This window comes from Streptomyces sp. NPDC005492, from assembly GCF_040605995.1.
GTDB lineage: Bacteria > Actinomycetota > Actinomycetes > Streptomycetales > Streptomycetaceae > Streptomyces.
Genome location: NZ_JBEXDX010000058.1, coordinates 1 through 49140 on the forward strand (window position 1 = coordinate 1; position 49140 = coordinate 49140).

The 49140-nt window shown below is 68.8% G+C and carries 36 protein-coding genes; 13 read left to right on the forward strand and 23 right to left on the reverse strand.

Going from position 1 to position 49140, the window contains the following annotated elements:
- Positions 1-123: 123 nt before the first annotated feature.
- The 3 genes from ABZT04_RS41025 to thyX all read right to left on the reverse strand — a co-directional run bounded on the left by ABZT04_RS41025 (position 124) and on the right by thyX (position 3788).
- A complete protein-coding gene (locus tag ABZT04_RS41025; protein WP_356064427.1) occupies positions 124-1809 on the reverse strand; it encodes a ribonuclease J in 1686 nt (561 codons plus the stop codon).
- A 127-nt stretch (positions 1810-1936) separates the two neighbouring features.
- On the reverse strand, positions 1937-2836 hold the full coding sequence (gene dapA, locus ABZT04_RS41030; protein WP_356064429.1) for a 4-hydroxy-tetrahydrodipicolinate synthase: 900 nt from the start codon (positions 2834-2836) through the stop codon (positions 1937-1939).
- A 211-nt stretch (positions 2837-3047) separates the two neighbouring features.
- Entirely contained in the window at positions 3048-3788 is a 741-nt protein-coding gene (gene thyX / locus ABZT04_RS41035; protein ID WP_356064432.1) for an FAD-dependent thymidylate synthase, read from the reverse strand.
- A gap of 177 nt (positions 3789-3965) precedes the next feature.
- On the opposite strand from thyX, the gene ABZT04_RS41040 reads away from it, so the two are divergent.
- The gene (locus tag ABZT04_RS41040; RefSeq protein ID WP_356064435.1) at positions 3966-4205 is read left to right on the forward strand and encodes a hypothetical protein; all 240 of its coding nucleotides are present in this window, start codon (positions 3966-3968) and stop codon (positions 4203-4205) included.
- A gap of 115 nt (positions 4206-4320) precedes the next feature.
- Positions 4321-4875: a hypothetical protein gene (locus ABZT04_RS41045; protein WP_356064437.1), complete on the forward strand. Its 555-nt coding sequence runs from the start codon at positions 4321-4323 to the stop codon at positions 4873-4875.
- 75 nt (positions 4876-4950) lie between these two features.
- On the opposite strand, the gene ABZT04_RS41050 is transcribed toward ABZT04_RS41045, so the two are convergent.
- The 5 genes from ABZT04_RS41050 to rpsO all read right to left on the reverse strand — a co-directional run bounded on the left by ABZT04_RS41050 (position 4951) and on the right by rpsO (position 10388).
- Positions 4951-5403, reverse strand: coding sequence for a tetratricopeptide repeat protein (locus ABZT04_RS41050; protein WP_356064440.1), 453 nt, complete (start codon positions 5401-5403; stop codon positions 4951-4953).
- Position 5404: 1 nt separating this feature from the next.
- Positions 5405-6157 carry a 4-hydroxy-tetrahydrodipicolinate reductase gene (gene dapB, locus ABZT04_RS41055; protein ID WP_356064442.1) on the reverse strand — a complete coding sequence of 251 codons (753 nt, stop codon included), beginning with the start codon at positions 6155-6157 and terminating at the stop codon, positions 5405-5407.
- Between the two features lie 25 nt (positions 6158-6182).
- Complete coding sequence (locus ABZT04_RS41060) at positions 6183-7562, reverse strand: pitrilysin family protein (RefSeq protein ID WP_356064444.1); 1380 nt, start codon at positions 7560-7562, stop codon at positions 6183-6185.
- Positions 7559-9781, reverse strand: a complete 2223-nt coding sequence (locus ABZT04_RS41065) for a polyribonucleotide nucleotidyltransferase (protein WP_356064447.1) — start codon at positions 9779-9781, stop codon at positions 7559-7561. The genes ABZT04_RS41060 and ABZT04_RS41065 overlap by 4 nt, the downstream gene beginning before the upstream one ends.
- A gap of 319 nt (positions 9782-10100) precedes the next feature.
- Positions 10101-10388: a 30S ribosomal protein S15 gene (rpsO, locus tag ABZT04_RS41070; protein ID WP_019064787.1), complete on the reverse strand. Its 288-nt coding sequence runs from the start codon at positions 10386-10388 to the stop codon at positions 10101-10103.
- A gap of 303 nt (positions 10389-10691) precedes the next feature.
- Here rpsO and ABZT04_RS41075 point away from each other — a divergent pair, with 303 nt between their 5' ends.
- Positions 10692-10970, forward strand: a complete 279-nt coding sequence (locus tag ABZT04_RS41075) for a DUF397 domain-containing protein (protein WP_355924180.1) — start codon at positions 10692-10694, stop codon at positions 10968-10970.
- Between the two features lie 63 nt (positions 10971-11033).
- Here the strand turns inward: ABZT04_RS41075 and eccD are convergent, their stop codons facing one another.
- On the reverse strand, positions 11034-12548 hold the full coding sequence (gene eccD / locus ABZT04_RS41080; RefSeq protein ID WP_356064451.1) for a type VII secretion integral membrane protein EccD: 1515 nt from the start codon (positions 12546-12548) through the stop codon (positions 11034-11036).
- Positions 12549-12897: 349 nt separating this feature from the next.
- Between eccD and eccCa the strand changes: the two genes are divergently transcribed.
- Positions 12898-16872: a type VII secretion protein EccCa gene (gene eccCa, locus ABZT04_RS41085; RefSeq protein WP_356064454.1), complete on the forward strand. Its 3975-nt coding sequence runs from the start codon at positions 12898-12900 to the stop codon at positions 16870-16872.
- Between the two features lie 701 nt (positions 16873-17573).
- Here eccCa and ABZT04_RS41090 read toward each other — a convergent pair.
- The 5 genes from ABZT04_RS41090 to ABZT04_RS41110 form a co-directional block, all read right to left on the reverse strand.
- A complete protein-coding gene (locus ABZT04_RS41090; RefSeq protein ID WP_356064457.1) occupies positions 17574-17873 on the reverse strand; it encodes a WXG100 family type VII secretion target in 300 nt (99 codons plus the stop codon).
- A 65-nt stretch (positions 17874-17938) separates the two neighbouring features.
- A complete protein-coding gene (locus ABZT04_RS41095; protein ID WP_355924192.1) occupies positions 17939-18280 on the reverse strand; it encodes a WXG100 family type VII secretion target in 342 nt (113 codons plus the stop codon).
- Positions 18281-18346: 66 nt separating this feature from the next.
- Positions 18347-19567, reverse strand: a complete 1221-nt coding sequence (locus ABZT04_RS41100) for a S8 family serine peptidase (RefSeq protein ID WP_356064510.1) — start codon at positions 19565-19567, stop codon at positions 18347-18349.
- Between the two features lie 90 nt (positions 19568-19657).
- Positions 19658-21430 (reverse strand): hypothetical protein, encoded by a 1773-nt coding sequence (locus tag ABZT04_RS41105; protein ID WP_356064459.1) that lies wholly within the window; start codon positions 21428-21430, stop codon positions 19658-19660.
- 2 nt (positions 21431-21432) lie between these two features.
- On the reverse strand, positions 21433-21879 hold the full coding sequence (locus ABZT04_RS41110) for a DUF2563 family protein (protein ID WP_356064462.1): 447 nt from the start codon (positions 21877-21879) through the stop codon (positions 21433-21435).
- Positions 21880-22502: 623 nt separating this feature from the next.
- Between ABZT04_RS41110 and ABZT04_RS41115 the strand changes: the two genes are divergently transcribed.
- The 6 genes from ABZT04_RS41115 to ABZT04_RS41140 all read left to right on the forward strand — a co-directional run bounded on the left by ABZT04_RS41115 (position 22503) and on the right by ABZT04_RS41140 (position 30294).
- Positions 22503-22973 carry a hypothetical protein gene (locus ABZT04_RS41115; RefSeq protein WP_356064465.1) on the forward strand — a complete coding sequence of 157 codons (471 nt, stop codon included), beginning with the start codon at positions 22503-22505 and terminating at the stop codon, positions 22971-22973.
- The gene (locus ABZT04_RS41120; RefSeq protein ID WP_356064467.1) at positions 22970-25330 is read left to right on the forward strand and encodes a hypothetical protein; all 2361 of its coding nucleotides are present in this window, start codon (positions 22970-22972) and stop codon (positions 25328-25330) included. The genes ABZT04_RS41115 and ABZT04_RS41120 overlap by 4 nt, the downstream gene beginning before the upstream one ends.
- Positions 25327-26064 carry a hypothetical protein gene (locus ABZT04_RS41125; protein WP_356064469.1) on the forward strand — a complete coding sequence of 246 codons (738 nt, stop codon included), beginning with the start codon at positions 25327-25329 and terminating at the stop codon, positions 26062-26064. Before ABZT04_RS41120 ends, ABZT04_RS41125 begins: the two co-directional genes overlap by 4 nt.
- 124 nt (positions 26065-26188) lie before the next feature.
- The gene (locus ABZT04_RS41130) at positions 26189-26698 is read left to right on the forward strand and encodes a hypothetical protein (protein WP_356064472.1); all 510 of its coding nucleotides are present in this window, start codon (positions 26189-26191) and stop codon (positions 26696-26698) included.
- A 103-nt stretch (positions 26699-26801) separates the two neighbouring features.
- Positions 26802-29114, forward strand: coding sequence for a hypothetical protein (locus ABZT04_RS41135; RefSeq protein ID WP_356064475.1), 2313 nt, complete (start codon positions 26802-26804; stop codon positions 29112-29114).
- A gap of 796 nt (positions 29115-29910) precedes the next feature.
- Positions 29911-30294, forward strand: coding sequence for a hypothetical protein (locus ABZT04_RS41140; RefSeq protein ID WP_356064478.1), 384 nt, complete (start codon positions 29911-29913; stop codon positions 30292-30294).
- A gap of 19 nt (positions 30295-30313) precedes the next feature.
- Here the strand turns inward: ABZT04_RS41140 and ABZT04_RS41145 are convergent, their stop codons facing one another.
- Genes ABZT04_RS41145 through eccB form a run of 3 tightly spaced genes read right to left on the reverse strand, consistent with a single transcriptional unit; the run spans position 30314 to position 33791 of the window.
- Positions 30314-30922, reverse strand: a complete 609-nt coding sequence (locus ABZT04_RS41145) for a hypothetical protein (protein WP_356064481.1) — start codon at positions 30920-30922, stop codon at positions 30314-30316.
- A 37-nt stretch (positions 30923-30959) separates the two neighbouring features.
- Positions 30960-32219, reverse strand: coding sequence for a type VII secretion-associated serine protease mycosin (gene mycP / locus ABZT04_RS41150; RefSeq protein ID WP_356064484.1), 1260 nt, complete (start codon positions 32217-32219; stop codon positions 30960-30962).
- 39 nt (positions 32220-32258) lie between these two features.
- The gene (gene eccB / locus ABZT04_RS41155; RefSeq protein WP_356064487.1) at positions 32259-33791 is read right to left on the reverse strand and encodes a type VII secretion protein EccB; all 1533 of its coding nucleotides are present in this window, start codon (positions 33789-33791) and stop codon (positions 32259-32261) included.
- 228 nt (positions 33792-34019) lie between these two features.
- On the opposite strand from eccB, the gene eccE reads away from it, so the two are divergent.
- The 3 genes from eccE (at position 34020) to ABZT04_RS41170 (ending at position 39137) form a co-directional block, all read left to right on the forward strand.
- Positions 34020-35333 carry a type VII secretion protein EccE gene (eccE, locus tag ABZT04_RS41160; RefSeq protein WP_356064490.1) on the forward strand — a complete coding sequence of 438 codons (1314 nt, stop codon included), beginning with the start codon at positions 34020-34022 and terminating at the stop codon, positions 35331-35333.
- Complete coding sequence (locus ABZT04_RS41165) at positions 35333-36079, forward strand: hypothetical protein (protein WP_356064493.1); 747 nt, start codon at positions 35333-35335, stop codon at positions 36077-36079. Before eccE ends, ABZT04_RS41165 begins: the two co-directional genes overlap by 1 nt.
- A gap of 283 nt (positions 36080-36362) precedes the next feature.
- Positions 36363-39137, forward strand: a complete 2775-nt coding sequence (locus tag ABZT04_RS41170; RefSeq protein ID WP_356064496.1) for an SCO5717 family growth-regulating ATPase — start codon at positions 36363-36365, stop codon at positions 39135-39137.
- 79 nt (positions 39138-39216) lie between these two features.
- Here the strand turns inward: ABZT04_RS41170 and ABZT04_RS41175 are convergent, their stop codons facing one another.
- The 6 genes from ABZT04_RS41175 to infB all read right to left on the reverse strand — a co-directional run.
- Positions 39217-40167 carry a bifunctional riboflavin kinase/FAD synthetase gene (locus tag ABZT04_RS41175; protein ID WP_356064498.1) on the reverse strand — a complete coding sequence of 317 codons (951 nt, stop codon included), beginning with the start codon at positions 40165-40167 and terminating at the stop codon, positions 39217-39219.
- A 150-nt stretch (positions 40168-40317) separates the two neighbouring features.
- Positions 40318-44361 carry a hypothetical protein gene (locus ABZT04_RS41180; protein WP_356064500.1) on the reverse strand — a complete coding sequence of 1348 codons (4044 nt, stop codon included), beginning with the start codon at positions 44359-44361 and terminating at the stop codon, positions 40318-40320.
- A gap of 258 nt (positions 44362-44619) precedes the next feature.
- Positions 44620-45525 carry a tRNA pseudouridine(55) synthase TruB gene (gene truB, locus ABZT04_RS41185; protein WP_356064502.1) on the reverse strand — a complete coding sequence of 302 codons (906 nt, stop codon included), beginning with the start codon at positions 45523-45525 and terminating at the stop codon, positions 44620-44622.
- Positions 45522-45968 carry a 30S ribosome-binding factor RbfA gene (gene rbfA, locus ABZT04_RS41190; RefSeq protein ID WP_356064505.1) on the reverse strand — a complete coding sequence of 149 codons (447 nt, stop codon included), beginning with the start codon at positions 45966-45968 and terminating at the stop codon, positions 45522-45524. Before rbfA ends, truB begins: the two co-directional genes overlap by 4 nt.
- Before the next feature lie 50 nt (positions 45969-46018).
- A complete protein-coding gene (locus tag ABZT04_RS41195) occupies positions 46019-46312 on the reverse strand; it encodes a DUF503 domain-containing protein (RefSeq protein ID WP_019074817.1) in 294 nt (97 codons plus the stop codon).
- 137 nt (positions 46313-46449) lie between these two features.
- On the reverse strand, positions 46450-49140 hold a 2691-nt coding region (infB, locus tag ABZT04_RS41200), incomplete at its 5' end, for a translation initiation factor IF-2 (RefSeq protein WP_356064507.1).

Sequence of the window (49140 nt, forward strand, 5' to 3'; positions counted from 1 at the left end):
CACGGCCACGACGCCGGCCCGCACACCACCGGCGCATACGACTCCTCGGCCTGGTCCTCGGCGTACGCGGCGGCCTGGAAGCCGAAGGGCCAGGTTCACGCGTACGAGGGGGCCGTACGACGGTCAGACCTCCACGACGACCGGGAGGATCATCGGCCTGCGGCGGTAGTTGTCCGAGACCCACTTGCCCAGCGTGCGGCGGATCAGTTGCTGCAGTTGGTGGGGCTCCACCACGCCGTCCTGGGCCGAGCGCTCCAGGACCTCCGTGATCCTCGGGACCACCTCCACGAAGGCGGAGTCCTCGATGCCGGAGCCCCGGGCCTGGATGTGCGGGCCGCCCGTGATCTTGCCGGTGGACGCGTCCACCACGACGAAGACCGAGATGATGCCCTCGTCGCCCAGGATCCTGCGGTCCTTCAGCGCGGGTTCGCCGACATCGCCGACCGACAGGCCGTCGACGTAGACGTAACCCGCCTGGACCTTGCCCGAGATCTTGGCCTTGCCTCCGACGAGGTCGACGACCACGCCGTCCTCGGCGATGACGATCCGGTCGTGCGGGACGCCGGTCATGGCGCCCAGTTCGGCGTTGGCCCGTAGGTGGCGCCATTCGCCGTGGACCGGCATCAGATTCTTCGGGCGGCAGATGTTGTAGAAGTACAGCAGCTCGCCGGCCGAGGCGTGTCCGGAGACGTGGACCTTGGCGTTGCCCTTGTGGACCACGTTCGCGCCCCAGCGGGTGAGGCCGTTGATCACGCGGTAGACGGCGTTCTCGTTGCCAGGGATGAGTGAGGACGCCAGGATCACCGTGTCCCCGGCGACGATGCGGATCTGGTGGTCGCGGTTGGCCATCCGGGACAGGGCGGCCATCGGTTCGCCCTGCGAGCCCGTGCAGACCAGGACGACCTCGCTGTCCGGGAGGTCGTCGAGCGTCTTGACGTCGACGACCAGGCCCGGCGGAACCTTCAGGTAGCCGAGGTCACGCGCGATGCCCATGTTGCGGACCATCGAGCGGCCGACGAAGGCGACCCGGCGGCCGTACTCGTGGGCCGTGTCCAGGATCTGCTGGATGCGGTGCACGTGGCTGGCGAAGCTCGCCACGATGATGCGCTTGCGGGCGCCGGCGAAGACCTGCCGCAGGACGTTGGAGATGTCCCGCTCGGGCGGGACGAATCCAGGCACCTCGGCGTTGGTCGAGTCGGCGAGGAGCAGGTCGATGCCCTCCTCGCTCAACCGTGCGAACGCGTGTAGATCTGTCAGCCGACCGTCCAGCGGCAACTGGTCCATCTTGAAGTCGCCGGTGTGGACGACCATGCCCGCGGGTGTGCGGATGGCGACCGCGAGCGCGTCCGGGATCGAGTGGTTGACCGCGACGAACTCGCAGTCGAAGGGGCCGATGCGCTCGCGGTGCCCCTCGGCGACCTCGAGCGTGTACGGGCGGATGCGGTGCTCCTGGAGTTTCGCCTCGATGAGAGCGAGGGTCAGCTTGGAGCCGATCAGTGGGATGTCCGCCTTCTCGCGAAGGAGGAACGGGACTCCACCGATGTGGTCCTCGTGGCCGTGCGTGAGGACGATGCCGTCGATGTCGTCGAGACGGTCCCTGATGGACGTGAAGTCCGGCAGGATCAGGTCGATTCCGGGCTGCTCCTCCTCGGGGAAGAGCACGCCGCAGTCGACGATGAGTAGGCGGCCGCCGTATTCGAAGACCGTCATGTTTCGGCCGATTTCCCCGAGGCCGCCGAGTGGGGTGACCCTCAGGCCGCCCTCGGGGAGCTTGGGCGGCGGGGCGAGTTCAGGATGCGGATGACTCAAAAGACTCTCCTACCCATGCGCGCCACGTACCGGTGGGCACGTGGCGCGCATGACGTTCGTGCAAGTGCTGTTGTCTGTGTGGGGTGCAGGCGCCGAGGCCCTGCGTATTCAGTTGTGAAGTCCGTTGTCAGAGCTGTACCCCGCCGGCGGCAAGATCGATCTTGAGCTGGGCGATCTCCTCGGGCGAGCACTCGATCATGGGTGAGCGCAGCGGTCCGGCGGGCAGTCCCTGGAGGGCGAGCGCGGCCTTGGCCGTCATGACGCCCTGGGTGCGGAACATGCCGGTGTAGACGGGGAGCAGCTTCTGGTGGATCTCGGTGGCCTTCTGGACGTCGCCGGAGACGTACGCCTCCACCAGGGTGCGCAGTTCGGGGGTGACCACATGGCCGACGACCGAGACGAAGCCGACCGCGCCCACGGAGAGCAGCGGCAGGTTCAGCATGTCGTCGCCGGAGTACCAGGCCAGGCCGGTCCGGGCGATGGCCCAACTGGCGCGGCCGAGGTCGCCCTTGGCGTCCTTGTTGGCGACGATCCTCGGGTGCTCGGCGAGTCGGACCAGTGTCTCGGTGCCGACCGGGACGCCGCTGCGGCCGGGGATGTCGTAGAGCATGACCGGCAGTTCGGCGGCGTCCGCGACCGTGGTGAAGTGCCGGTACAGGCCCTCCTGCGGGGGCTTGTTGTAGTACGGCGTGACGACGAGCAGGCCGTGTGCGCCGGTGCGTTCGGCCGTACGGGCGAGTTCGACGCTGTGGTGGGTGTCGTTGGTGCCGACGCCCGCGATGACGTGGGCCCGGTCGCCGACCGCTTCCAGTACGGCTCGTACGAGATCCGCTTTCTCCGCGTCGCTGGTGGTCGGGGACTCACCGGTGGTGCCGTTGATGACCAGGCCGTCGTTGCCTGCGTCCACCAGGTGGGTAGCGAGCCGCTGGGCGCCGTCGAGGTCGAGTGCGCCGTCCGCCGTGAAGGGCGTGACCATGGCGGTGAGGACCCGCCCGAAGGGGGTCTGCGGAGTGGAGGTCGGAGCCATGGGTAACACGCTACTCGCTGCTCAATGCGGGGTCTGCCCTCGGGGCAGGCGACAAGTCGTGACAAATGTGGAGCCCGGCACTGCCTGCTCGGGGGTTCAAGCAGTGCCGGGTCCGTTTGATCAGGCTAGATGAACTTCTCCAAATGCCGCAATACGGACACTTCGCGCAGGCCGTCCGCACATGTGTGCCCGACCGGCAAACAGAGGTGCGCTACGGGGCGACACGGCCGTTTGCGTTGAACGCGGCGTAGGTGAGCGGCATGAGCTTGGCCCACTGCTCCTCCATCTTCTCGCCGACCATCTCGATCTCCCGCTGCGGGAAGGACGGGACCTTCGCCAGCTCGTGCTGGGTGCGCAGGCCGAGGAAGTGCATGAGCGAGCGTGCGTTGCACGTGGCGTACATCGAGGAGAAGAGGCCGACCGGGAGGACCGCGCGGGCGACCTCACGGGCGACGCCGACGGCGAGCATCTCCTGGTACGCCCCGTACGACTGGCGGTAGGAGTCCTCCATCGTTCGCTCCACGAACTGGTGCTGTTCCGGAGTTCCCTCGACGAACACGTACTTGCCCGGCCGCCCCTGCTGGACGAGCTTGCGCTTGGTGTCCGGCACGTAGAACACCGGCTCCAGCTCCCGGTAGCGACCCGACTCCTCGTTGTAGGACCAGCCCACCCGGTGCCGCATGAACTCACGGAACACGAAGATCGGGGCGCTGATGAAGAAGGTCATCGAGTTGTGCTCGAACGGGCTGCCGTGCCGGTCCCGCATCAGAAAGTTGATCAACCCCTTGGAGCCCTCGGGGTCCTTGCCCATCTCGTCCAGGGACTGCTCGCCGACGGTCGACACACGGGCCGCGAACAGCACGTCGGAGTCCGCCGCCTTGCTTTTGACCAGCTCAACGGTGACATCGCTGCGGAAGTCGATCTTGAAATCGTCGTCGGAGGTGGGGGTCACGGTTCGGAGGGTCCTTCCCATCTTGGGTTTTTGCGAGCGCCACTCTACGGCCCACCAAACGGGGTGTTCCCTGGCGTGACCGAGTGAAGTCGGTGAAACCTGGCACCTTTCGGGGCGTTCGCTCGTCTGTCTTGGTGAGAGCCACCCGTTCGATCCCCGAAGGGAGATGCACCACCGATGTTCCGTCGGCGCGAACCCGTCCCGTTCGCCTTCATCGCCGAGACCGACCGATTCCGCAGCAACGTCACCCCGCCACCCCATGAGCGCGCCTCCGCCAGTCAGATAGCCGGGCGCTGGCTCCTGGGTCTCACCCTCATCGCCGGAATCGTGGGTTCCCTGGTCCTCGGGATGCCGGCGCTGTCCCAGAACAACCTCGCGACACAGAACCAACAGTCGCAGGCCGCCGACAACCGCTGACCAGGCACGTAGTGGGTCTTGACTCATCCGGACCCCCAAGGGTGGTGAGCGGGAACACGGCCGGATAGCCTCACCGGGCACAGCCCACGCATGGAATTCAGTGAGGACACCAGCCGTGCCCCTGCCCTTCCTTACGGCCGACCGCGCGTTCGAGGCCGCGGACGAGCTCGCGCTGCCGTTCGACGACCGCGACCGCTGGCGCCGCCCCTACCGGCCCGGACCGTGGCGGGTGGCGGTGGCGGCGCTCGTCCTGCTGCTCGCGTCGTACGTGCTGTTCGCGGCGGTCATCATCGCCTTGACTGGCTCGCCGTCCGAGGCCGGAGTGATCCTCGGCATCGCGGCGGCCGTCATCGTCTGCTCCCTGCGGCTGCTGCGCATGGGCGTGTGGGTGAGCGCGCGCGGGCTGCGCCGGGTGCGGTTCCTCTTCACCCGTACGGTGCGGTGGGACCGGGTCGTCGCGGTGCGGACGGTGCAGCAGCCGGTGCGCTGGCTCGGGCTGCCGCGCACGGTCCAGGGGCAGGCACTGGTCCTCGTACGGAAGGACCGGGCTCCCGAGGACGTGACCGCGCTGCTGACCACGCACGAGCTCGACTTCGTGGCGCGTGCCTCCGCCTTCGACCGGGCCGCGGACTCGGTCGAGGTGTGGTCCGACGAGTACCGGCGGAGCTGACCGCCCGGCAGCAGCCGTATGCCGAAGGGGCCGGTCCGCAGCGAGTGCGGGCCGGCCCCTTCGGCATGTACGGGCTCAGACCTGGACCGGTCTGCCGTCGTGCAGGGCGATCGCGCGTTGCATCGCCTTGCGGGCGCGGGGGGTGTCGCGGGCGTCGTGGTAGGCGACGGCGAGGCGGAACCAACTGCGCCAGTCGTCCGGGGCGTCCTCCGTCTCGGCCTTGCGCCTGGCGAAGACCTCGTCGGCTGAGTCGCGGTCGATGCGGCCGCCCGGTGTACGCCTCAACTCGTCGACGGGCAGGCCGCCTTCGGCGTCGAGTTCGGCGGCGAGGCGGTTGGCCTTGCGGACGAACTGGGTGTTCTTCCAGAGGAACCACACGCCGATCACCGGCAGGATCAGGACCGCGATCCCGAAGGTGACGGTGATGACCGTGCCCGACTGTATGAGCATGACGCCGCGGCTGCCGACCAGGACGAAGTAGAAGACCAGGACGGCAGCCGTGACGCCGTAGCTGAGCTTGGCGCGCATGTCAGCCCAGGTCCAGGAAGTGCTCCAGGCCGAACGTGAGGCCCGGGGTGGTCACCACGCGGCGGGCGCCGAGCAGGATGCCCGGCATGAAGCTGCTGTGGTGCAGGGAGTCGTGCCGGACGGTCAAGGTCTCGCCCTCGCCGCCCAGCAGGACCTCCTGGTGGGCCAGCAGGCCGCGCAGCCGGACGGCGTGCACCGGGATGCCGTCGACGTCCGCACCGCGCGCCCCGTCCAGGGCCGTGGTGGTGGCGTCCGGTGCGGGGGCCGAGCCCGCCTTGGCACGGGCCTCGGCGATGAGCTGGGCCGTGCGGGTGGCGGTGCCGCTGGGGGCGTCCACCTTGTTCGGGTGGTGCAGTTCGATGACCTCGACCGACTCGAAGTAGGGCGCGGCGATCTGCGCGAACTTCATGGTCAGGACGGCCCCGATGGAGAAGTTGGGCGCGATGAGGACGCCCGTCTGCGGGGACTTGTCCAGCCAGCCGGTCAACTGCGCGAGACGCTCGTCGGTCCAGCCCGTCGTACCGACGACCGCGTGGATGCCGTGGCCCACACAGAAGTCGAGGTTGTCCATCACCGAGGCGGGGGTGGTCAGTTCGACCGCGACCTGGGCGCCGTTCGCCGTGAGCGCCTCCAGGCTGTCGCCGCGGCCCAGGGCGGCCACCAGTTCCATGTCCTCGGCGGCCTCGACGGCTCGTACGGCCTCCGAACCGATACGGCCCTGGGCACCGAGGACCGCCACGCGCAGTTGGCTCATCGTTCTTGCTTCCTTACGACTGGTGTTAGGCGACGGCGTCCTGGAGTCGGGCCGCCTGTTTGTCCTTGAGCGGGCCGATGACCGCCAGCGAGGGCCGCTGTCCCAGGATCTCGCGGGCGACCGAGCGGACCTCGTCCGGGGTGACCGACGCGATCCTGTCCAGCAGGTCGTCGACGGACATCTGTTCGCCCCAGCACAGCTCGCTCTTGCCGATGCGGTTCATCAGCGCGCCCGTGTCTTCGAGGCCCAGGACGGTGGAGCCCTGGAGCTGGCCCACGGCACGGCCGATCTCGTCGTCGGACAGGCCGTTCGCGGCGACCTGGTCGAGTTCGTCGCGGCAGATCTTCAGCACGTCGTGGACCTGCGAGGGCCGGCAGCCGGCGTAGACGCCGAAGAGGCCGCAGTCGGCGAAGCCGGACGTGTACGAGTACACGCTGTAGGCCAGGCCGCGCTTCTCCCGGACCTCCTGGAAGAGCCGGGAGGACATGCCGCCGCCGAGGGCCGTGTTGAGGACCCCCAGGGCCCAGCGGCGCTCGTCGGTGCGGGCCAGGCCCGGCATGCCGAGGACGACGTGCGCCTGCTCCGTCTTGCGGCCGATCAGCTCGACGCGGCCCGCGGTGCGCAGGGCGCGGCGGCCGTCGCGTGGGGCGATGGGCGCGGCCTGGGCGTTCTTGAAGGCACCGGCCTTCTCGAAGGCGGCACGGACCTGTCGTACGACCTTGTCGTGGTCGATGTTGCCCGCGGCCGCGACCACGAGGTGGGTCGGGTCGTAGTGCTTCTTGTAGAAGCGGCGGATGCGGTCCGCGGTGAGGGCGTTGACGGTGTCGACCGTGCCGAGGACCGGGCGGCCGAGGGGGTTGTCGCCGAACATCGTGCGCGCGAACAGGTCGTGCACGCAGTCGCCCGGGTCGTCCTCCGTCATCGCGATCTCTTCGAGGATGGCGCCGCGCTCGACGTTGACGTCCTCCTCGCGGATCAGGGAGTGCGTCAGCATGTCGCAGACCACGTCGATGGCGAGCGGCAGGTCGGTGTCGAGCACGCGCGCGTAGTAGCACGTGTACTCCTTCGCCGTGAACGCGTTCATCTCGCCGCCGACCGCGTCGATCGCGGAGGAGATGTCCAGCGCGCTGCGCGTGTGCGTGCCCTTGAAGAGCAGGTGCTCCAGGTAGTGCGTGGCGCCGTTCAGGGACGGCGTCTCGTCGCGGGAGCCGACGTGTGCCCAGATGCCGAAGGTCGCGGAGCGGACCGAGGGCAGCGTCTCGGTGACGATGCGCAGGCCGCCCGGGAGGGTGGTCTTACGGACCGTACCGATGCCGTTGGTGCCCTGGATGAGGGTTTGCGTACGGGCGACGGCCCGCACCTCCTCGGAGGTGCGGGCCGTCGTCGTGGTGCTGGTCGACGTCACTTGTCGCCGTCGTCCTTCTTGTCGTCCTCGGCGTTCTCTTCACCCTCGATGACGGGGATCAGGGAGAGCTTGCCGCGGGAGTCGATCTCGGCGATCTCGACCTGGACCTTCTGGCCCACACCGACGACGTCCTCGACGTTCTCCACGCGCTTGCCGCCGGCGAGCTTGCGGATCTGCGAGATGTGCAGCAGACCGTCCTTGCCCGGGAGCAGCGACACGAACGCGCCGAAGGTGGTGGTCTTGACGACCGTACCCAGGTAGCGCTCGCCGACCTCCGGCATGGTCGGGTTGGCGATGCCGTTGATCGTGGCGCGGGCGGCCTCGGCCTGCGAGCCGACCTGGGCACCGATGTAGATGGTGCCGTCGTCCTCGATCGTGATCTCGGCGCCGGTGTCCTCCTGGATCTGGTTGATCATCTTGCCCTTCGGGCCGATGACCTCGCCGATCTTGTCCACGGGGATCTTGACGGTGATGATCCGCGGGGCGTTCGGGGACATCTCGTCCGGCGTGTCGATCGCTTCCATCATCACGTCGAGGATGTGGAGGCGGGCGTCACGGGCCTGCTTGAGGGCGGCGGCCAGGACGGAGGCGGGGATGCCGTCCAGCTTGGTGTCGAGCTGGAGGGCGGTGACGAACTCCTTGGTGCCGGCGACCTTGAAGTCCATGTCGCCGAAGGCGTCCTCCGCACCGAGGATGTCGGTGAGGGCGACGTAGTGCGTCTCGCCGTTGATCTCCTGGGAGATCAGGCCCATGGCGATACCGGCGACGGGGGCCTTGAGGGGCACACCGGCGTTCAGCAGCGACATGGTGGAGGCGCAGACCGAGCCCATGGACGTCGAGCCGTTCGAACCGAGGGCCTCGGAGACCTGACGGATCGCGTAGGGGAACTCCTCGCGCGTCGGGAGGACCGGGACCAGGGCACGCTCGGCGAGCGCACCGTGGCCGATCTCGCGGCGCTTGGGGGAACCGACGCGGCCGGTCTCGCCGACGGAGTACGGCGGGAAGTTGTAGTTGTGCATGTAGCGCTTGCGGGTCACCGGGGAGAGGGTGTCCAACTGCTGCTCCATGCGAAGCATGTTGAGGGTGGTGACGCCCAGGATCTGGGTCTCGCCACGCTCGAACAGCGCCGAGCCGTGCACGCGCGGGATGGCCTCGACCTCGGCGGCGAGCGTACGGATGTCCGTGACGCCGCGGCCGTCGATGCGCTTCTTCTCCTTGATGACGCGCTCACGGACCAGGGACTTGGTCAGCGAGCGGTACGCGGCGGAGATCTCCTTCTCGCGGCCCTCGAACTCCGGGAGGAGCTTCTCGGCGGCGAGACCCTTGACGCGGTCCAGCTCGGCCTCGCGGTCCTGCTTGCCGGCGATGGTCAGCGCGGAGGCAAGCTCCGGGCGGACGGCGGCGGTGAGGGCCTCCAGGACGTCGTCCTGGTAGTCGAGGAAGATCGGGAACTCACCGGTCGGCTTGGCGGCCTTCGCGGCGAGGTCGGCCTGCGCCTTGCAGAGCACCTTGATGAAGGGCTTCGCGGCGTCCAGACCGGAGGCGACGACCTCCTCGGTCGGCGCCTCGGCGCCGCCCTGCACGAGCTGGATGGTCTTCTCGGTGGCCTCGGCCTCGACCATCATGATCGCGACGTCGCCGTCCTCCAGGACGCGACCGGCGACGACCATGTCGAAGACGGCGTCCTCGAGCTCGGTGTGCGTCGGGAACGCGACCCACTGGCCGTTGATCAGCGCGACGCGGACGCCGCCGACCGGGCCGGAGAAGGGCAGACCGGCCAGCTGCGTGGACGCGGAGGCGGCGTTGATCGCCACGACGTCGTACAGGTGGTCGGGGTTGAGGGCCATGATCGTCGCGACGACCTGGATCTCGTTGCGTAGGCCCTTCTTGAAGGAGGGGCGCAGCGGGCGGTCGATCAGGCGGCAGGTGAGGATCGCGTCCTCGGAGGGCCGACCCTCACGGCGGAAGAAGCTGCCGGGGATCTTGCCGGCGGCGTACATCCGCTCCTCGACGTCCACCGTGAGGGGGAAGAAGTCGAGCTGGTCCTTGGGGTTCTTGGAGGCGGTGGTGGCCGACAGCACCATGGTGTCGTCGTCCAGGTACGCCACGGCGGAGCCGGCGGCCTGCTTGGCCAGGCGGCCCGTCTCGAAGCGGATGGTGCGGGTGCCGAAGGAGCCGTTGTCAATGACGGCCTCGGCGTAGTGGGTCTCGTTCTCCACTAGCGTTTTCTCCGTTACTTTTCGTCTGCGTTCGTCTTTTGTCCCGGTCCGCCCGTGTGGCGGGGGGACGTGCGCGGAGAAGCGCTCCATCTGGTGCGGGCCGGTCTTCGATCGAAGCACCCGGGTCGCATCGCCCGGGGGCCACTACCGAGGACCGGCGGCGGCGAGGTGCACTTCTCCTCGTGGTGTTGCGTTGTGCTACCACACTACAAAGCGTCAGTGACACTCCGCATGTTTCTGCACGCACGGCAGAGTTTCCGTACGTACGGCAAAGGGAGCGGCTCCCGATCGTCTCGGGACCCGCTCCCTTCACGGCGTCTTACTTAGCGCCGGCCGCACCGCGGCGGATGCCCAGGCGGTCGACCAGCGCACGGAAGCGCTGGATGTCCTTCTTGGCCAGGTACTGGAGCAGCCGGCGGCGCTGACCGACCAGGATCAGCAGACCACGACGGGAGTGGTGGTCGTGCTTGTGGGTCTTGAGGTGCTCGGTCAGGTCCGAGATACGGCGCGAGAGCATGGCGACCTGGACCTCGGGGGAGCCGGTGTCGCCCTCCTTCTGGCCGAACTCACTGATGAGCTGCTTCTTCGTAGCGGCGTCGAGCGACACGCGTACTCCTCGTAGTCTTTGATGTGCCACCGAGTGCCCCTGGTCCACTTCTCAGGGGAGCTTCCGTGACTCGGAAGGCGGGGATCCGCTGGGCGCTGCCTCCGGAGCGGTGAGCTTCGGGGGTGCGTACACAAACGGCCGCTACACAGCGTACCAGCCTGGGGGGACGCGTCGGTCCAGGTCCGGGAAGGGCCCTGGCCGGGGCGGATATGGCCACTAGGGTGCTCTACATCTACCTGTAGATCGTGATCTACAGGTAGGTCGTGGATCACGATCTATTCGTCGGGAAGGGGTCGCTTCGCCATGGCGGAGACGGAGCAGGAGATCAAGGCGCGCAAGGAGCGGGAGCGGGACGAGCTGTACGCCCTCGACATCTCGGGCGTCGAGTGGCGCAGCGCGCCGGGCACGGAGGAGCACGAGGAGCGCGTCGAGATCGCCGACCTGCCCGACGGGGCGGTGGCGATGCGTTCGTCGCTCGACCCGGACACCGTGCTGCGGTACACGGAGGCGGAGTGGCGGGCGTTCGTGCTGGGGGCCCGGGACGGGGAGTTCGATCTGGAGCCGGCTCCGGAGGAGCAGTAGTCCGAGACACACGAGGAGGGGCGGCACGCGTGCGTGCCGCCCCTCCTCGTGTGTCTACGGTCCCTAGCTGGTCATCGCCCGTGCCTGCGCGTACACGTCGAAGACGGCCAGGGCCAGCGGGATCAGCGTGAGCAGGACGAAGCTCTCGGCGATCTCCAGGAAGCGGCCCCAGAAGGGGGTGACTCCGCGCTTCGGGGTGATCAGGCCGACGGCGGTGACCAGCGCGGTGGAGGCGGCGACGGCCGCCGCGAGCCAGACGCTGCGGATGTCGAGGGAGTTCGGGTCGCCCAGGAACGCGTCCCGCACGTACGCGTGCGGCGGGTTCAGGGCGAGGCCGAGGCCCAGGAAGACGAGGGCGGCCAGGCCTGCGGCGAGGGTGGCGCCGACCTGGGCGGTGTAGCGGAACAGGTGGGCGCGCATCAGCATCGCGACGCCGGTGGCGAGGGCGAGGAGTTGGGCCCATACGTCGCTGGAGAAGCCGAGGACGATCGAGGCGCCCACGGAGACGAGGGCGCAGCCGCCGACCAGGCCGACGAGGAGTTCGTGGCCGCGGCGGGCGCGGGCCGCGATGCGCTCGGCGTCGACGGGCTCCTGGGCCACGGGTTCGCCGTCGCCGTAGCCGCCGCGGCTGGGGTTGGGCGGTTCGAAGCCGATGGGGAGGCGGGCGAAGCGCATGGACAGACCCGGCAGGAAGGCGAGCGCGCACACCGAGAGCGGGGCGCAGACGGCGGCCGTCTCGATGGGCTTCAGCTCGGCGAGCATCGCGACGAACGTCGTCAGCAGGCCGATCGCGGAGGCGAAGACGAAGGCCACGAAGGGACCGTCGCCGCCGGGCGACACCAGGGTGAGGACTACGGCGGCGACGAGGACGGCGGCACAGGCGAGCAGGAACTGGAGTCGCCCGATGCCCTGCCCTTCGGAGAAGGGCAGCAGTCCCGAGCCCGCCACGGCGATGTTCGGGAGCGCGCCCAGGCCCAGGGCGACCGCCGAGCCCCGGTCGTCGTACACGCGCGCGCGGACGCAGGCGATGGTGATGAGGAGGATGCCCGCGAGGCCGGCGACGATGCCCTGGAGGCTGTTCATGTCGTGGTGGATCTGGGAGCTCCAGGCCACGAACGCGAGCAGCGCGGGCAGGATGCCGGCGGCGACGAGACCGGCGGCGCGCGTCAACCCGCCGTTCCACAGGGCACGGTCACGGGTGACGGCGGATGCGACCGCTTCGGAGACGTCGTCGAAGACGGCGGGCGGAAGGGAGTCGGCGAAGGGGCGCAGGGTGAGCAGTTCGCCGTCGAGGATGCGCTGCGCGGCGAAGGAGCGGGCGCCGTCGAGGACGGTGCCGTCGCGGCGGACGAGGTGGTAGCCGACCGGGGCGCCCTCGGCGAGGCTCTGCTGGGAGAGCCGCAGGATCTCCGGGTACAGGTCGGCGACCGGTACGTCGTCGGGCAGGGCCACGTCGATCCGGCTGTCGGGGGCCACGATGGTGACCCGGCAGAAGCCGAAGCCCATGCCCGCCCCCGAAGAGGCTCCGGTGCCCGTTCCGCCGGTCGCGCCGGTCGGCGCGGAGGCCGTGATGCTCACCTGCTGTTCCCCCTCGTCAGTGACGGACGAGTCGCTCGCGAAGCTGCCGCTCGTTCGCGAAGCTGCGCGCGCATCCGCCGTAAAGATCCTGTGTAGGTCGTGCCGCGTCACCCGTCTCGCCGGTCAACCGCGCCGTCGTGCCCGGCTCCCAACGGGTTTCGCATGCTTCGAACGCTGTGGTTTTGCCCGGTTTTCCCGGAACGATTCGCAACTGCTCACACGTCTCACGGGCACCCTACCGCCCGCCGTTGTCAGTGGTTGTCAGTAGGATCGCGCAGTGCGGATCGACGTCCGCCCGAGACGGGGCGGCGGACGAAACAGCTCGGTCCGGCAAGGGAATTGGTGCGTAGTGAGCCAGATCGTCGTCAAGCGCCCGCCGAGGTCGCTGCCGAAGGAAGTGCCCACCGACGAGGTCCTGTTGCAGGCCCCGCCGGAGCTTCCGCGCGGCCAGCAGGAGGGCGCCCTGATGCAGCTCCTGCCCATGCTCGGCATGGGCGGGTCGGTGGTGTTCTTCTTCAACCCCAGCGCCCAGCCCTTCATGAAGATCATGGGCATGGTGATGATCGCGTCGACGCTCGCCATGGGTGTCTCGATGCTGGTCCGCTACCGCCGGGGCAACCAGGGGCAGATGGCCGACATGCGCCGCGACTATCTCCGCTATCTGTCGCAGACCCGGCGTACGGCCCTGGAGACCGCGCGCTCCCAGCGCGACGCCCAGTACTACCTGCACCCTTCGCCGGAGCAACTGTGGGCGCTGGTCGCCGAGGGCAGCCGCGTATGGGAACGCCGTACGAACGACGAGGACTTCGGACAGGTCCGGGTGGGTCTCGGCCCCCAGGGTCTCGCCACTCCCCTGATCCCGCCGCAGACCGCCCCGGTCGACGAGTTGGAACCGCTGACCGCGGGCGCCATGCAGCGTTTCCTGGCCACGCACGGCACCCTTGAGGACCTGCCGATGGCGGTCTCGCTGCGCGCCTTCTACCACGTGACGATCAGCGGCGAACCGGCCACCGTGCGCGGCGCGGCGCGCGCCGTCACCGCCTCCCTCGCCTCGCTGCACTCCCCCGAGGACCTCGTCATCGCCGTCGCCACCGGGCGCGAGTCGGTGCCCGAGTGGGAGTGGGCCAAGTGGCTGCCGCACGCGCAGTCCCCCGGTCTCGCGGACGGCGCGGGCAGCGTGCGCCTGATCACGACCGACCCGATGGAGCTGGAGGAGATGCTGGCCGACCGGCTCCAGGGCCGGCCGCGCTTCCACCCCTCCGGAGCGCCGGTGCCCGAACAGCCGCACCTGGTGGTCGTGTTGGACGGCGTCTCCCTGCCGCCGACCTCGTTCCTGGCGAGCCCCGAGGGCCTCCAGGGTGTGACGATCGTCGAGGTCGTCCCCGGCGACCTCAGCAGCGGCCGCGGTGACCTCTCCGTCGTCGTACACCCGAAGGAACTCCGCCTGGAGTCGGGCCACGGCATGGTCTACGAGGGCACGCCGGACGTGCTGTCGTACGAGGCCGCCGAGGCGCTGGCCCGTCAACTGGCGCCGCTGCGCATGGTGTCGGGCGGTGACGACGACGAACCGCTGCTCGCCAACCTGGAGTTCACGGATCTGCTGAACCTGGGCGACGCGGCCTCCGTCGACCCGAAGCGGACCTGGCGCCCGCGCTCGACGGCGGAGCGGCTGAGGGTGCCGATCGGGCTCGGCGAGGACGGCCGGCCCGTGATGCTCGACCTCAAGGAGGCGGCGCAGGAGGGCATGGGCCCGCACGGCCTGTGTGTCGGCGCCACCGGTTCCGGCAAGTCGGAGCTGCTGCGCACACTGGTCCTCGGCCTCGCGGTGACGCACTCCTCCGAGACGCTGAACTTCGTCCTCGCGGACTTCAAGGGCGGTGCGACCTTCGCCGGTATGGCGCAGATGCCCCATGTGGCGGCCGTGATCACCAACCTGGCGGACGACCTGACCCTCGTCGACCGTATGGGTGACTCGATCCGCGGCGAGTTGAACCGCCGCCAGGAGATGCTCCGCGACGCGGGCAACTACGCGAACATCCACGACTACGAGAAGGCACGCGCGGCGGGCGCCCCCCTCCAACCGGTGCCCTCCCTCGTCCTGGTGATCGACGAGTTCAGTGAACTCCTCACCGCCAAGCCGGACTTCATCGAGATGTTCGTGCAGATCGGCCGCATCGGCCGTTCGCTGGGCGTGCATCTGCTGCTCGCCTCGCAGCGCCTGGAGGAGGGCCGCCTGCGCGGCCTGGAGACCTACCTTTCCTACCGGATCGGCCTGCGCACGTTCTCGGCGGCCGAGTCGCGGGCCGCACTCGGTGTGCCGGACGCGTACGAACTGCCGAACGTGCCGGGTTCCGGCTTCCTGAAGTACGGCACCGACGAAATGGTCCGCTTCAAGGCGGCGTACGTCTCCGGGGTGTACCGGACCAGTTCGCAGCAGTCCGCCGCGCTCGGCGGCCCGCTCCCGGTCGACCGCAGGCCGGTCCTCTTCACGGCGGCGCAGGTGCCGGTGCAGTACGCGCCCGTGCCGCGCCAGCGCCAGGCGGAGACGGTGCAGGAGAAGGACGACGCGCTCGCCGACACCGTGCTCGACGTGATCGTGCGGCGCCTGGAGGCGCAAGGTCCGGCCGCCCACCAGGTGTGGCTGCCCCCGCTCGACAGCCCGCCGTCGCTCGACTCCCTGCTGCCCGGCCTGGCGGCCGTCCCCGGCCGGGGCATGACCCAGCCCGGCTACGAGGGCGCGGGCCGCCTCATCGTCCCGGTCGGCCTCGTCGACAAGCCGTACGAGCAGCGACGCGACCCACTGTGGACCGACTTCGGCGGCGCGGCCGGCCACATGCAGATCCTCGGCGGCCCCCAGTCCGGCAAGTCCACCCTCGTGCGCTCACTCATCGCCTCCTTCGCGCTGACCCACACTCCACACGAAGTGCAGTTCTACGCACTGGACTTCGGCGGCGGCGGTCTCTCGGCGGTGGCCGGACTGCCGCACGTCGGCGGCGTCGCCTCCCGCCTCGACCCCGAGAAGGTCCGGCGTACGGCGGCCGAGGTCTACGGCGTGATGACGCGCCGCGAGGAGTACTTCCGCACGGCGGGCATCTCCTCGATCGCCGAGTTCCGCACGCGCCGCGCGCGAGGCGACATCTCGCTGACCGACCAGCCTTGGGGCGACGTCTTCCTCGTCATCGACGGCTGGGGCAACTTCCGTACGGACTATGAGGCGTTGGAACCGATCGTGCTGGACATCGCGGCACGCGGCCTCGGTTACGGCATCCATGTGATCCTCACCGCTTCGCGCTCCATGGAGGTCCGCGCGAACATGAAGGACCACCTGATGAACCGTCTGGAGCTGCGGCTCGGCGACCCGATGGACTCCGAGTTCGACCGCAAGGTCGCGGCCAACGTGCCGACGGGTGTGCCGGGTCGGGGTCAGACGCCGCAGAAGCAGCACTTCATGGCGGCGGTCCCGCGCATCGACGGCCTGTCCTCCGACACGGACCTCGCGGAGGCGACGACGGCCCTCACGGCGGAGGTCGCCCGGCACTGGCAGGAGCCCGGTGCCCCCGAAGTCCGCCTGCTGCCCCGCGAGTTCGCCGCGGCCCAGCTCCCGCCGGGCGACCGCTTCCCCAACCGGGGCATCTCCTTCGCCCTCGACGAGGACAACCTGGAGCCGGTGTTCGTCGACTTCGACCAGGACCCGTTCTTCCTCGTCTTCGGCGAGAGCGAGTCCGGCAAGTCCAACCTGCTCAAACTCCTCATCAAACGACTCAGTGAGCGCTACGACGGCGACGCCTGCAAGCTCTTCGTGGTCGACAACCGCCGCTCCCTGCTGGGCGTCACCCCGTCCTCGCACCTGGCCGAGTACATCCCCATGTCGAACCAGATGCAGCACCACATGGACGCCCTCGTCGACCTGATGCAGCGCCGGACACCGACCTCGGACGTGACCCCGCAGCAGCTCCGCGACCGCAGTTGGTGGCGCGGCCCGCAGGTCTTCGTGATCATCGACGACTACGACCTGGTCTCCACGTCGAGCGGCAACCCCCTGTCGGGCCTGACGGAACTGCTGCCCTTCGCCCGGGACGTCGGCGTCCGCTTCATCATCGCCCGGTCGACGGCGGGTGCGGGGCGCGCCGGGTACGAGTCATTCATGCAGCGGATGAAGGAACTCGGGGCGCAGGGCGTGGTGTTGGCCGGCGACCCGGCCGAGGGCGACCTGCTCGGCGGGGTCCGGCCACGGCCGATGCCTGCGGGGCGGGGGGTGTTCGTGTCCCGGAAGCGAGGGAAGCCACTGATTCAGGTGGGGCGAGTGGTGGAGGGGGACGTGTGAGAACTCGCTGATCTCAGGCTGGTGTTGGGGCTGTGGTCGCTCGGCGATCACAGCCCTCGGCGTTGGGAAGGTGCCCGTGCGCGAGCCCATGCGCTGACGTCGGAACGTCGACGAGGCGTCTGCGGCGAGCGGCACGGCGGACGGACACGGTCCGACGTGGGGCAGCTTCTGCCCGTGGATCACGGCGAGCGTCTTGGGCGGGGCTACGGCGAGCGGCCCGCGCAGTCGGCCGTTGGGGCGGTGGGCGGCCGCTTCACGGCAGGGGCGACGGGGAACGAGCAGCGGCGGGGCCGCGTAAGGGCCGCGCGTGCCGGGCTTCGTCGTCGGGAGGCGGCAAGTTCTCGCCGGGAGCGGCAAGTTCGGCGGCCTGGAGGATCCAAGGCACCCACGCGACGACGGGAGACGTCGGCTTCGGTCATAAAGCGCTGCGGGTCGGTGCCCGGCTGCGGCCTGCTCAGCAACACGGCCGGGTCACTGTCGGCGCCCCGGGCCGGCGTCAACACCGCAATGGGTGCCGAGCCGGGTGACGCCCGTACGCGGGCCGATCAGCCGCGCTGCCCGTCTGCTGGCGTCAGGCACGCGCACGCCCATCTTCCACTTCCACGTGTACGGCGCGGCACAGCAACAGGGTGGGCGCCTCCCGCGCGCGCCCACCCTGGCGTTGCTTCTAACCAGCCCGACGAGCCTCGTCCGGCTGCGTCCTACTGGAAGTAGCTGGCGGCCTTCTTGTCGCCCTCCATGTAGGTACCACCCGACGTGTGCACGACGTGGCCGATGCCGGTCAGCGCGGTGTGGATGTCGTTGGCTTCCTTGTCCCACTTGTGAAGCTTCTCGTTGAAGGTGTTCTGCGCGTCACCCTCCCAGTACTGCAGGCTCTTCACGACCAGCGCGCGGAGCTCCTGGAGGTCCTGCTCCAGTTGCTTCGCCTCGTTACCGATCTTGGTGGCGGCGAAGTCCAGCCCGTCATAAGTGACGGAAAGGCCGTCGGAGTTACGGCTCATGCGTGTCTACCTCGTCTCGTTCGTATGGGCTGGGCCGGTGGGTCCAGTGACGCCGATGGCGTGTATCAGTAGGAGCTCAACGAGGACACGGTCGGCGCGCCGTCCTGCACGTCGATCTTGTTGACCGCCGCGCGGACCTCGTCTTCCTTGCTGTCCTTGATGTTGCGCGTCGCGGTCATCGCCTCGATGACGTCACCGAGAATGGTGCCGATCTTCTGCAGCGACTCGTTGATCTCGTACTGCTTCTTGTCGAAAGCGGCACGACCGATTCCATGCCACTGGCCCTCAAGTCCGTCGATGACACCCTGAAGCCCGTGCACGCGCTTGGCGATGCCGTCGTACTTGTCGAGCATCTGCTTCTGAATATCGACTACTGCGGCATCTTCGAGCTTCTGCTTGTTGGACATGGTCAGCTCACCCTTCTTGTGTTGACTCTCGTGTTGACTGTTCCGCGGTCCGGCCGGAAATCCCGGTCACCTGGCCCGCCGTGCGCGCATTACGGCCACGCCCGCACCGCCGAGGACGACGACTGCGGCGGCGCCGCCGAGTGCGACCCAGAGTGTGTTGTTGTCGCTGGACGACTCGGCGGTTGATCCGGCTGCGGAGGTGCCGCCGGTCGACGTCTTCTGCTGGGCTTTGGACGTGGGCGATGCGGACGGGGTTGACGTGGCCTTAACCGATGACTTCGCCAGCAGATCCCCGCCGTTGTCCTTGGCGAGCGGGTCGACGTTTGCCGGGCCGGCGTTGTAGTTGGGGTTGTCGAGAACCTCACGGGGACGCACGAACCCGTAGCCGGCGTACTTACTGGGCTTGTCCTTCGCCCATGATCGGCTGGCGGTGTCGATCAAGGAGCGGGTCACCTGGTTCACCGTCCAGTCCGGGTGCGCGGACCAGATCAGGGCAGCGGAGGCTGACGCAATTGCGGTTGCATCACTCGTGCCCTTGGAGTCACAGTACGAACGAAATGTCGCGTCACACCACCCCGGGATGGCCTCACCGGGCGCTGCAAGGTCAACATAATTTCCGTACGAAGAGATCTTCGACACCGTAAAAGACGAATCAACCGCCGCGATGCCGAGCACGTAGGGATAGCCAGCCGGGTAATCGATGAACCCACTCTTCCCGGCACCCGCGTTGTTGCCAACAGCGGCAATCAACAGCTTTCCTTTGGAAGCGGCATAATTGACTGCCGCCTTGTCCTCCGCAGTAGTCATTCCACCGATCGACATACTGATGATCTTTGCGTCGGTGTCTGCGGCTGCCCTGAGCGCTTCCGTCGAACTTGGCGTCTTGTCCTTTTCGGCCCCGCTCTTAAGGCCCTCCAACTGTACGCGATATGGGACGATCTTGGCCCCCGGCGCCAGCCCCTTCAGACCACCATCCGCCCCTGTACCCGCGATCAACTCGGCCATTGACGTTCCATGGCCGCTATAGTCATCGGTGGCGTGATAGGCGACCGATTTGGGAACTTCGTCGGCCAGGACTTGCCCTTTCAGCGAGGGTGTGTTCGCGTTCACGCCGGTGTCGATGACAGCGACTTTCACGCCTTTACCCGTACTGACCTTCCACATCTGCTCGGCGTGCATCGGCCCCAAATACCACTGCTTCGACTGAGCGTCGTACGCTGCGGCGTTCGGGGCGAACCCGACACTCACAGCGGCCAGGGCGCCGACGACCGCACCCACAGCACGCAATCGAATTCCGCAGCGTGTCCCGAGGAGCGCAGCCCGCTCGCCCCGTCGGCTGGTCCCTGACTTCATGGCGTTGTTCGTCCTCGCTCGCGCTCAGTTGGTGGCCGACGGCGTGTCGCGCCCCGGCTTGGTGGGCAAGTGCGTCTCTTCGTCTTCCGCCGGGCAGTCGGGGCCTGACCTTCCCCTCGGATTCCGCTCGTCACCGGGCTTGCCTTGGTTCCCGGGCCCGCGTACCAGGCCTGCGCCTCCCCGCGTCATGCCGTTGCGCTCGGCGCGAGTGACGGAGTTGCGTTCGGTCGGCTTGCCTGTGACAGCCCCTCGCGTTCCCGTGCCGCCGCGCGAGGCGGCGGCCGCGTTTGCATCGGGCTTCGCCTCGGCGCCAGACGGTCCGAAGACGCCGCGCTGTCCAGGCTTGCCAGTCACGGGCCGGGAGTTGGCCGTTTCCTCGGCCCCGATGACATTGCCACGAGGAATCCTCGACCCGCCCTTCGCCGAATTGCCGGTGCCGTTGGTGGGCCGTCCGCCCACCACACCATTCGCACGGCCAGCGCCTGTACTCGGACCACCGCTGGCTCGCGGTGTTGAAGCGCCACCTGTCCGTGGGGTACCACCGGTGACACCGCGGCCCATCGGGGACGACTTCGCGGCGGAAGCCGGACCCTTGGTGGCAGACCGGCCGGTCTCTGTGGCGCGGCCCATCTGGCTCATGGGCCCGCGCCCCGCGGACCGCCCCGAGTTGCTCAGACCAGATGATCCAGCTCTCCCCTGAGCGGATGCAGGGGTTCGGTAGCCGCCTGAAGCGCCTGCGCCTTTACCCGTGAAGCTGCTGGGCATCGCGGTCCCGTACGTACTCTCGAACGTGCCGGTCTGACTCCCGCCGATGCCAGGGGTACCCGTGACCGGCTGGTTGTGGCTCGTGGGCACAGCCACGGACGGCGGTAGCGTGCCGACGCTGTCGATGTTCGTACCGACAGGATCTGTGGGATGCGTGACGTGTCCGACGACATGCTTCGAAGTCACGGGTGTGTCGCTCGTGTCGTGCGCTTCGACCCTGTCCACTGACTTGACCGCACTGTGGTGATCCGCGACCGCTTTCGATCCAGTGCTGACTGCAGTGGAAACTCCAGGGCGGGAAACCACTGACCGGTCGGGCTGAGGCACCCCCACATTGGGCATGCTCTTGAACTCAGGGGCGTCTTTGTTCAAGGCCGCCAATTCGTCCCTGGACACCGCGTAGTACGACGACAGCCGATTCATCTGGTTGATCGCCTCTTGGCGATCCTTCTCCACACGCACGGCAGCCGTGTACGCGCTCTTGTCCGCGACCTTCTCAGCAGGCGTGAAGTGCTCGGGCCGCTTCCGCGTCGCTTGCGTATCACGAGCCGGCATGGCGCTCCGTACGGACGCCAGGCCGACGGCTGCGGCTGTGATCTGGTCGCCCGCTCCTCCAGCGAAGCTACTCAGCAGGTGGGTATTGGTGACGAGATCAGCGCCCCACTTACGGAATGCCTCGCCCGATTCCCCGACCCAATGCACGGTGTCGATGTGACCGCCGAGTTCGTCGGCTGCCGACTTGATGGCGTCCCGTGCGTCCCAAAGGGCCTTGCCGGATGATTCCAGATCCTCCGGGTTGGTCTGCTCTACGAGGTCAACCATCCGGTTGAGGTCATAGTGCTCAAAGCTCGTACGGCCGTGCATGGCATGGCCGTACGAGGTCTGGTCGACCACCGACCGCAGAGGTTCGAACAAAAGGTTGTCCAGGAGGCCGCCCCCTCGTGGCCTCTCCTCCACACCCCGGGCGAAGTCCGTGAAGTTGTTCTGGTTGGAGACCCTGTCCAGGTCCGACTTGTGCTGCTTGTCAGTCATCGTCACCCGCTCATGCCGGACTTGGCGTCACCAGTGCGCTTGACACCTTCAGAACTCTGCGTTTTCTGGATCTCCGACTGGATCTGCCAGAAGCGCTGGCGCTGTTCCTCTTCGAGGTTGTCGAAGCCGTGAGCCGCGCCCTGCACCGCAATACCGATCGCCTCGATCTGCAGGTGCAAGGTCCTGGAGAGAGATGTCAGCTTCTCGTGCACGGCGTTGTACTGCTGATACAGGTCGTCTGCCTCACCGAAGGCACCGTGCCCTCCGCAGTGGATCGACGCGCGGCTGATCGTCTGGGCACCCACGCGCTTCGGGTTGCCCGCTGACCCCTCCAGGTCACGCAGAACCGTGTCAACCCGCTTCACGAACAGGCCCAGCGCCTCACCACTGGCCTCCAGATTCGCGGCCCTGGTAGCCGACACGCCCCCCACCATGTCTGCCGGAAGCACGACGCTCCTCCCCGTTTCCCCGTACATCCACCGGTCGCGGCCAGGCCACGCCGATCCATCCGCTCACCGTACGATCGCAAACCGAGTCGCACCTGACAACGCGTTTACCACTGTAGTCAACCTGTACATCGGGGCCAACCTGCCTGTGTGTTAACTCAGTTACGAGACCGGCCCAGACGCCACAGTTTGCCCGATTCGCCGGTTCGGCTCCCGTCGGCCACACGGCTCTTGGTCGCGATACCCAGCCTCCGATCACCCAATCGTGAGCATGGCAAACCTCTTCGAACGCTCCACCCTTGACGATCTTCATCACATTTCCACACGCGACGGACGGCAAGCACATGCACATTCCGCAGCCCCCCGTTCAATGAGCGCACCAGCCCCACAGCCAGCCGCCGCCCGACACCGCACCGTTCGACGTGCGGCAGCGCAGCGGAGGTCTCACCCCGCCGCCCGACCCTTCCGCGATCGACATCAGGAGATCTTTGCGACTACAAAACCTGAGCCTGACAAACCGGTTGCTAGGTTGACGCCACCTTTGCCATGACGCGGACGCAGTCATCCGGCAAAGCGCAAACTACGGGGCATAACGGAATACAGCGGTGACGGGGAGGTATCCACGCATGGCGTGGGACGAGTGGGAGCAACTCAAGGCCCAGGCCGCGGAGCGGCACTCGACGAAGATGGAGCTGAACCAGCTCCCGGCAGACCCGGGTGGCAGCGGCGGTGGGGACAGCCCCCAAGGTGATCTGCGCGTCAGCCAAAGGGACTTGGCCGCGGTCGGCGATGCCGCCTACCAACTCCACCAGGACTTCACCCACTACAGCGCCTACGCCCGCACCGCCTCCCTCACCGCGGCCGACGGCCTCAAGAAGCAGGGCTTCGCTCTCGGCGCCGCACTCGACCACGTAGCCGAACGCTGGGCCGACCAGACCCGGTCGCTGCTCGACGCCACCGCCCACATCTCGAACCACCTCGACTACACCAAGGGTGCGCACGCCGGCGACGAGGTCTACATCGCCGATTCCATCAGCAGCATCTCCACCCTGGACGAGGGATTCGACCACCGGAACGGACAGGGCGGGCAGAAATGATGGACCTCGACGCCCTCCGCTACGGCAACTTCGCCCCGCTCGGCGAGGCGATCACCGACTGGCAGCAGATGACGACGAAACTCGCCGGTCTCAAGAAGGACGCCGAGGACAACCTCAAAGCCAAGGCGGACAAGGCCGATTGGGCAGGTCTCAACGCCACCGTCACACGGGCGTTCGTGGACAGGACGGCGACCGAGTTCACCGACGCACACACCCAGGCCGACTCGATCACCAAGATCCTCAGCGACACCCGTGGCGAACTCATCGGCTATCGCACCCAGTTGAACGCGGCCATCGACCGCTGCGCCAAGAAGCACCTGACCGTGATCGACACCGGCGACGGCACCTTCGCCGTCACGCAGAACACCCGCCCCGACTGGGCGTCCGACCCCGGCGGCGGGACCGACACCACCAGCCAGCAGGAGATCAACGCCTTCCGCGACGAGATCCAGGGCATCCTCAGCAAGGCCACCGAGAGCGACAACAGCGCCGCCAAGGTCCTCAAACTCCTCGTCGACCAGGCCGAGTACGGCTTCTCCGACGCGTCGTACAAAGACCGCGACTCCGCCGCCAAGGCCGTAGAAGCCGCCGACAGGCTGGCCAAGATCCTCGACAAGGATCCGAGTGACGTCACCAACACCGAACTCAACGAGCTGAACACCACGCTCGCCCAGTACAAGAACGACCCGCTCTTCGCCGAGAAGTTCGCGACCGACGTGGGCCCCAAGAAGACCATGGAGTTCTACGCGAGCCTGGTCGACGACTCCCAGTTCGCCGAGAACCCCCGTTCCCGCGAAGGCCTTTCGACCGCGCAGAAGGAACGGATGCAACTGGTCGAGGGCTTCGAGAAGCAACTCGGAATGACGCTGGCCACTGCCAGCCACTCCGACAGCGACGCCATGCAGAAGTGGAAGTCCGACACCATCTCCCTGGGCGGCCAGAACGTCCGTCCCAACGGCGAGAATCCCGTCTACGGCTTCCAGGTGATGAGCAACCTGATGCGCAACGGGGAGTACCGGACCGACTTCCTCCACGACTACGGCGACCACCTGATCGCCTACGAGAAGTCGCACACGTCGGACGAGTACGGCGGCCTCCAGCGCCGCGTCACCCGCAAGGACGTACTCCCCTGGGATCACTCGGGCCAGTGGGAGCAACTCCACTACGGCGACGCCAACGACGCCGGGCGGGACCCGATGACCGGGTTCATGGAGGCTCTGGGCCACAACTCCGACGCCTCGACCCAGTTCTTCAACGAGGGCGACAACTTCAACTACCTTGCCGACAAGCGTGAATGGCCGGAGGACTACGCCGGTGACCACGCGAAGACCATCGCGGGCTACGACTCGCTGGGCCACGCATTGGAATCCGCGACGACGGGGGCGGCGTACGACGCTCATCCGCCGCAGTTGCACCGGGATCTGGACACGGCCAAGGTCGCGGAGAAGGTGGTGCATCTGTACGGGCGTCCGGCCGAGGGGACGGACGCCGAGCGGACGCAGCTCAGCGGGGCCGAGTTGATGAAGAAGCAGGACGGCATCCAGGACAGCCTCAGCCGCATCGGCTCCGCCTACATCGACGACCTCAACTGGTCCATGGACGATGACGACAAGCATTCCGTCTTCGCCCAGGACGGCACCGGGCGCTCGATGGGCGAGCGTGCGCATCTCCAAGCCTCGGACACGCGAGGTTTTCTGGGCACGCTCGGTCAGGACCCGAAGGCGTACGCGCAGATCGGCACCGCGCAGCAGGTGTACACGACCTCCGTACTGGACGCGCATCAGCCGACCGTGGACGCGAACGGGGTGGTGCACTCTGCCGCGGCCGAGGCGGCCGTGCGGACGGGGGCCGAGGTCCAGGGGATCATTGATCAGTCGCGCGCCGACCAGACGACGGCCGAACACGGGGTCGCGGAGGCGGAATACAACAAGGCTGTGGACGAGCGCATCGCGCGTCAGAAGGAACTCGCCGGCGCCATCGTCGGCGGCGCGTTCTCCTTCATTCCGGAACCGGAGAGCGGTTTGGCGTCGACCATCGTGCCGATCGCGACCGAGAACATCCAGGACCAGACGACCAGCCATATCGAGGACAACCTCGACACCTACGGCGAGAACCAGCACAGGCAGCTCGCCGACGTGCGTCAAGGAGACCGCAAGGCCATCTACGACGCCGGCTACACCTCCTCCTGGGAGCCGGGGCGTCGTGCGCTGGAGAGGCTGGACGGCAGCGCGTGGCACGCACACCAGGACGACCCCTACCTCCAGGTCAGGGAGAACCTCAAGAACGCCCAGGCCACCGGCTATACCTCCGGCAGCAACGCCCAGCAGGAAGCCGGGAACCTCCCGGTGACAGGATGAAACGGATCGATGGGCTCAGCATGGTGAACAACAGGCTTACCGCTCGCCGTACGCAGGCAGTGGCGATCGGCGTGCTGTGCGCATCGGCACTGGTCGGTTGCTCGAAGGACAACGGATATCAGCCGCAGAAACGGGCCACCGCGGCCTCGGTGTGTGACGGCGCGTTCGACGAACAGGCCGCGCAAGCTCTCCGGTCGTTGAGTGGTGCGACGAGGTTCCAAGAGGTCAAGCGGAAGTCCATCAGCGGAACCTTCACTCAACTGGTCAAGGACCTGAACGCGATCGCGGACGACTCAGACGCCGACCTCGGTGAGTACCTGTGCCAGTTCACCGCCGTGGGCAAGAAAACAGGGTCCCCCATCCAAGTCGGTTTCAGTTGGGTTGCCGCCAAGGGGGATGGTTCGAGCGCGGCGACCGAATCATCCGAGGCAGCCACCGCCTACACCTTCGCGCGTTCCACGAAGTCCACCGACAACTACGCCTGGGTTTCCTTTCCTTGCGCCCGCGACCAGGGCGATCAGGGCCTCCCTCAGCCCAGCTACCTCACCGCGACGGTCAACACCTACCCGCCCGGCACGACCGACTCCGCCAAGTCCGCGGCGTACCGCGAGGCCAACATCCGCATGGCCTACTCGGCCGCGGTCAAGGCCGCGAGCACCATCGGCTGCTTCAAGGAGAGCGGTCTGCCGAAGACGCTGGGTGCGCTGAAGGCGCGTCCCGTCACGGCCGGCTGAGCCGCCTTCTCCGAAACTTCACTCCTCGACAATCAAGACATTGCGGACCTGACCAGGACTTTACTCGGGGTGGGTTGCTAGCTTGACCCGACATCGAGTGTCGAGCACGGGGGAAGGTTCACCCATGGCGTGGGAAGAGTGGGAGCAGCTCAAGGCTCAGGCCGCCGACCGGCAGTCGACCCACATGCGGTTGAACCATGTCGACGGTGGCGGCGGGACGTATGGACCCTATGCGCTGCCGCAGTCGTACGGCGATCTCAAGGTCGGGCACGACGACCTGGCCAAGATCGGCAAAGCCGCGCATTCCCTCTACAACCAGCTCTGGGACAAGGCGCGCGTAGCGGTTCCCAGCAGTGACTCCGCGGCAGGCGACCTCTCGGAGCAGGGATTCGCGCTCGGAGCCGGGCTTCAGCATGTTTCGGACCGGTGGGAGGAGCAACTGAAGTCCTTGATGGACGCATGCGCACAGATCTCCAACCACATGCACACCACCACGAAGCTGCACGCAGGCGACGAGGACTATGTCCAGCGGCAGATGAGCAGCATCGACGTGTTGGACGCCGGATTCGACGAACGAGTCGGCAAGCCGGGCGACAAGAATCCTATCTACGGAGAAAAGAGCGAGAAGAAGTAGTGACCCGCCGGGGCAGAAAGCGGCTCAACCGCGCTGCCCGGTAAGGGTGTTGGCGCGAATATCGCACTCTCTCTTCTCTCGCTACCTCCAGGGACACATACCAATGCGACTCGACGCTCTCCGCGACGCCAATTTCAAGCTGCTCGACGACGCCGTCACCGACTGGTCGACGCTCGTCGGGCACCTTGAGGAACTGAGGAAGGATGCCGAGGACGACCTTCACCAGGCCGCGAACAAGGCGGACTGGGCCGGCGTGAACGCCCAGGTGTCCAAGGAGTTCATCGGCAAGACCGCGGGCGAGTTCACCGACGCCCACACCCAGGCCAGGACGATTCACAACATCCTCAGCGACACCCGGGACGAACTGAAGAGCTGTCACCGGCAGTTGGTCGACGCCATCGAGGGTGGCCGGAAGAAAAACCTCACGGTCATCGGCTATGAGGGCGGCTTCACAGTCACCACGAATGTCCCTCCGGAAGGCCGCGCCCAGGGGGACAAGGACAACGCGACCGACATCACCGCTCTTCGGGATCAGATCCAGGGGATTCTGGACAAGGCGACCGAGAGTGACGACTCGGCCAGGACCGTTCTCCAGGCCATCGGCGATCAGAGCAAACTGGGCTTCACCGACGCCGACTACAAGGGCCGGGACTCCGCCGCCGCGGCCGTCAAGGAAGCCGACGAACTGGCCGAGTTGGCGAAGAAGAACCCCGACGACCTGACGGTCGCGGACTTCGACAGACTCAACGCCGGGCTGAAGAAGTACGGTGCCGACGCACTCTTCGCGGAGCGTTTCGCCACGCATCTCGGGCCGCAGAAGACCCTGGAATTCTGGACCGGGCTCACCGATGCCAACAGGGGAAACTACGAACTCGGCCACGAACGGCTCGACCAGTTCGACGATCTGCAGCGCAACTTGAGTATGACGCTGGCCCACGCGTCGCAGAGCGACTCCGCTGCGATGACCGAGTGGAAGCGCACGATGATCGACATCGGCGACAAGCCGCTGTACGGCAACCACGGTGGTCCGATGGGCTTCCAGGTCATGAGCAACCTCATGCGGGTCGGCGACTACGACGACCAGTTCCTGAAGGACTACGGCACCGAGCTCATGGCCACCGAACGGAAGCTCACCGGGAACGGCGAGCACCGCAACGGATTCTGGCAACGCATGGGCGGGGATCCCTGGTTGAACCGGATCGGGGAGGACAGCGGGTCCGATCCGCTCACGGGTTACCTGAAGGGGTTGTCCAACAGTCCTGACGCGGCTACCTCGTTCTTCAATCAGGAGTACGTCTCGAAGGACGATGCGGACAACCCGTTCGAGCGGGACACGGACGGCGACGGAAACAAGGGCAAAGTCTCGCTGTCCAACTTCCAGTACCTGTTCGAGGAGCGGGACTGGCCTCAGGAGGTGGGCTCTCACGGGGACGACCTTCACACCGGTCAGAACAATCTCGCCCTGGCGCTGGAAGCGGCCACTACGGGGCATCCGGCCGGTGAGATTCAGACGGCGGACACACCGGCTCATACTGCGGCGCAGGCTGGGCTGATGAGGGAAATCGTGAACTCCATTTCCGACGATCCCAGCCGACTGAAGGACCACTCCTACATGTCGGACAGCATCGGCCAGATCGGATCCGAGTATCTGCCCGACATTCACCGAGCCATGGCTGACGGCCCGGAAGTCAGGGACGGAAAGTCTGGATGGAACCTGCTGTTTCCGCTCGCAGGTGAAGACGCAAAACTGGACCACAGTTCCGTGACTCGGTTCCTTGCCACTGTCAGCCAGAACCCTGAGGGCTACAGCGCTCTCAGCGTGGGCGAGAAGGCCTACACGGCCAGTTTGATGGACTACCACCTGAACCCCGATCTTGCAGATTCCGCGCGTTACCCGCACGATGCGCAGGAAACGATTACGAGCATCTCGCGCAAGTCCGGAGAGTTCAGTGGACTCCTCGCACAAGGTCGGCAGGAAGCCGTTCTCGGCCCGGCTACCGAAGAGGACGGCGATTTCGATTACGCCGTGAATCAGAAAAAGAACGTGATCTCCGGAATTATTGGCACAGGAGTCGGAGTCGGCACAAGTTTCATTGCGAGTCCCGTGGTTGGCGCTGGTGTCGGTGGAGTTGCGGGAACTGTGACTTCGGTAGTGCTGGAAGACTTCTACAAGGACGAATCCGGAAAATATCGTTCAGAGGTCGGCAGCGACATCGCAACGCGATGGGAGACGGTCAAGGACACGACGACCAACATCAACTACGCGGCAGCCAGCGAAGCAGCCAAGGCCCACCGGGCCAACTACTCGGATCAGATCGACACCTGGGTGAGCGAAGGCACCGCAACCGGCTTCAGTGACGCAAACACCGACATCCACGCGATGGCCAAGGATATGGACACCGAGATCCCTGATTGATCCAGGACCCCCATCCCAATCGGAAGAATCGCCAACGGTATTGGAAAACGCAATGCAGGGACTTTCGGGCAGCAGAGGACGTCACGCGGTCATGGCCTTCGGAGCGGCGCTACTCGTTGCCGTCTCGGTCTCTTGCTCTTCGCCGTCACCCACACGCGAGTACGCCACACCGAAGGATTTGTGCGGCACCGAGATTAAAAGCGCCGTACTGGAACCCGTACTCCCGCCGGGGAAGAAGATCAGCGCGCAGCCGACGTCCGCAGTCGGGATTCAGCGCTGCCGGCTCCAGGTCGACGGGAAAACAGTGTTCTCAGCCAGCACAGAGAAACGGGCAGCCGGTGTCTCCGCCAGGGACGTGGCCATGTCCGCACTGGGAGTCGATCCGGACGATGCGAGCACTGGCAACGGGCAGGTGATTTTTTCGAAAACCGGAGCCGTAAGTAAAGTAGAGTGCTCTGTTTCGGCATCTTCAGGAAGTTCGCTGTGGGTTACGGCTCGGGCAACCCAGGCCTCAGCCGCGTCGGAGATGCGGCGGTTCATCGAAGATTACGCAACGGCCATCGCGAAAACGGACGCCTGCCGAAACTAACGCCTCCGCAGGCGTCAGCCACTCGGACGGCGCGCAGTGGAACTCGGAGAGTGACGGGAATTGAGACTCAGGTTTTCTGGACTGCCCGTCTGCGCCGCAGTAGTTGTGGTCGCAGCGGTCGGCTGTTCCGAAGAAAAGAAGCGGGAATACGCACTTCCGACATCGCTGTGCGGCGTACCCGTTCCCACCTCCGCACTTTCCCATCTGATGCCGACCGGCAAGCACCTAACGGTGAACGAGGCCACTCCGGTTCCTGATGCCCTCACCACCTGCGAGGCGAGTGTCGACGGCGACAAGGTGCTCTCGGTGGAGCAAGAACACCGGGATGCGGGTGCGTCGGCCTACGACATCGCGCGGGACCGGTTCGGTGTAAAGCAACCGAAGTCCGCGTTGCAGCGCAGTGCCGCCTATTCGGACCGCGTCGCGGTATCGGTGGTCAAGTGCCGTGATGGAGAAAGTGGCGACGAGGACATCACCATCGCGGTCAAGACCGTCAAGCCTGCACACCAGAACGAATCAGCCATGAAGGATCTGATTCTGGGCTACACATCGGCTTTCGAGAAACAGCAGCCCTGCAGTAAGAACTCGTGAATCGACACCGTCCCGGAGATCAGCAAGCCCCCTCCCGCATAGCCACCGCCAGCCGGTACCCGGAAAAGGTCAGCGTGCCCTCCCTGCCCGCGATGCCCGGCGGCGTGTAATCGTCCTCCTTCGAGCGAGTCCGGACCACGTGCACGCAGAACACCTTGTCCGTGCCGTTCGCCGTGACGGTGATGTGCGTGTCGGACTCCGTGTCAGGGTCCGACGGTTCGGTGGCGACGCCTGTTTCCGGGGCATCGCCCCCGCCGTTCTCCGTCACCTTCTGCTCGATCAGGGACGCGTAGTCGTCGAAGTAGAGCGGGGCGCCCGACTCGTCGGCCTGGTATCTGTAACCGTCCAGGTCGTCCGTAGCGCCTCGCACCGCGCTCGTCAACTCGTCGTCGCTCCACGACATGTCGTCGGAGACGCCAAAGCCCTGCACGCTCGTGTAGATGCCGATGCCGGCGATCGTGACGAAGAGGAGGCGGGCCAGGGTGAAGGCCGAGTTCGGGACGTCCGGAGCCGATGGGTTGAAGTCGGCCCGCCACGCGCGTACCCGGTCCGCCTTCACGCAAGCCATGGCCAGGAATACGGCGGACAGGGCGAGGCCGAAGATGTTCAGTTTGGTCAACGTGTCCATCAGCCGCCCGCCACAAGCTTGTTGACGCTCCCGTCCCTCAACCCCTCACCCCAGCCTCCACCCGCCCCCGCCGCCTCCGCGCATCCCGCAAAGCCACCGCACTCCCCCCAAGCCCCGCCACAACAACCAGCCCACCGACAACCACATACGTCCCCAACCGCGTGTTCCGTTCGTCCGCCGTCTCGCCGAAGTGCAGCGGGGCGACCGACGGGGCCTCGCCCTTTGCTACGCCGCCCTCGGGCTTGGGGGTTTCGACGGGGTGTTCGGGGTCTACGTCCGTGAGGGCTTTTACCGGGTCGACCACGCCCCAGCCGACCAGGCGGTCGTGGCCGGAGATCGTGCGTTCCGCGGTCTGTTCGATCTGGGCGACGATTTGTTGGGCGGTCCACTTGGGGTACTTGGCCTTCAACAGGGCCGCGACGCCCGCGACATACGGCGCCGAGAAGCTCGTACCGTTGTCGGAGCAGTGGCCGTTGCCCGGGACGGTGGAGATCATGTCGACGCCGGGGGCCGCCACGCCGACGAACTCGCCGGACTGGGAGAAGGAGGCGCGTTCGTTGTTGCGGTCGGAGGCGGCGACGGCGAGGACGCCCTTGTAGGAGGCCGGGTAGGTGATCTGGACGGTGCCGCCGAGGCCGTCGTTGCCGGCCGAGGCGACGACCACGACGTTGTGTTCGAGGGCGTAGTCCACGGCCTGTCGGAGGCTGTCGGCGGGGGCGATCGCGTTCGCCGTGTCCTGGGAGATGTTGATGACGCCTGCGCCCTTGGCGACCGCGTCGCGGATGGCCGTGGCGAGGGTCTCGGCCGTGCCGTCGCCCTCCGCGTCGTTCTGCTTGATCGGGATGATCGTGGCGTCGGGGGCCAGGCCGACGAAGCCGGTCCCCTTGGCGGGGCGGGCCGCGATGATGCCGGCCACGCGCGTGCCGTGGCCGACCGTGTCGGTGGTGCCCTGGCTGTTGCCGCGGTCGATCTTCTCGCCCTTGGAGTTCTTGGTGGGCAGGATGTTCTCGCCTGCCGACGCGTCGACCGCCTTCTTCAACTGCGGGTTCTTGACGTCGACCCCGGTGTCGATGACGGCCACCTTGACGCCCTTGCCGGTGGACTGGGCCCACAACTCGTCAAGGTTGACGCGTTGCAGCGCCCAGGGGCGGCCCGTGTACTGCTTCGACGGGAACGTGCACTGGCCGTCGTCCGCCCGCGCCGGGGTCGCCAGAGCCAACGACACAGGAAGCGACAGCGGCAGGGCCGCCAGCGTCGACGTCGCCAGCGCGACCCTCAACATCTTTGTGATCAGCATGAGTTGCGGTCCCCTTCCCCTTCCCTTTCCCCGTCTCGCCTACGAACCCTGCGGCTGCCGTGCCGCCGCCTCCGACAGGCGCGGGCCCGTCGGCAGGAACGTCGACCACTCGGCGGGGACCGGAGCGGGGGTGACCTTCTCGTAGCCGAGGCGGGTCTGGGCGATCTTGGCCTCGCTCAGCTCCTCCTTGCGCTGCTTGGCCGTCGTACCGATGCCACTGTCGTCGGTGGCGCTGTCGCTGTTGGACTGCAGGGCGTAGCGCAGGCCCGTGTCGGTGACCAGGAAGACTGGGCCCGCGTCGGCCTCGGTGCCCATGACCTGGCGGAAGAGCTGGCCCGAGCCGGCGGTGACGTAGGCGCTGGAGGAGCCGGTGGGCAAGGGGGCGGGGAAGTCGGTGCCGGCCCAGGTGGACAGCGTGGTGTGGTTGCCGCTGCCTACCGAACGCAGCACATTGCAGACCGTGTTGCGGCCGCTGGTGGCGCTGGTGCCGTCGTTGACCGTCTTGGGACGGTACGTCGGCCAGTTCTTGTCGGCCTCGAAGGTCGTGCTGTCGGCGACCGCGCCCGGGCTGACCGGCTGCGCCTCGCCGGTCTGTCCGACGGGGACGAGGTCACCGCTGTTGAGCAGGAGCGTGGCGGTGAACTCCGAGATGCGGGCCACCTTGCCGGGCAGCACCACGTAGTACTTCAGCGCCTGGCCGTCGTTGGCCTTGATGACCTCGCCGACCTTGTCGTACGGCCGCATGTCCGCGGCGGCGAAGGCGTTCGCGGTCGCTCCCGGGGTGCCGTCGGTGATCTTCGGGATCGCGATCGGGTCGCCCTTGTGGAGGGTGTCGAGCCACTCCTGGGAGACGCGCTGCGGGGCGCGGCCCTGGGTGTCGAGGGCCTTGAGGAGTTCGTTGTCGGAGGGGTCTGCGAGGGGGTATGCGGTGCCGTTGGCGTCGACGACGTACTGGGACTTGCCGTCCGGGCCGACTACGTACATGAGGTCGCCGCCGGAGAGCTTGTTCCCGCCCTCGGTCTTGGACCAGTCCTTCTTGGAGAGGACGAACGCGGCCTTCTGGATGGAGCGGCCGCCGGCGGAGGGGCTCTCGCAGACCGCCCAGCGCTTCGCCGCCTCGGCCTCGCCGGAGGAGGGCAGGCGGTCGGGGGCGTACGGGATGCCGATGGTGGCGCCGTGCGGGAGCTTGCCGTTGTCGAGGACGTCCTCGTCGACGGTGATGACGCTGTCCTTGTTGGGGTCCAGGAGGAGTTTGGCGGAGGCCATGTTGAGGACCGGGTGGAGTTGGGCCTCCTTGCCGGTCTTCAGCACCACGTATCGAGTGGTCGACTCGCTCGCCACGATGACGTGCGACTCGACGTCGGACCAGCCCTTGGGGGCCGTCGGCTTGAACATGCCGATACCGCCGAACACCGCGAGGATCACCACACCCACGACGATGCCGGGCACCAGCGCGCCCAGCGGTTTCGGGGCACCTTCCTCCGAACCCGTCGGGGACGGCTGAAGGAAGGACGCGAGCGTGCGGCGCTTCGCGAAGGTGTAGGCGTTGAGTTCATCGCGCCGTGATGCCATCTGTGTCCGCTCTCTCCCCGTGCGGAGCCGTGGAGGACCTGTGGAGATTCGTCCCCCGCCCCCGATTGCCTCTGATACCTCAGGTGTCAGACCCGCCCCCTACTATGCCTGTTGCGTGGGTGTGCTTGTGTCACGGGTAGGGTGCTCGGGCCCTGAGGAGACCGGAGCGCAGCGAGTCGCGCAGGGAACGCCGCAGGGAATTCGGGAGAGTTCGGGGGTTTTGGAGTGATGGCTACCGCAACGCGGAACCGGTCGCGATCGCAATCCGCATCGGGATCGGGTCATGTGAGCGTTTCGGGTCCGTACCGCGGTTCCTTCACGCCGCATCTGAAGTCGCGCTCGGGGCGCGGAGGTTCGTTCACGACCCAGCGGCTGGTGCTGCTGGAGGTCGCGGCCGCGCTGGTGGTGTCCGGCTGGCTCATCGGTCCGATGGCGCTCATTCCGGCGGTCGTGGTCGCCGCGCTGCTCGTGGTGCTCGCTGTCGTACGACGGCGGGGGCGCTCCCTGCCGGAGTGGCTGGGCACGCTGCTGGCGCTGCGGTCCCGGATCCGGCGGGCCGCGAGCACCCCGGTGCCGGCGGGGACCGACGCGGGCCTCGCGCCCGCCGTGGAGTGCGACCCGAACCTGCGGACGTACAGCTACCACCGCGGCGACGACCGCGACCAGCGGCCGGTCGGGATGGTCGGCGACGGCGACTTCCTCACCGCGGTGCTCCAGGTGGAGTCGGACGCGGGCGCGCTGCGTGCCGAGCGCGGGCGCAGACCACTGCCGGTGGGCCTGGTCCGGGACACGCTCGACGTCGACGGAATCCTTCTCGAATCGGCGCAGATCGTGGTGCACACCCAGCCCGCGCCCGCGCTGCATCTGCCCCAGCAGTCGGTCGTGGTGAGCAACTACGCGCCGTTGCAGGCCCAGACGGGCTCCCCCGCCGTCCGCATCACCTGGATCGCGCTGAAGCTCGACCCCGAGCTGTGCCCCGAGGCGGTGGCCGCGCGCGGGGGCGGGCTGGTCGGCGCGCAGAAGTGCCTGGCCCGGTCGGCGGAGCATCTCTCGAGCCGGCTGAGCGGTGCCGGTCTGCGGGCCAACGTGCTCTCGGAGGAGGAGCTGACGGCGGCGATCGCCACCTCCGCGTGCGCCAACCCGATGGTGACCGCGCAGGCCGGGCGGAGCGAGGCGCCGCAGCGGCGGACCGAGGAGTCCAGCCGCAGTTGGCGTTGCGACAACCGCCGGCACACCACCTACTGGGTGCGCCGCTGGCCCCAACTGGGCGATTCCGGCACCTCGTTGGCGCAGCTCGTGGCGAGCCTGACGGCGGTGCCCGCGCTGGCGACGACCTTCAGTCTGACGCTGGCCCGTGGTGAGCGGCAGGACGTGTCGCTCACCGGGCATCTGCGGATCACCGGCCGCAGCAACCAGGAACTGACCGACGCGCGGCGCGAGTTGGAGCAGGCGGCCCGCCAGGCACGGACCGGGCTCGCCCGCCTGGACCGTGAACAACTCCCCGGCGTTCTCGCCACGTTGCCCCTCGGAGGTGCCCGCTGATGACCACGACGACCACCGAGCCCCGGGCCGACGGCCTCGCCTCCCGGCTGCGCTCCGGATTCGGCCTCCTCGGCCCCCGTCACCCCCGGCACGCACTGCCCGTCGACCAGGTGGAGGCACTGTCGCTGCCCATCGGGGACGACGGCGTGGTGGTGGGCGTCGACCCCGAGGGCCGGCCGGCCGTGCTCGGGGTCAACCGCCCGACGCCGTACGACATCCTGCTCATCAGCGGTCTGTGGACGGCCCAGGTGCTGGCGCTGCGCGCGGCGGCCACCGGGGCGCGCGTCGCCGTGGAGACGGGACGGCCGCAGGCCTGGATGCAGATGGTGCACGCGATGGGCGGCGGACAGAACGGCCTCGCCGTCTACGAGGTCGGCCGCGTCCCCCCGCAGGGCGCCTCCGCCGGTACGCCGGTGCTGGTGGTCCGGGACTGCGGTATGCGGCCGCCGCGCGGGCGGGTGACATCGGCGCCCTGGCAGTCCGTGCTGACGCTGCTGCCGTATCTCAGCCCGGTCGCACCGCGGTTGATGCGTCAGGCGCGGCTGGTGGGTGTGCAGCGGGTGTCGCCGGACGAGGCGGCGGAGATCGGGCGGGTGATCGGGCTGCCGCGCGCCGACCTCGACGCGCTGCCCACGTTGCCCGACGGCGTCACGCTGTGGTGCACCGAGCGGGACCGCCAGTACGTGATGACTCAGCCGACGGACCCGGAGGTCGGACTGCTGGGCGTGGCCCGCCGCATGGACTGACGCCACCGCAGAAGCGTCCCGTTTGTCTCATTTGACAGATCCCCAGGGGGATTTGATCCGCTATCGCCGGTCTCGGTTGTGTGGTGGTGCACGAAGGGGTGGGCGGGCCTGCCGAGTCCACGGTTTTCGTGATTAGGCTGGGACTGGGCACGTCACGAGTATCCGCGAGCGGGTGGTGCGTGGCCCAGGGGCTCCAGGGGGACAACCCGGCATATCGGATGTTGCGAACGGTCGCCCCAGCACGGCATGAGCATGAGGGTGCTCGACCACACCAGGAGGAATTGTGAGCAGCGATCGGGACGGGATCCGCGGGGGCTGGGCCACACCCGGCGATGACCAGCCCGACGACGAGTCCGCCATCGAGATGACGGGCGAGTTCACGATCGACTACGCGCCGCCGGCCTGGTACACGCAGAACTCGTCGGGCGCCTCCGCGCAGGCTTCACCGACGCCGACCCCGGCGAGCGGTACGGCCACGCCGCCGCCCCCGCCCTTCCCGGTGCCGGCCTCGCCCGACAACACCGGCTGGGCGCCCTCGGCGGCGGTTCCCGACGAGGAGGAGCCCGAGAGCGGCGGCCTCGTGAGCGGCGCGACCATGCGGATCTCCTCCGCCGCGCTGAAGCGGGAGATCGCGGAGCGGGGCGGGGTGACGGACGCCACGTCCGAGCAGGAGCCGCCCGAGACTCCGACCGCTCCGGCCCCGGCCGAGGTTTCCATGGGCGACGAAGGTTCCGTCGAAGGCGCCGATGGTGCCGAAGGCGCGGCTGCCGGTGACTCGGAACCGGGCTCCGGGCAGCGGGAGTTCGAGGGCGAGGCGCCCGACGCTTTGATTCCGGCTGATGACGAAGCACCGGAGAACGGCGACACCGAAGGCACCGACGCCACCGAGCCGAGCGCTGAAGGCGAGGACGGCGCGGTCGCCCACGCAGACACCGCGGACCCGCCGGACTCCACGGGCGATGAGAGCGCGGACGACCCCGCCAACGACTCGGCCAACGCCCCGGCGGACGAGCCGACCAACATCGACGCTACGACGCCCACATCCACGACCACACCCTCGCCCGAGGACGACTCCCCCCAGGGAGCCGATCCGGAGACGGGCGCCCCCGCCGACGTCCAGGCCGTTCCGCTGGCCTGGACTCCCCCGCCGGCCCCGCAGAGCGGGGTCCCGCCGCTGCCGCCGTCCTACCAGCCCGCCGCCCCGGCCCCGGCCGACCAGTGGCCGGCCCAGCCCCACCCCCAGACTCAGCCGCAGCCCGAGCCGGCGAACGCGGCAGCGCCCCAGCCGCCCGCCGCGCCCCCGGCCCAGCCGCCCATGCCACCCCAGCAGCAGCCCCCGTTCCAGCCACAGGCACCACAACCGGCCCCGGCCGCCTGGACCGCCCCGCCCACACCGACCCCGCCCCAGAGCGGCTACGCCTACCCGCAACCGCCCGCTCCGAACGCCCAAGGCGGCTACGCCTACCCCCCGGCACCCGCACAACAAAGCCAACCGGTCCCCCCGCCCAACCAGCAGGGCGGCTACGCCTACCCGCCGCCCCCCGCACAACAGGGCCAGCCGGTCCCCCCGTCCAACCCACAGGGCGGCTATGCCTACCCGCCCGCCGCCGTCCCCCAGGCCGACGCGCCCAGCATCCCCCCGCAGGGCCCGCCCCCGGTCGCCGCGGATGGCCGCCCCGGCTTCCCTCAGCAGTCGCAGCCGGAGTTCCAGGCCCACCCGCAGCACCAGCCCCTGCCCGACGCGGCTCAGCCCCCTCACCCGCAACCCCCGGTAGACCCCCGCACCGGTGCCGCCTGGCCGCAGCCCATGCAGCACGATCAGCGGCAGCCGACCAACCCCGGTGCCGCGCCGCTGGGTTACACCGCCGCCGTGGAGCTGTCGTCGGACCGGCTGCTCAACAACAAGAGGCAGAAGGCGAAGAGCGGGCGGCCGGGTGTCGCGCCCTCGCGGTTCAAGCTCGGTGGGAAGAAGGAAGAGGCCGAGCGGCAGCGGAAGTTGCAGTTGATCCGTACGCCGGTGCTGTCCTGCTACCGGATCGCGGTCATCAGCCTGAAGGGCGGTGTCGGCAAGACCACGACCACCACCGCGCTCGGCTCCACCCTCGCCACCGAACGCCAGGACAAGATCCTCGCGATCGACGCCAACCCGGACGCCGGCACGCTCGGCCGCCGGGTGCGCCGCGAGACCGGCGCCACCATCCGCGACCTGGTCCAGGCGATCCCGTACCTCAACTCGTACATGGACATCCGCCGGTTCACGTCCCAGGCGCCCTCCGGTCTGGAGATCATCGCCAACGACGTCGACCCGGCCGTCTCGACCACGTTCAACGACGAGGACTACCGGCGCGCGATCGACGTGCTGGGCAACCAGTACCCGATCATCCTCACCGACTCCGGTACCGGTCTGCTCTACAGCGCGATGCGCGGTGTCCTGGACCTCGCCGACCAGCTCATCATCATTTCGACGCCGTCCGTGGACGGCGCGAGCAGTGCGAGTACGACGCTGGACTGGCTGTCGGCGCACGGGTACGCGGACCTCGTCTCGCGCTCGCTCACGGTCATCTCGGGGGTGCGCGAGACCGGCAAGACGATCAAGGTGGAGGACATCGTCAGCCACTTCGAGACGCGCTGCCGGGGTGTCGTGGTCGTGCCGTTCGACGAGCATCTCGCCGCCGGTGCGGAGGTCGACCTCGACATGATGCGGCCCAAGGTGCGGGAGTCGTACTTCAATCTCGCGGCCCTGGTCGCCGAGGACTTCGTCCGGCACCAGCAGATGCACGGCCTGTGGACGAGTGACGGCAACCCGCCGCCGGTGGCCGCCCCGCCGATGCCGGGCCAGCAGGGATACCCGGGACAGCAGCCGTACCCGGCTCCCCAGCAGTACCCGGGCCAGCAGATGCCCCCCGGCCAGCCGTACCCGGCCCAGCCCCAGCCCGGCCCGTATCCGCAGCAGCCCCCGCCGCCGCAGCCCTACGCCCAGCAGCCCTACCCGCAGCACCCCGGCGGCCAGGCCTCACCGCCGCCCCCGCCCGCTCCCCCACAGCCCCCTCAGCAGTAACCCCACCCGAACAACGCGAAGGGCGGCCGGTGCCCACGAGCACCGGCCGCCCTTCGGCGTCGTAGGAGCGAAAGAGCGGTTACTCCGCGTCCGCCGAGATCAGCTCACGGCACCGCTTCACGTCCTGCGCCATCTGCTCCAGCAGACCCTCCAGGGACTCGAACTTCGCCTGTCCGCGCACGAACGCGAGGAAGTCGACGGCGACGTGCAGGCCGTAGAGGTCGAGGCCGACGCGGTCGATGGCGTACGCCTCGACCGTGCGCTCGGTGCCGTCGAACTGCGGGTTCGTGCCGACGGAGATCGCGGCCGGCATGGCCTCGCCCTGGGCGTGGAGGTAACCGGCGTAGACACCGTCCGCCGGGATCGCGGTGTGGGGCAGGGTCTCGACGTTGGCGGTCGGGAAGCCCAGTTCGCGGCCGCGCTGGGCGCCGCGCACCACGACGCCCTCCACCCGGTGCGGGCGGCCGAGGATCTCGCGGGCGCCCTCGACGTCGCCCTCGGCGACCAGGCGCCTGGTCAGTGTGGAGGAGAAGGGCTCGCCGCCGCCCGCCGCACCGGTCACGTAAAGATCCACCACCTCTACCTCGAAGTCGTATGTCCTGCCCTGCTCGATCAGGAAGGCCACATTGCCGGCGGCCTTGTGGCCGAAGCGGAAGTTCGGGCCTTCGACGACCGCTTTCGCGTGCAGTTTGTCCACCAGGACCTTGACCACGAAGTCCGCCGGGGACAGCTTCGAGAGCTCCTTGGTGAAGGGCAGGATCAGGACCGCGTCGACCCCGAGGTCGGCCATCAGTTCGGCACGGCGGTGGTGCGGGGCGAGCAGCGGGGGGTGGCTGCCGGGGCGCACGACCTCGCTGGGGTGCGGGTCGAAGGTGACGACGACGGAGGGAACGCCCAGCTCACGCGCGCGTTCCACGGCGTGCCGGATGATCAGCTGGTGTCCGCGGTGGACCCCGTCGTAAGAACCGATGGTGACGACGCTGCGCCCCCAGTCCTCAGGGATGTCCTCCAAGCCACGCCAGCGCTGCACTGTGACCGCTCCTCATCGAACCCGTGTCCGTATATAGACCTGATGTAGACCTGTGTCATTGACCTCTTGCGCAGGTCTAAGGGTGCCATGCCGGGGGCTCGCGGCCCGCATCGGCCTGAAGGCTGTGACCGGGCGCACGTACGAGGGCCGCTAGGCCGGAACTCCCACCCCGGCCAGGTTCTCGATCATGCGCCGGGTGCTGGGTCCGACCACCGCGGCCCAGTCCTCCGGGGTGTCGGCCAGCCAGCGGGCCATCAGCGTGGCGAAGCCGGGCACCTCGCGGCCCAGGTCGACGAGCCCGCGGTCGAAGCGGGTCGCGCCGGCGGGGGTGCGGACGAGCAGCCGGCCGGTCCGGTGGACGAGGTCGCGGATCTCGTCGTCGTCCCGCCGACCGGCCGCGTGCAGGAGGGCGTCGAGTACGGCGGGGTCGTGCTCGTGGGCGAGCAGGAACTCCAGGAGTTCGCGGCGCAGCGGGCGGGACGCGGGGGTGCCGGGGGCGGCGAGCACCACCGCGAGTGCGGTCCGGACCGGCTCCGGGCCGCCGTCCAGGAAGCCGGTGACCAGCGGGAGGAGGACGGCCCGGGCGGCGGGGCCGTGGTCGAGGCGGCGGTCGACGTAGACACCGAGGTGTGCGGCCGTCTCCGGCCACCGTACGACGGTCTCGCGCACCAGAGCGGCGGCCCGGCGGGCCAGGGCGGGGGTCGTGACGTCGGCGAGCGTGCGGACCGCCTCGCCCGCGTACGGCCCGTGCAGCCGGGCGCGAAAGGCTTCGAGGACCGGCTCGGGGTGGGTGGTCAGGGCGGCGGCCAGCGCGCTCGGCGGGAACTGCGGGTCGCCGGACGCGAAATGGTCCAGCGCCTGCGGGAGATGGCGGGCGCGGGTGTGCGGATCGCGAACGAGGAGGGCGAGCGCGCCGCCGTGCAGGGAGCGGTCGGCGGGGCGGCCGAGGAGGAACTGGGCCGCGTAGCGCAGGAGTTCACGGTCGGCCTCGGTCCGTACGTGCGGGGCGGCCCGCAGTCCGTACGCCACCGCCGCCACCCGCCGACCCGGCCGCTCGTCGTGCGCCCACCGGTCCACGGCCCGGCACACGGCAGACGGCTCCTCCTCGGCCAGTACGGCGAGGAGTTCGTCGGCCCGCCCGTGCGCACAGCCGACGAGCACCTCCGTCAAGTCGTCCAGCGCCCGCCGCCGATGCGTGTGCAGCAGCGCCTGCGCGGCCGTCGCCACGGTCGCGTGCGGCGTCGCGGGCAACGGTCGCTCGTCGTCGAACCACCGGGTGAGCAGCGGCTGTACGGCCGCGGGGTCGGCGGCGAGCAACTCGGCGGCGGCGTCCAGGAATCGGGGTCCGGTGCTGTCCTGCGGGGGGCCGTCGGCGAGCACGAGCCGCCGCAGCAACTCGAAGCGCTCGGCCTCCGGCAGATGCAGTGAGGTCCAGAATTCCGGCGCGAACTCGCTTGGTACGGGCTCCTGTTGCCGCCTCCGTACCACCAACTGGTCGGCCAGCAACCGCAGCGTTCCGCCGTACGGCGTCGCGTCGGGCACCCGTGACAGCACCTCGGCGAGCAGGCGCGCGGCCCACCAGGAGTGCGGGTCGGCGTCCAGGGCGTCCACCAACTCATCCAGCCGGAGGGCGAGTTGCGGGGTGGCCAGGAGGAGCAGAGCCTGTACGACGGGGCCGATGCGGTGGTGCGGTACGGGGAGGGGGTGGCCGGCCTGTCGGGTGCTGGGCCGGTACACCAGGGCGCGCAGGGCCTCGTCGAGGTCGAGGTGCATGCCCTGGATCCAGTCGGCCAACTCCTCGTGGGCGAAGCGGTATCCGGTGCCGGCCGGCACGAGGAGGCCCTCGGTGAGGACGGCGGACGCCCACCCGGTACCACCGCCGAGCCCCGCGGGTGCGGGGCCCCACGGGAACACCGCCTCGAACGACTCCCGGTCCAACTCCCCCTGCCCCGGCCCGAGACTGCGCCGCGCCGCCTCGTGCACCTGCCCGGCCACCTTGGCGGCGAGCCGTCGTACGGCGGTGCCGCGCAGGCCGTTCTCGGCGGCGAGGCGCACGGCGACGCGGAGGCACATGAGGTCGAGGTAGGCCGAGAACACGTCGTCGCGGTGCAGTTGGGCACCGGGTGTCGCGGGCAGCGCGGCGAGCACCTCGGAGAGGAGCCGGAGGGCGAGGGGGTGACGGGCGTCGGCTTCGACGAGGACGCCCTCCGGGATGCGGTACGCGGCGCGGGCCAGGCGGGCTTCATCCGGGCCCAGGTCACCAAGGTGAACGCAGGCAGGAAGCCCCACCCTGGGGGCTGCGCCCCCAGACCCCCCTTCGGTCTGAACGACCTCGTCCTCAAACGCCGGACGGGCTGAATAATGCGGACCGGCGTCAGCAGGCGCGGACGCCCCGGGCGGGACGGAGCCGGCCCCGTCACCAGCACGCACCCCGGAACGCACGGGACCAGCTGCGTCACCCGCAAGCGCTCCGGAGTACACCGTGCCGGTCCTGTAGCCCCCCACCATCCCGGAGCGGACCGGACCGGACTCGTCCCCCGCAGCCGCCCCGGAACGAACGCAACCGGCCTCATCCGCGGCAAGCGCCCCGGAGCCGACCCAGCCGGCTACGCCACCCTCAGCCACGCCAGAACCAACCGACCCAGCCCCATCAACCCTGGACGCCCCGAAGACAACGGGACCAACCTCGTCGACCGCAGCCACCCCGGGCGGGACCGGACCTGCCCCGTCATCCGCACGCGCCCCGGAACGAACGGGACCTGTTCCCTCACCTCCAACAGCCCCGGAACGATCCGGACCGACCCTGTCACCCACAGCCGCCCCGAAGGAAACCGAACCAGCCCCGCCGCCCCCAACCACCCCTGAGCCGCCTGAACCAGCCCCGCCATACAGCAACTCCCCTGAAAACCCCGCCCCTTCCCAGTACTCCGCCCGGCACCCCACCACCAACCGCGCCCCACTCCCCCGCAACCACTCCCCCGTCCCCCGGGTCCACTCACCCCGCCGATGAGCCAGCACCGGTGGCATCTCCTCAGGGCCATCGAGCAGTAGCAGCAAGGGCCGGCCGGCGGCACGGGCGACTCGGGCCAGCCGCTCCGGGCTGACGTCACCGAGGCCGCCCGGAAGGGCGGTGGAGGCGGCCAGGATGCGGGACGCACGGTCCAGCGTCCTGCGGGCCGCGTCCGCCACCGAGCGGTCGTCGTCCCGCAGGTCCGCTCCGCGCAGCCACAGTGTGGGTGCCGGTTGCGCGCCTCCGTTGCGGCGGGCGGCAAGCGCGGCGAGTTCCGTCGTACGGCCGCTGCCCGGGGGGCCGACCAGGCCGAGCACGGCCGCCGGACCCGCCACGAACCGGGCGAACTCCCTTGTCAGCCACGGACGTTCGACCGGCACCGGTAGGTACGAGCCGTCGCGGCCGGGTCCGACGTAGCCCGCGAGCGCCCCCGGCGGCCCGTCCGACCCCACCGACGTGGCCGTCAGTTCCAGCACACCCGCCAGATTGAGGTCGGCGCCGTACGCGGGCACGGTCGCCGCGTTGCGGGCCAGGAGTTCGGCCAGTGGTCCGTCGGCCTCGGTCGAGCGCAGGGGGACCGCGAATCCCGTGTCCCGTTGGCCGGATCGCAGCGCGGTGCCCAGCACACCGATCACCGCGCCGGTCGCGGCGTCCAGGACCGGACCGCCGGCCGCTCCGCCGCCGAGCCGCAGTGCGTCCCGGCCCGCCGTGCCGATCGCCAACTCCAGGGCGTCGTCCAGGAGATAGAAGCGGTCGGTGGCCGTGTAGGTGGCCGAGGTCGCGGCCAAGACGCGGGCCTCGCGCCAGCGGCCCGCGGCGATGCGGACGTAGGTGCCGGTCTCGACGCGGTCCCGCACGGTCACGGGCAGCGGGTCGACGCCCAGGCCCTCGGTGTGGACGAGGGCCAGGTCGAGGGCGGGCAGGGGGGTCACCGCGTCGGCGGTCACGAGGCAGGTACGGTCGTCGGCGGCGTGCAGGACGAGCCGGGACAGCCCGTCGACCGCTTCGTGGCTGGTGATCACCGTGCCGTGGTGGTCGGCGACGAATCCGGTGCCGCGCGGGCGCCCGGCCAGGTCACGGATGCGCACCAGGGCGGCGTCACCGGCCGCGGGTGCGGCGCCCTGTGCCACTCGCTCTTCCCGCGTACGACGGCCACCGCCCGTCCGCGGGCCACGTCCCGCCATGGTCGAACCTCCACGCCGTACAACTGCCCTGTGTTCGACGGTAGGCGTGGCGTGATCGGCGGGACAGATCGCGTGATGAACGCGCCCCCTTCCGCTCCCTCGGTTCACTCCGAGCGCCTGCCCAGGCGGGTGAATAGAAGCGGAGGGTTGGATACACCCTAGGGGTGGGGGAACCGAGGGGGGACCGTGGAGCGGCGGGAACGTAGACCCCGTGACCGCCGCTCCACGGGCGGGACTTGGGTCCCCCCAGGAGTTGTGTCACGCGAAGACGGCGAGGCTCTTCGCCTTGCCCTTCTGCTCCTCCACCAGGGCCAGGAAGCGACCCTCCGGGTCGAAGACGCCGACCGCGCCGACGCCCGTGTACTCCTCGGGGATGTCCAGGCGGACTCCGTTGAGCAGCAGCCTCGCCCGCCGGTCGTCGACGGACCAGCGCGGGAACGCGGCGTCCGCGGCCTCGGCGATCGGCATCACGGTCAGCTCCTGCTGGAGCTGGTCCAGGGTCTTCGCCGTGTCCAGCTTGTACGGGCCGACGCGGGTGCGGCGCAGGGCGGTGAGGTGGCCGCCGACGCCGAGGTCCGCGCCCAGGTCGCGGGCGAGCGCCCGGATGTAGGTGCCGGACGAGCAGACCACCGAGACCACCAGGTCCAGGACGGGCGTGCCGTCCTCGGCGACGGCGTCCCGGATGTCGTGGACGGCGAAGGCGGAGATGGTGACGGGGCGGGCGGGGATCTCGAAGTCCTCGCCGTCGCGGGCCCGTTTGTAGGAGCGCACGCCGTCGATCTTGATGGCGCTGACCTTGGACGGCACCTGCATGATCTCGCCGCTGAGCTTGGCGATCCCGGCGTCGACGGCGTCCCGGGTGACCTTCGAGGCGTCGAGCGACCCCGTGATCTCGCCCTCGGCGTCGTCGGTCAGGGTGCTCTGGCCCAGGCGGATCGTGCCCAGGTACTCCTTCTCCGTGAGGGCGAGATGCCCCAGGAGCTTTGTCGCCTTCTCGACACCGAGGACGAGCACACCCGTCGCCATCGGGTCGAGGGTGCCGGCGTGCCCGACGCGGCGGGTGCGGGCGATGCCGCGCATCTTGGCGACCACGTCGTGCGAGGTGAAGCCCGACGGCTTGTCGACGATGACAAGGCCGTCGGGCGTCCGGGTTTTCTCGGTCATTCGGCGGTGTCGTCCTCGTCCTCGCCGGGCTTCTTGTACGGGTCCGCGTCGCCCGCGTAGGCGGCGCCCGCCGAGACCTCGCGCACCTTCTCGTCGGACTGCCGTGCCTTGTCGAGGAGGTCCTCGATGGTCTTGGCGGTGTCCGGCAGGGCGTCCGCGACGAAGGTGAGGGTCGGGGTGAACTTCACGCCGGCCGCGGCGCCCACGGCCGAGCGGAGCACGCCCTTGGCGCTCTCCAGACCGGCCGCCGCCTCGGCGCGCTGCTCGTCGTCGCCGTAGACCGTGTAGAAGACGGTCGCCTCCCGCAGGTCACCCGTGACCCGGGTGTCCGTGATGGTGACGTGGGTGCCGAGCCGTGGGTCCTTGACCCCACGCTGCAGCTTCTGGGCGACCACCTCTCGGATGAGGTCCGCCAGCCTCTTGGCACGCGCGTTGTCGGCCACTGGTCCGTCTCCTTAATAACTGCTTCAACTACTACTTCGTGCTGCTTGCTTCAGTCTTCGTCGCTGTGGAGTCTGCGTCGAACCGAGAGCAGTTCCACCTCGGGGCGCCCGGCGACCAGTCGCTCGCAGCGGTCCAGTACGTCGGTGAGGTGTCCCGTGTCCCCGGAGACCACCGCGAGCCCGATCTCGGCCCTGCGATGGAGGTCCTGACTGCCCGTCTCGGCCGCGCTCACCGCGTACTTGCGCTGGAGTTCGGCCACGATCGGACGGACGAGAGAGCGTTTCTCCTTCAGCGAGTGGACGTCGCCAAGGAGGAGGTCGAAGGACAGAGTCCCCACATACATGTGTGTCCGGATGTCCCGCCGGTTCGGGGTATGGGCGCCGGTCTTGGACGCCGATACAGGAACCGTACACGCAACGGCCGGGGCCGATCGACGGAAATTCCTCTCCGCCGACCGGCCCCGATCGCGTGCTGTGACGATCAGCCGCGAGGCTTCTCGCGCATCTCGTACGTCGCGATGACGTCGTCGACCTTGATGTCGTTGAAGTTGCCGAGGTTGATACCGCCCTCGAACCCTTCGCGGATCTCGGTGACGTCGTCCTTGAAGCGACGCAGACCGGAGATGTTGAGGCTCTCCGCGATGACCTTGCCGTCGCGGACGAGGCGCGCCTTGGTGTTGCGCTTGACCTCGCCCGAGCGGACCAGGACACCGGCGATGTTGCCCAGCTTGGACGACTTGAAGACCTCGCGGATCTCCGCCGTGCCGAGCTCGACCTCCTCGTACTCCGGCTTGAGCATGCCCTTGAGGGCCGCCTCGATCTCCTCGATGGCCTGGTAGATCACCGAGTAGTACCGGACGTCGACGCCCTCGCGCTCCGCCATCTGCGCCGCGCGGCCCGCAGCGCGGACGTTGAAGCCGATGACGATCGCGTCGGAGCCGGTCGCCAGGTCGATGTCCGACTCGGTGACCGCACCCACGCCGCGGTGCAGGACGCGGATGTCGACCTCTTCGCCGACGTCGAGCTGGAGCAGCGAGGACTCGAGAGCCTCCACCGAACCGGACGCGTCGCCCTTGATGATGAGGTTGAGTTCCTGCACCAGACCGGCCTTGAGGGCCTCGTCCAGGTTCTCCAGGGAGAACCGGACTCCACGCCGGGCGAAGTTGGCGTTGCGCTCGCGCGCCGCGCGCTTCTCGGCGATCTGACGTGCCGTGCGGTCCTCGTCGACGACGAGGAAGTTGTCGCCGGCGCCCGGGACGTTGGTGAGACCCAGGACCAGGACGGGAGTCGACGGAGTCGCTTCCTCGACGTTGTTGCCGTTGTCGTCGAGCATCGCCCGGACACGGCCGTACGCGTCGCCGACGACCATCGTGTCGCCGATGCGCAGCGTGCCGCGCTGGACCAGGACCGTCGAGACGGCACCGCGGCCACGGTCGAGGTGGGACTCGATCGCGATGCCCTGCGCGTCCTGCTCCGGGTTGGCCCGCAGGTCGAGCGAGGCGTCCGCGGTCAGGACCACGGCCTCCAGCAGGGAGTCGATGTTCAGACCCTGCTTGGCGGAGATGTCGACGAACATGGTGTCGCCGCCGTACTCCTCGGCCACCAGACCGAACTCGGTGAGCTGACCGCGCACCTTGGTCGGGTCGGCGCCCTCGACGTCGATCTTGTTGACCGCGACCACGATCGGCACGTCGGCCGCCTTGGCGTGGTTCAACGCCTCGATCGTCTGGGGCATCACACCGTCGTTGGCCGCCACCACGAGGATCGCGATGTCGGTCGACTTGGCACCACGGGCACGCATGGCGGTGAACGCCTCGTGACCCGGGGTGTCGATGAAGGTGATGCGACGCTCTTCGCCGTTGACCTCGGTCGCGACCTGGTACGCGCCGATGTGCTGCGTGATACCGCCGGCCTCGCCCGCGACGACGTTCGTCTTGCGGATGGTGTCCAGCAGTCGGGTCTTACCGTGGTCGACGTGACCCATGACGGTCACGACCGGCGGACGCGCGACGAGGAACTCCTCGCCACCCTCGTCCTCGCCGAACTCGATGTCGAAGGACTCGAGCAGCTCGCGGTCCTCCTCCTCCGGGCTGACGATCTCCAGGACGAAGTTCATCTCGTCCGCGAGGAGCTTCAGCGTCTCGTCGGAGACGGACTGCGTGGCAGTGACCATCTCGCCGAGGTTCATCATCACGCCGACGAGCGACGCCGGGTTGGCGTTGATCTTCTCGGCGAAGTCGGTGAGGGACGCACCGCGCGACAGACGGACGGACTGTCCGTTGCCACGAGGCAGCATCACACCGCCGACCGACGGGGCCTGCATGGCCTCGTACTCCTGGCGCCTCTGCCGCTTCGACTTGCGACCGCGACGCGCGGGACCACCGGGACGACCGAAGGCGCCCTGTGTGCCACCACGGCCACCCGGGCCACCGGGACGACCGCCGAAGCCGGGACGGCCACCGCCGCCACCGGCGGGAGCACCCGGACGGCCGGCGAAACCGCCGCCACCGCCCCCGGGACCCGCGGGACGACCGGCGAAACCGCCACCGCCGCCACCGGGACGACCGGCGAAGCCGCCGCCGCCACCGGGACGACCGCCGCCGCCACCGGGACCGCCGGGACGACCGCCGCCGCCACCGGGACCACGGCCACCGGGGCCGCCACCGGGACGGGGGCTACCGGCAGCGGGACGCTGCGGCATCATGCCGGGGTTGGGACGGTTGCCACCGGGGCCACCGCCCGGACGCGGAGCGCCGCCCTGCGGGCGGGGCATGCCGCCCGGGGTCGGACGCGCGCCACCCGGAGCACCGGGACGGGGACCGCCCGAAGCGCCCTGGGGACGGGGACCGCCCTGACCGGCACCCTGCGGACGCGGAGCGCCACCGGGAGCACCACCCGGGCGGTCGCCGCCCGGACGCGGGGCACCGCCGGGACGGGGCGCCGAGGGGCGCGCCATGCCGGTGGAGCCGCCGGAGGTGAACGGGTTGTTGCCCGGACGGGGACCCGCCGGACGAGCACCGGGGCGTGCGCCCTGGCCGCCCGGACGGGGTGCGCCGGGTCGGTCGCCGCCGCGCTCGGGGCGGTCGCCGCGACCCTGGCCGCCCTGGCCGGGACCGGCCTTCGGAGTGCCGCGCCGGTACACGTCCTTGAGGTACAGCACGAGGACGGCGCC

Coding starts and splice junctions, on each gene's coding strand:
- mycP (WP_356064484.1), bottom strand. CDS start 32,219: ATGCTGATCACAAAGATGTTGAGGGTCGCGCTGGCGACGTCGACGCTG.
- ABZT04_RS41040 (WP_356064435.1), top strand. CDS start 3,966: ATGTTCCGTCGGCGCGAACCCGTCCCGTTCGCCTTCATCGCCGAGACC.
- ABZT04_RS41135 (WP_356064475.1), top strand. CDS start 26,802: ATGCGACTCGACGCTCTCCGCGACGCCAATTTCAAGCTGCTCGACGAC.
- ABZT04_RS41140 (WP_356064478.1), top strand. CDS start 29,911: ATGCCGACCGGCAAGCACCTAACGGTGAACGAGGCCACTCCGGTTCCT.
- ABZT04_RS41145 (WP_356064481.1), bottom strand. CDS start 30,922: ATGGACACGTTGACCAAACTGAACATCTTCGGCCTCGCCCTGTCCGCC.
- eccE (WP_356064490.1), top strand. CDS start 34,020: ATGGCTACCGCAACGCGGAACCGGTCGCGATCGCAATCCGCATCGGGA.
- ABZT04_RS41050 (WP_356064440.1), bottom strand. CDS start 5,403: ATGCGCGCCAAGCTCAGCTACGGCGTCACGGCTGCCGTCCTGGTCTTC.
- ABZT04_RS41095 (WP_355924192.1), bottom strand. CDS start 18,280: ATGTCCAACAAGCAGAAGCTCGAAGATGCCGCAGTAGTCGATATTCAG.
- ABZT04_RS41195 (WP_019074817.1), bottom strand. CDS start 46,312: ATGTATGTGGGGACTCTGTCCTTCGACCTCCTCCTTGGCGACGTCCAC.
- truB (WP_356064502.1), bottom strand. CDS start 45,525: ATGACCGAGAAAACCCGGACGCCCGACGGCCTTGTCATCGTCGACAAG.
- ABZT04_RS41130 (WP_356064472.1), top strand. CDS start 26,189: ATGGCGTGGGAAGAGTGGGAGCAGCTCAAGGCTCAGGCCGCCGACCGG.
- ABZT04_RS41180 (WP_356064500.1), bottom strand. CDS start 44,361: ATGGCGGGACGTGGCCCGCGGACGGGCGGTGGCCGTCGTACGCGGGAA.
- ABZT04_RS41120 (WP_356064467.1), top strand. CDS start 22,970: ATGATGGACCTCGACGCCCTCCGCTACGGCAACTTCGCCCCGCTCGGC.
- ABZT04_RS41115 (WP_356064465.1), top strand. CDS start 22,503: ATGGCGTGGGACGAGTGGGAGCAACTCAAGGCCCAGGCCGCGGAGCGG.
- ABZT04_RS41075 (WP_355924180.1), top strand. CDS start 10,692: ATGGCGGAGACGGAGCAGGAGATCAAGGCGCGCAAGGAGCGGGAGCGG.
- ABZT04_RS41125 (WP_356064469.1), top strand. CDS start 25,327: ATGAAACGGATCGATGGGCTCAGCATGGTGAACAACAGGCTTACCGCT.
- dapA (WP_356064429.1), bottom strand. CDS start 2,836: ATGGCTCCGACCTCCACTCCGCAGACCCCCTTCGGGCGGGTCCTCACC.
- eccB (WP_356064487.1), bottom strand. CDS start 33,791: ATGGCATCACGGCGCGATGAACTCAACGCCTACACCTTCGCGAAGCGC.
- ABZT04_RS41105 (WP_356064459.1), bottom strand. CDS start 21,430: ATGACTGACAAGCAGCACAAGTCGGACCTGGACAGGGTCTCCAACCAG.
- ABZT04_RS41090 (WP_356064457.1), bottom strand. CDS start 17,873: ATGAGCCGTAACTCCGACGGCCTTTCCGTCACTTATGACGGGCTGGAC.
- dapB (WP_356064442.1), bottom strand. CDS start 6,157: ATGAGCCAACTGCGCGTGGCGGTCCTCGGTGCCCAGGGCCGTATCGGT.
- ABZT04_RS41165 (WP_356064493.1), top strand. CDS start 35,333: ATGACCACGACGACCACCGAGCCCCGGGCCGACGGCCTCGCCTCCCGG.